Source organism: Vibrio sp. J2-4 (assembly GCF_021728155.1).
GTDB lineage: Bacteria > Pseudomonadota > Gammaproteobacteria > Enterobacterales > Vibrionaceae > Vibrio > Vibrio diabolicus.
The window spans coordinates 115,344-171,641 of sequence record NZ_JAKKCN010000005.1 but is presented as its reverse complement, the minus strand read 5'-3'; the positions used below and the strand labels follow the sequence as shown (position 1 = coordinate 171,641).

Genomic DNA, 56,298 nt, shown 5'->3' with positions numbered 1-56,298 from the left:
TCAGAATAAATAGCAATATATGGTGCCTTAACAAAGTGGTTTGCCACCCGCTCACCATCATTAGGAATAGCATAAATCATAAGTGTGACTCCTCATCCGGAAAAACTAATGCATGACCTTCAACTAAACTTTTTGCGACTTTCAATCTTGCACTTTTTACTGTGTTACCAAAAGTTTGTCTAGAGACGCCCATCTGTTCAGCAGCTTGCTGCTGGCTAAGACCCTCTAAATCAGCCAAACGCAGTGCTTCTAGCTCTTCTGGTAATATGGCGACTTGCTCCAACTGATGAAATGGCACGCCATTAGGTTTGAAACAATGGTGTGCAGCACGTCCGCATATTCGTCTTTCTATCTTTGGTCTTGCCATCATTATCCCTCGAAAACACAGGGTCAAATTACACCTTAAGTTGGCATATGCCAATAACATTTTTAGCATATGCCAATAAACTAAGTTTGCAAAAATCGACACGATAAATACGTAAGACATCAGGATTAATTAGACATCTAAAAATTGACAAACTTTGGTGACAAACGAGCAAAAAGATCAATTCTAATTATCTAGATAATAAAAACGTTAGTTTGCGCAGACTTTTCATACAAATACGCGCTAATGTATTCATTTTATTGGAGAAGAAAAACTATAATCCGATCAAATCATTCATTTGAACACTAATGATTATTTTATTAAAAGAGTGTCTCCCTAAGTAACTATAAAGTGCAGGTCGACTGCATTGAAATGAGCCTAAAGGGTAAAACAATAGATGGAGGACCTATCGAACCACCAATCATTACTTGGTCTACGATCCCAGCCATTCTTGCTGAATCACGCCTCTTGAGGGCACCTAGATATATCAGAAAAGGAAGTAAATATGTCTGACTCGAATTGGCTCAGCGAATTCCCAGAAATGGATCGCTCTGATCTTAGAGCGATTCGCAAAACACTCGATGGCGCCTACCGAGATTTCTCTCGTGAATATGGTGAACTTATCGAGTCTCTCTTTGATCCGCTCCTTTCATTTCTTGTCTGGTTTGAAAAACTGCTTATTTCAACACCTTGGGTCGTTGTTTTAGGCGTCTGCACCGCCCTCGTTTATGCCGCTAGTCGCTCTTGGAGACTGGCCATCGCATGTTTTGGCTCACTTATCCTGATTGGCTACTTCGGCATGTGGGAAGACACAATGCGCACGCTCAGTATTATCACGGTGTGTACCATGCTGGCAATCACACTCGGGATCCCTATCGGCATCGCTATGGCGCGCTCTAATCGTATTCAGTCAGTTGTGACACCATTACTCGACGTCATGCAGACCATGCCGGCATTTGTGTACCTCATCCCAGTTGTGATGTTACTCGGGATCGGCAAAATTCCTGGCCTCATCGCAGTAGTAATCTACGCGATTCCACCTGTTATTCGTTTAACTAATTTGGGGATTCGTTTGGTGGATAAAGAAGTGTTGGAAGCCGCAACCGCATTTGGTGCCAGCAGTAAACAGCGGCTTTTTGGGGTCCAACTTCCGCTCGCAATGCCAACCATCATGGCGGGAATCAACCAAACGATCATGATGGCACTGTCGATGGTCGTCATCGCATCGATGATTGGGGTAAAAGGTTTGGGCCAGCCCGTTCTTAAGTCGATTACCAATCAATATTTCACTCTTGGTCTTTTAAATGGTCTAGCCATTGTCGCTCTAGCGATTCTTTTCGACCGCGCTTCACAAGCGTATGCGAAACGCACTCAAGCCCATCTAGGAGATTTAAAGCATGACTAGCCCACTTATCGAAATCAGCGGTCTGTATAAAATCTTCGGACCCAAACCCGACAGCGTGATTGAGCGCGTCAAGTTGGGACATAGTAAAGAACACGTGTTAGCGGAAACGGGGCACACGGTCGGGCTAAAAGACATCAACCTCCAAATTAAAAAGGGCGAGATTTTCGTCATCATGGGTTTATCCGGTTCAGGTAAGTCCACCATGATTCGCCACTTCAATCGCCTAATCGATCCAACCAAGGGACAGATTTTGGTGGAAGGGGTAGATGTCATGCAGCTTTCTAACAAGGAGTTAGAGCAGTTTCGTCGTCATAAGATGTCGATGGTGTTTCAACGTTTTGGCTTATTGCCTCATCGCACTGTTATCGACAACATCGCTTACGGTTTGGAAATTCAAGGAATAAGTAAAGAAGCGCGCTTAGAAAAAGCAAACGAATGGTTGGATACCGTTGGATTAACGGGTTATGAGAACCAATACCCCGCTCAGCTATCAGGTGGTCAGCAGCAACGCGTAGGCCTCGCACGAGCGTTGGCAACCAATGCCGAAATACTGTTAATGGACGAGGCATTTTCAGCGCTGGACCCACTGATTCGGAGCGAAATGCAGGATCAGTTAATAGAACTGCAACAGCAGTTACACAAAACGATTGTTTTTATTACTCACGACTTAGATGAAGCATTGCGCCTTGGCGATCGCATTGCGATCCTTAAAGACGGTGAGCTTGTCCAACAAGGTTCACCAGACGAAATATTGCTGCATCCTGCCGATGAGTACGTTGAAGCCTTTGTAAAAGACGTCAATAGAGCGCGAGCATTGACGGTTGAGACTGTGATGCAGCCACCTTCATATCGCATTGCCGCTAAAACCATTGAAGAAGCGCTCAGTGAGATGAAACGTGTTAAACGTAATTATGCTTATCATGTGACCGATGCAGGCTATCAAGGCGTGATAACGCAACAAGGGTTACTAGACGCGACTAAGTTAGCTCAAACCCCAAGCTGGGATGATGATATCTATGAAGAAGTGCCTATCATCTCTCCCCATTCAGCCATTGAGCAAATATTGACTGAAACCATGTCGTGCGAATACTCACTGCCCGTTGTCGATGAGCATGGTCATTTGAAAGGTGAACTAGAGCGTCGTACTGTTGCTGATCTATTCGCTTATGAAGACAGCACAAAACGAAGCACCTCACGTTCAAACATCGATAAGGCCTCTTAACTGATTTAATAAAACAGCTCACAGCAATGTGGGCTGTTTTCACTATCTCTGCCCCCCCTCTAGATATTTATTTGTAGACCCAAGCTTGATATCCCAATCAATATTTACATTGTTCTGATTTTCCTGACAATTTTATGCTCATATTCGGTTTTATTGACATAGATAGATCATTCTATTGCTTTTTGATGACGCAAATACCTGATAAATGTCTACTATTACTCTCATACAAAATCTTGATTTAAAGAGGGATAAAATGAAAAAAACAATGTTGGCACTAACAGGCGCGGTAATCATTCTTGCAGGCTGTCAAGATGAGAAACCTGCCGAAACAAGCGCAGTTGAAGTACCTCAAGCGACGGAAACTGAAGTCACTACTAGCGCAGAAGTTACTACAGAGACAATTGACACGCTGCCAGTAGCAGAAGAACAAGTCATCACTGAAGAAACATTTGTAGACTCTGAGCATAACGCTCAAAATGCCCTTGACTGGAACGGCACATACAAAGGTACGCTTCCATGTGCGGATTGTTCAGGTATCGACATGACCATCACACTGAATCAAGATGGCACTTACGTACTTGAAGAAAGCTACCAAGACAAAGAAGACGGTCAGTCAAAGTCTGAAGGCCAATTCACTTGGGATGCAAACGGCAGCATCGTAACGTTGACAAACGAAGATGCACCAAACCAATACTTTGTTGGTGAAAATGTACTTATGAAGCTAGACATGAATGGCGAAAAAGTAACAGGTGACCTAGCACCGTTATACAATTTAACGAAACAACAATAAGTTCGTATCGATACCTGATAAATAATCTAAATCCGAGCTACCCCAGCTCGGATTTTTCTTTCCATCGACGGCGGTTGTCTTTCTTATCTTCCTTCTATGATCTTACATTCCGCTTCTTATCCTGATGGTTCATTACATTTCCATACGCTTTGCTGATAGAGGCTTACAACTTCATTTTGTACAGTGTTCAAAACAAATCAGAACAACTCGGAAAAACTATGAAAAAGACATTAATTGCACTACTAACTCTGACTGCTGCTGCTTCAGCGGTTGCTGGTGATACTTATATTCGTAACGGTAACATCTACAACAATGAAGGTGGCTGGAACGCGGAAGTCGGAGTGGCTCATGGCAGCGATCTTTTCAAAGATCAAAAATACAATACAGCTCCAATTCTAAATGGCGGTTACCATGGTGACGACTTTAACGCCGATCTAAGTGGCATTAACTACCGCTTCTTCGGTAACACCAATGAATTAATCAACATGAGTGCTTACCTTGTTGGCAGTGGTGTCATGCGTGACGGTGATATTGCAAAGAGCCTGAAAGGCACGGATAAACGTCGCTTTGCTGTCGATTTAGGTTTGAACACTGACTTTACGTTAGATCAACACAATGTGATTTCAACATACCTTCAACATGATATCAGTGGTGCTTACAAAGGTTACTTAGCGGGCGCGACTTACTTCCACATTATGAACTTCGGTAGTGTTGATTTTGTTCCTTTTGCTAACCTAACTTATCAAAGTGAAGACTACGTAGATTACTACTTTGGCGTAAAACAACGCGAAGCAAATGCAAACCGCAAAGCGTACAAAGGTGATTCAACAGTAAGCTATGGTTTAGGCTACAAGCTAGTCATGCCAATCAACGATAACTGGCAAGTGAGCCAAATGACACAATACACTCGCCTAGGCAGCGGTATCAGCGATTCCTCGATTGTTGATAGTGCAAATCAATGGGTTGTTGGTGCGAGTGTGTCGTACAACTTCTAACTCTACATTCCACATAAAGCCATCATTGCGATGGCTTTATGTATTCATATTCTATGCTCACCGTATCGAAATATGCTAGTTAGAGTGAGCGATCCAGAGACGATGCAAATCGCTATAACCCGTATTTTTCACCTGAACACCGCGCACTTGCTGTGTTTTTGTCACCTCTTCATAGCCAACAAATAAAGGCAAATAAAGGTACTGCTCTCGTAACGCTTTTTCTACGCCTAAAAGAGATTGTAAAGATTGAGCATTTGTCATGGCTTCGCGAAGGTTTTCTCGATGGATCAACATCTGGCTTTGATCAAAACTAAAACGCAAACCTGTTGCTATCGATAGCCACTCAAATACGCCATACTCAAACGGCGCTTCCATGACTTCTTCAATTAGGAGCAAGTCCGCTCGATGTGATACGACTTCAGGAAAACTAATGTCATCAATAATGACGATCTCTAGCTCTAGTCCCGTCGCCCTAATCACTCGGTGCAACCACTCAGAGTGACGAATTAAACTTGGTATCGTCCAGACTGGCTCAGCTAGCGCTACTTTACCTTGTAGCTTAGGCGTCACAATAGCCTCTGCTATTAGTAAATCTTGCTCTTGAGTCGCTAACTGAATGCTGTCAACGGCACTTTGCGCCTCATAGATTCTCTTTTGCGCATTGATGTAATCGGCGAGTTGATGCCAGTCTTCTTTTGCGAGATTAGAGTCCGCGCGCTCCCGATAGGTCAAATATGAAAATGCGCTGATTTTTTCCACTTCAACGTGATCAGAGGTTTGGTTAAAACTCAACATATTCAGGGTCTTAACATCACCATGAGACAGCGTAATTTGGTCTAACAATGCGCGCGCTGAAAAATATTCTTTGTGTGCTTGAAGAATCATACTCTCTTGGTTCCAACCACTGATTTTAAATGGTCCGGTGCCTATGTGGTAAGAATAACCAGAACCGAAAGAAACAACATCTCGACAAAGAATAGAAGCGTGAGGAGTGGCTAGCATGTATGGAAAAAACATGTTCGGATGTTTCAATGTGATTTTTAAGCAGCTCGATGTTTCGGCAATCACACTGTCAATACATTGCCAGAGCTCGTGTACTGGTCCTTTTATTTCCTTAAGTCTTTCTATGCTCCAAACAACATCTTGTATGCTGAGAGGTTCACCATCGTGACGATATATTCCAGGTCTCAACCATAACGTCATCACATTGCCTTCCATTTTCCACTCATGTGCTAGCGAAGGCTCAATGCCACCATTGGAATTTTGAGTCAGCAAAACATCATAAACACTTTTCGCCACATGCAGTTCAGTATGACGATAAGTATTCGCAGGATCGACCTTAGACACCCAAGGATAAGAGGAGATCAAAATAGCGTTATTTGACTCATTCAACTGGTTCACTTTTTCAGAGGCAATCGTCAGCGCCCTGACAGCACTTTGGCCGAACCAATCGATAAGTTTTGTTATCGAATTCATTCTTCCCCGACCAAGCTCCTCAACCAAAAATTCGGTCATCGCTTGTTGAAGGGAAATAGTAATATTCAGACGGCTGGCGTTACTTCTGCCAATTGCAGGTTTCCAATCTACCCAACCGTAAGAGGCAAGCTTTTTCATCACAATAGAAACATTGCGCCTTGACGTACAAATTACCACTTCAAGCTCCGACAGCGTAACGAAGTGATATTGATGAGGTTCAAAGTGCTTTAACAGTAGATCCAGATACCTAAGATTGACATCGTTCACAAAGATTCCTAAGAGTTATTCCAAAGCAAAAAAATAGCACAGGACGCTTAGCAACTAAACTTCCTGTGCTATATCTAAACATATTCAAAGCTTGGACTCAGCTCGACCAACAGAAGTCAAAAACGTGTACTAAGCCAAGAGGTAACTTGAATAAGTGTTCTTAGAAACGGTAACTCATACCTACAGAGAACACGTTGATGTCAGCATCAACCGTTACTTTTTCATTGCCAAATTTCGCAATGTCTAGCTCAGGCATCATGTATTCCCATTCAACTTGTAGAGCAAAATTTTCTGTAATAGCGAACTCTGCGCCTAAACCGTACATGCCTGTCACAGTGCTGTCAGAAATGGTGGTATGGCCTGCGCTACCGTCAATCACAGAGTTGCTAATTTTGAATTCAGCATTGAAGTAAGAAAGACCAGCTTTAGCAAAAAGGTTGAAACGATCACCAATAGGTAGAGTCGCCTTTGGTTGAATCGATAGATACTTCATATCACCAACAGTAACAACTTTGCCGTCTAAAGCATCGTAGCCACCAATGGCTGCTTCTAGAGAAATGTATTCGTTGAACTTGTAACCACCAAATACTTTACCTGAAAGGCTTGAGTCATCTTCAAGTTTAAGCTTAGTGCTAGCGTTGGTACCACCACCATTGATAGAGCCATTAACATCACCAAACGATGCTTGACCTACCGATGCGCCAACGTAAGGAGCTGCGTTTGCAACAGAACATGTTGCTAGAAGGGCTGTCATTAGCCATGTTTTTTTAAACATTGTATTTCACTGCCTGTTAATTATTGAGGTTGTGTTTTGCCCATCCTTAAGCACGTAATGCTATCCATTTCACTCGGTTTCAAAACCAAGTTGATGTTAATGAATAAAAACTCAATAAAACATGAAATATTTAAACACAACTTTGCCACTTTATTTCTTAATTATGACAATTTAGTCATTTTACAAGCACTGTTGCTTCAACCAATTGGTGAGTTTGATGATTTCCGCCTGCTTGGCTCGGCTCTTTTTATGAATAAAATAAAAGCTGTCCCCCGTCTCTAATCCATGAGAAGGGATATACACCAAATCATGCGCTTTATCTCTTTCATTGAGCATAAAATCATTCGCAAATGCGATGCCTTGGTCATAACGTGCAGCCTCAATTGCCAGCAACATATGACTAAAATGTTGAACATCGACATCTTTCGGCAAAGTGTAACCACCCGCTCTGCACCACTCTGCCCAGTCTTTTCCTCTCTCACGATAAATAGAGTCTGTTGACAAAATAGGATATCGCCAAAGCGCTTCTGGAATGGGTTGATCTTGTAACTCTTTCCAAATTTTATGGCTGCATACCGGATACAGCGTTTCCGCGTATAACTTCACCGACATATAGTTGCGCTTTGGCTTCTCTACCGTGATAAAGCAATCACCAACGCTATCTGTCTGCTCAGGATCACCAACAACCATATTGAGTGTCAGATCGATTTCCGGATGTAACCGCTTAAAATCAGACAAACGCGGAATAAGCCACTTTACGGCAAGCGAGCTATAAATCGCCAAACGTATGCTGCCTTTGTCCCCCTCTCTCACCTTTTGGCTGGCCATCGCAATAGAGCTAATTGCCGGGCTAATATCCTCTAAATAACGAGCACCAGTATCCGATAAAGAGAGCTTTCTTCCTTGACGAATAAATAATGACTCGCCCAAATAATCTTCCAATAATCGTATCTGATGACTAACGGCACTTTGCGTCACATTGAGCTCTTCAGCCGCAAGCGAAAAGCTAGAGTTTCGAGCGACAGATTCAAAACAGTGAACCGCTCTGAGTGGTGGCAATTTCATTATCTAAAAATCTCATACTTAAACTAATAAATATCACTTCACTTCATCCTATGACATCACCTACTCTTTGGCAAAGAAAGAGGAGAGGAAATAAGTGAAAGTTACATCGGTCGGCGCAGCTATGCTGCTATTAATTGTTGGGAATCTCATTGCGGTGCTTTCGGACTCTTTAATTAAAAGTGTCGGAAATGAAGTGCCTATTTTTCAGTTTGTCTTTTTCCGACAAATTTCCGCAGTGCTTTTCCTACTGCCTGTCTGCTTGCTGACAAAAAAGACTCACTTTCTTGAAGGATTTAAATGGCATGCTGTCCGCGCTCACGTGTGGTTGCTTGGTGCTATATTTATGGTTTTGGCGATTTCATCTTTACCGCTCGCAACTGCGAACGCAATCTTCTACGCCGCGCCATTAATCATGCTGCCGCTTGCCGCGATATTTTTTGGCGAACAGCTGTCTAAACAATCGGTCGCGGCTGCGATCATGGGCTTTGCTGGTGTGTTGGTCATCATTCGTCCAGATCAAATCGACTGGGCAGCGATTTCGGCTTTAGTTGTGGCTATTACCCTGGCAATCAATAACTTGCTTATTAGAAAACTGCCAAAAAATCAGTCTGTAATGCAAACGCTACTAATGACAAACTTGGCAGGTATTCCCGTGGCTTTCTTACTTGTTCTGATCGAAGCGGAACCTTGGGACTGGAGTGCTTTCCCTGTCGCTGCTGGCTCAAGTTTGTTCATCATGATTTATGCGGCAACATGTGTGATCGCTTACCGCTCGATTGATAGCAACAAAATTGCCAGCGCTGAATACAGTGGCTTAATTGGTGCCGTGTTTGTGGGATTAATCTGGTTTGGAGAAGTGCCAGACATATTCATGGCGATAGGAACAATAATGATTGTTGTGCCGCTGGTTTGGCTTTCTAAACGAGAGCGTCGCAAGAAAAAGCTGCAAGCTCAGCAAGAGCGAGAACAAAAAGAGGCGCACGTTACTTAAAATCGCGCTCTATCTCAAAGACTAAAAAACCGAGTCGTAAGTGCTCGGTTTTTTTATGTAGCTCTAATCCATTCTGATGTAAGCGACCACATGAGATAAAAACTGCCTTGCAAAACGATCATTAAACCGGATGCGATATTCATGATCGGCTTCCGATACTAAACGCCAACCTTCAGCAAAGTACGCTTTGATATCATCGACCGCTTCGTCTTCATTTTTGATGTGTTTCGCGTTCCACTGATAAGTGCAAGAGACAACCATCAGCCCGCCAACCTTGGTGGCTTCTTTTAGAGCGTTGAGCACGCTAAGTGGCGACTCACATTGATCAACCACGTTCAAACATACGACTAAATCAAAGCTAGACTGGAGAGTATCGTGCTCAAAAGGTTGGTTAATCAGCGTCAAATCAACATGAGCACATTTTTGCACGATATCTCTATTCTCTACTTCTAACGTGTTTATGGTGTTCACATCGTGCAGATAAGTTAACTCGACCCGTTGTTCTTCTATTAAAAGCTGCTTAAAGCCATCCATTAACCTATTTGAAGGCTCAACCAGCGTCGCTTCTTTAAGGCTAGATAAGCGTTGCACTAACTCATAATAGTTTCTTCCCAGGGCCGCCCCAACCTCAAGTAGGGAACACGGCTGAACGCCGCTCTCGAGTGCCGTCTGCGCAATAAAGTCAGCGACTTGGGAACAATGTGGTGATGACAAAAAAGAGAGTGGGACTTGTTTTGAGCGACTGGTTATCGTCTCAATCTGCTTATCTTCGATGAACTAGTCGAACCATTGCGCTTCGAAATAACCAGCTAAACCGCGATCGGTCAGGTAAAAATCTTCCATGTATTTTCCGTTCGTACTTTTAGAAAAGTGATTGTATCGAACGCTGAAATTAACTAGTAATTCTGGCTGCACATTCCCGCGGGAAAATAGATGAAAACACCGCTTATGTGAAAAAGCCCTTTCATCTCAAAGATAAAAGGGCTTGTTAATTACTTCGGTTGAGGAGCTAGTTATTGCGGAAGAACAACTTTGCCATCTTGAATTGGGAACGTTTTTGTCGCTGGCTTGCTCGTTAAGCGAACCGTCGTTGGCGCACCTGAAACTTCATAAGTGACATCGTAACCCACTACTTTTTCAGATGTTGTGTATTCTGTGTGGCACTGCTTTTTCGTCGTTGTCACTACATCGCCTTGTTGCACGTTTTCCTGAATCTTACGACCCGTTAACGCACCAGCGATCGTACCAGCTGCAGTTGCAATCACTTTACCTGAGCCGCCACCGATTTGGTTACCCAATGCCGCGCCAGCTGCTGCGCCGCCGACCGTACCAATTATTTTATTATCATCCGTAGGAGCAACTTGCTCCGTTACTACCACGTCTTTACATACTTGGTGTGGATTTTTCACAGTTTCAGTCACCGCTTCAACCAAAGTAATGTTTGCTTGGGTTGGAGCTGGTGGCGTTTTGTCTTTACAGCCTGCTAGTACAGCAACAACTGCCGTTGCAATTGCGATAGATTTCATATTCATGATTTACATCCCAGTATGGTTTGCTTTGATGAGCGGTATAGTAAATCGCAATTAGGAAATCACATCAGGCGAAAACAAACCCTCTGTCATTAACGAGTAAAGAAACACTGTTTTATAAAAGGTACGTCAAGAAACACTCAACAGAATGTCAACTGAGCTAAAACCGTATCATTACTGATTATGATTAGGCTTGATTAACCTATGAGACTTATTTTTAAGCCAAGCTTAAAAACAGTTCGTCGTCGGTTAAATACTTATGACGGTGACTCAGGTTACGCACGTGCATAAACATAAAGTCAGGAAAACCAGGAGCAATAATGTTGTTTGGTTCCCAGCATACACCGCCAACAAACACATATCGCCCTTGCTTGTCATCTTCGTGAAGGGGGTTATTAAGAGGAGAAGAAAACTCTGCGCGACAACCTTCAACCACACAAACAATTTGTCCTTTAAAAAGGCCGATCACGCGCTTAACAAGATTTGCCTTGATGCCACATTTCCATGCTTGACGAGTGGCCATCTCATAGCCATATTTTCGAATCGCTTTCTTTTGCAAATGTACTACTAGGTTCATTTTGACTCCTGATTCAAGCAATTACGCGAAGCCCAAAGTCATAAAAGCAGATAGACGTCTATACCCGAGTGACCTCATGGTACATGGGAATAAACTACGTGATTAGACTGAGTTTAGTGTCCGATGAAAATACACCTTCCACGATGCTGTAACGTATCGATTTACACCAATCATAGGCACATAGCACATCAAAAAAACAACCTTATTTTCGAGTGCTTTCCTACGCTGTATCTGGTTACTTCTGCGTATTACTATAACGAAATCACCCTCTACGTTTGTCTATATAAATTTGTCGTAACGATAGAGGGTGCTTATCAAGGATGGGAGGATAACGCCTACGCGTCGATGAGATAGTTTTGACCTTCAGTTTCTAGACGATCAATCAGTTTACGACACTCATTTAAATCAAGAGGTTGCTCGAAGCGGCGCTTGAGGTTCATCAAAAAGAAGATATCTTCACACATGGCTTTCTCAGGTTCGTCACTGATTTTTGCGACTGGTGAACCATTGCACGTGACCATTTTGATCACGATAGAAAGTGGCTGGTAGGCTTCACCCTCTTTATTGACATAATCACCCATATCGTTCGCAAGAAAAGTACCGATACCAAAACTCACCTGAATACGTCCTTGGAAATACTCGCAAATATCTAACGCTTGTTCGAAGTTAAGTCCGTCGGTAAACACCAGTGTTTTTGTTAATGGGTCTATATTAAGCGACTGGTAGTGTGCAATCATTTTTTCACCCCAGCTATAAGGGCAACCACTATCGTGACGTACACCGAAATACGCGTTACTTAGCTCTGCATCAAAGTCTTTAAGGAAGGCATCGATACCAATCGTGTCTGTCAACGCAATACCTAGTGCACCGTTAAACATTTTTTGCCAACGTTGCAAAGCCACTTTTTGCGAATCTCGCACATTCACCAGAGCTTGATGGCCCATAAACCATTCATGAGCAACGGTACCGATAGGCGTTAAATTCAGTTCTTTTGCTAAGTGGTAGTTGCTTGTTCCTGTCAAACATTCCGGTACTTCCTGGCACAAGAACTCCAGCATGGTGCGCTGAGCTTGAAAAGAGAAACGTCGACGCGTCGACATATCAGAAAACTTAAAGTTAGTGATGTTACGACGTTTGAGTTCGGATTTTAGGTACCGAACTTTCTCTTCTAAAACGGTGGTAAATTGCGCTACAGGGATATCTGACCAACGCTGACGGCTACGAACTTCAGACACGATGCTCATGATGATCGTTTCGTACAAAATAGTATCTCGCCACAAACCATTGATAGTAATGCGTAACTGGCTTGAGCCATCGGCCATGGCTTTATTGTGGAAAGAGACATCGCTTTGTGGGTTGAAACGGAAATGGCGCAGTGCATCAACAAAGTCAGGATTTAGGTAAGGCGCGACACGCTTAATATATTCAATTTCTTCTTGCGTAAATTGAATGTCTTGCAGTTTAAGAACTTCTGCTTTTACCTCTGGTAGCAGTTCAGAGAGATCTTCCTCGCTACGCACAATAAATTTGTATGACACCATTGCATCAGGGTAAAGCGCTGTTACTGCGCTCATCATATTGACTTTGTAGACATCAAAATCCAAAGCGCTTTGAATGATGCGGGAAGAAAATAGTTTGGTGGTCATTAGGTGCCCTTCTACACGCCCTTCCTGGGTATATAACTTTTTGTTACTAACTAATTTGCGTAAACAATAAACACCCATCTATAGTTTGTCAACTTTTGTTACTAACCACTCATTTTTATAAGGTTTTTCTGTCTAGAATTCGCACACAGATTGTGAATAAGTCAGATTTATTCGTAGATTTATACTCAAGGCGTACTATGAAGCACTACCGAAAACGTTTCGCACAACTCGTTACTTACCCATTGATTGACCACTTGTTATGCGCTAGATTACTTACAAATCAATATTAGGACCCAACCATGATCGTATCTGTCGACATTATTCCATTCAGGCTATCAGGCTGTGCCGATAAGGGATTGGAAGTGTTGTTGATTAAACGTTCAAATCCAAATCGGCCATACCATGGAGTCTGGGCACTACCGGGCGGATTTGTCTTTGATAAAGACTTAACCAGTGAAGGAGGACGCCCGGCCGATGAAAACTTTGAGGCGGCGCGCCGCCGAATTTGCCGCGAGAAAATCCATACTTACCCTCGTCACTTTAGTGAAGCGTTTATCGACGGCGATCCCAAGCGTGATCCAGAAGACTGGAGCTTAAACATTACGCACTACGCCTTGGTCGATCGTAACAATGTAGAGCAAATCAACAATGCTGGTGTACCAGAGTGCCAACTTAAATGGTTTTCGCTACAGGCTATACTCAATGGAGAAGAGACCCTCGCGTTTGACCATCAAAAAACCATTGAAAAAGCGTGGCAGAAGCTTCGTGCATCCATTGAATACACATCGGTTCTTTTGTTTGCATTAGACAAAGAGTTTTTGGTTGCCGACATCATTTCTGCTTATCAAGAGTTTGGTATTGATATTAGCCGAATGACGATTAAGCGCCGCTTGATAGATTCAGGCGTACTAAAACCCACCAATAAAGTCGCTTCTACCAACAAAGGCAAAGGTGGAAAACCCGCAATGGTGTATACGCTGACTAGCGACGAAGTAACCTTTTTTCAAAACTGTTTGCGTGGATAAACGCAGACAATAAGACAGACAAGGAGTCTGCCATGACTGTTCGAGTAAACTATCAAACCACGGCGGTGATCGACGTTGATCCAGAGAAAGGCTTTAGTGAGTTATGTCCAAATGAACTACCCGTTGCAGGTGCGTTGGAAATCGTACCGGAGCTTCTGAGTAATCATGCCAAAGGCCGATTAAAACTGGTGAGCCGTGACTTGCACCCACCGAAAGCAAAATGGGATGCAGAAACACCAGCCAACATGCTTGAACCCGTCGGTCTACCCAATGTGGATATAAAATGGAACCGCCATTGTGTGCTTGGCACAACAGGTTCAGAACTTTTAGACGGTTTACCACCTGTTTTGGACTATGATTTTCAAGTTAATAAAGGCATGGATCCTGATGCGCATCCTTACGGTATTTTCTTCCATGATATTGCCGATACTAAAACGACAGGCGCACATGAATTTCTAAAATTCAACGGGATTGATACCCTAGTGATCGGTGGTCTTGCGCTAGATTTTTGTGTGAAGAAATCCGTCATGCAAGCACTGGATCTTGGCTACAATGTGGTGGTCAACCTTGCTTCAACTCGCGCAGTGCTGCCTGATAATATTGAAAATGTGCTGACAGAGCTCAAGGATCAAGGCGCATTATTTGTCGAAAAAGCGGATGACATCATCGTAGAAAAATTCGCCTAGAGGCATTAAACAAATGGATAGGGATTTCACCATGCATCAACATGAAAAATTGAATTACGTTGAATTTGGTTCCACCAATATTAACGCTACAAAACAATTTTTTGAGCGTACCTTTGACTGGACCTTTATCGATTATGGTCCTGAATACTCTGCATTTTCAGGACAAGGGTTAGATGGCGGATTCTTCAAATCTGAGTTTGTAAACCAAACCGCAAATGGTGGCGCACTTTTAGTGTTTTATAGCTCAGATATTCAGGCCACGCAGATAAAAGTTGAGCAGCATGGTGGAAAAATTATCCGCCCTATTTTCGAATTTCCCGGCGGCTGCCGATTCCACTTCACCGAACCAAGTGGAAATGAATTCGCAGTATGGTCGGAGAGCAATTAGTACTTACCCCAACACCACTTCCACACCTAGCTTTTTGATTTGCTCAAGGTCGCTTTTCGGAGCGGCTTTGTCGGTTAACAACACCGATATTTCGTTGGTATTGCCAATTGAAGAAGGATAAATCTGTCCAAACTTACTGGAGTCCGTCAGTACGATGTTACGTCTATTCTTTGCCAGAATGGCCTCTGCGATGTCGGCACGCATCATGTCTCGGCTAGTAAAACCAGTGTCTTGGTGAAATCCGTCGATACCCAAGAAAGCCGTGCTGAAGTGAATGTTCTCAATACACAACTTGGTTAATGGTCCAACGAGGCTCTCACCTTGATGCTGATACACACCACCAAGCAAGATAATGTTGGCTGAGGTGTTACGGATGAGATGGGCAATGTACGCCGATGGGGTAATGATGGTCACATCGCCGCGTTCAGCTAAAGTGCGAGCCAGTAATGCGTTTGCACTCCCACCTTCAATCAGCACTGTCTCACTTGGCGCGACCAAGTCCGCCGCTTTATTTGCAAGTGATTGTTTAATATCGAAACGGACTTCTAATCGGGTATCAATATCATCACTTTGCAATGCGGTAGCTGCGCCGTGTACGCGCTTTAGATAGCCCTGTTGCTCCAGAAAATTCAAATCCTGCCTGATGGTCACGCCCGACACGCCTATAATGTCAGAAAGCTCCGTAACTTGAACGCGTTTACGATCATTCACTAATTGCAGGATTTCATTTTGTCTTGGGTTCACAGGCTCGCTCCTTATTAATGAGCTTGCAGTATACGCCCGAATACTTTCATATGAAAGCAGCCTGTGAACGATAGAAATAAGCTAAGTCGCGTTACACCGTAAGCTCAAGACGGTTGCCATCTGGATCTAATATGCAGCTTTCGTAATAACCATCGCCAGTGTATCTCGGCCCGTCAATCCTTTGATAACCATCTTCCACCAAGGTTTTGGTTATTTGGTCAACGGCCTGCTCTGATCCTAAAGCGAAGGCAAAGTGTGCTAGTCCTGTTACCTGCATCGCATGAGATTTTTCACAAGTGGTCACACCTTCCATCGACATTAACTCCAATCGCGCTCCACTTTCAAACGAAAGAAAGTAAGATGAAAACTGCTTAGTTGGGTTGTGGTATTTATCGTTAGACACCGCGTTAAAATATTTCTCATAGAAGGCTTTTAACTCTTCCAAACGTTCTGTCCAAATCGCGATATGTTCAATTTTCATTAGGGTTCCCCTTAGCTCTTAACTGCGCTCAATCTAACGAGGAAAAGCAGCACAAAAAAGAGAGCAAATCATCACCGAGTTGTTCCTGTTTTATGTCCGAACTGCTCATCGATGAGTCATTAAATCTATGGTTGGAGTTGTGTTTGAGCGAAAGTGATGTCCATAATGGCGCAAAGTTTTTCAGGACAGAATGATGGAAGAAATTTACTTCGCAGGCGGCTGCCTTTGGGGCGTTCAAGAATTTATGCGCCACCTTCCGGGCGTAATCAGCACCGAAGCAGGACGAGCAAATGGCTCAACGGATAGCACTCAATCTGAATACGATGGCTACGCAGAATGCGTGAAAACCCAGTTCGACCCTGAGCAGGTTTCGGTTGAAACTTTAATCGGGTATCTGTTTGAAATCATCGACCCGCACAGTGTTAACAAGCAAGGTGAAGACGTAGGTGAGAAGTACCGTACTGGTGTCTACAGCCAAAACGAACAACACCTAGCCATCGCTAAAGCGTTTATCGCAGCAAGACCGGATGCCGATAAAATCGCCGTAGAAGTGCTGCCACTCATGAACTATGTGCCAAGTGATGATGAGCACCAAGACCGACTCACGCGCTTTCCAAATGACTACTGCCATATCCCGTTAGATTTGCTGCATAAATATAAAAATTAATGGCCAGCCTTTATCGCTGTTTCTATTATCTCAAACTAAGAGGCGCAACGCCTCTTTTTGCATCCTAACCAGGGCTTTGATCCTCCTCCAGTTCATTTTCATGTCTAGTTATTTATTTCAAAATAACTGGAATATAAATCACATAATAAATTTTATAATATTCCGCATTATTAATGACGGCTATCACACTTAAGATTGAGTGATACAAAAGTATAGTTATTGGTTTTTTTTTACTATTTCCGAAAACCACTTCATTAATTAAATTTGACTCATTACTTCAGTACCAATGAGTCACAAAATGATTACAGAACTAACAAACGTCAATTTAATTAAAGGCAACCTTCAAGCAAATAATAAAAAAGAAGTCTTTGAAGAGCTAGCACAAATGCTATTCGAAAATAATCGAATCAGCAGCAAAGAGGCTTTTTTAACCGACATCGAAGCACGTGAAGCATTAAGCGTGACTTCAATGGACGGCATCGCTTACCCACACGCAAAAAGCAAAGCGGTCACAGAGCCTGCAATCGCTGTTGGCGTAAAGCGCGAAGGCATCGAGTATGGCGACGAAGAGGGAGTCAAACCGACCGTATTCTTCATGATTGCTTCACCAGATAACGGTGCCGACCACCATATTTATGTTCTTCAAGAATTATTCGGAAAATTTAGCGAAGAGTTTATTGAAGATATTCATAACGCAAAAGACGAAAAACAAATACTAAATATTTTAATTAATTCATAAGGCGTGAAATTATGAGTACAATCACAGCTCAAGCTACTAATAATAGCGATTTCAAAAAACTACTCAGTACCATGAAAGGTCACCTTTTATTCGGTACTTCTCACATGCTTCCATTCATCGTTGCGGGTGGTGTACTACTGGCGCTGGCGGTAATGGCATCCGGTAAAGGTGCGGTTCCTGCAGACGGGTTATTGGCGGATATTTCTAATATCGGTATTAAAGGTCTGGTGCTGTTCCCAATTATTCTTGGTGGCTTCATTGGTTACTCAATTGCAGACAAACCGGCACTTGCTCCAGCGATGATCTCTTCTGGCATCATGGCTGACATGGGCGGCGGCTTCCTAGGTTGTATCGTCGCTGGTTTTATCGCTGGTGGTGTAGTTCTACAACTTAAGAAGATCCCTCTTTCTGCTAACATGACTGCGTTGGGCGCTTACTTTATCTACCCGCTTGTTGGTACGCTTATCTCTGCAGGTATCGTTCTTTGGGGTATCGGTGAGCCAATCAAGATCTTCATGGCTTCTATGAACGAATTCCTAGCTTCTATGGCTGGCGCTTCTAAAGTGGTTCTAGGTACGATTCTTGGTGGTATGACTGCATTCGATATGGGCGGTCCAATCAACAAAGTAGCAACGCTATTCGCTCAAACTCAAGTTGATACTCAACCATGGCTAATGGGCGGTGTTGGTATCGCAATCTGTACGCCTCCTCTAGGTATGGCACTAGCAACATTCCTATTCAAGAAGAAGTTTACTAAGCAAGAGCAAGAAGCAGGTAAAGCAGCAGCAATCATGGGTTCTATCGGTATCTCTGAAGGTGCTATCCCATTCGCAGCAAACGACCCTGTACGCGTTCTTCCTTCAATCGTTGCTGGTGGTATCGTTGGCTGTGTGTTCGGCTTCCTAACAAACGTACTACTACACGCACCATGGGGCGGTTTAATCACAGCACCTGTATCAAGCAACATCCCAATGTACGTTGTGGGTATCGCACTAGGCTCACTAACAACTGCAGTTATCGTTGGCTTCTGGAAACCAGTCGCTGAAGAAGAAGCAGAAGACGAAATCGTAGAAGCAGAACTAGCACAATCTCAAGCGGCTCCAGTGGCAGGCGAAGGCGAGTACGACATCGTAGCAGTAACATGTTGCCCATCTGGCGTAGCACACACATTCATGGCAGCAAAAGCACTAGAGAAAGCAGGTGCGGCAGCGGGTCTGAAAATCAAAGTAGAAACTCAAGGTCAAAACGGTATCCAGAACCGCATCACTGACCTAGATGTAGCAAACGCGAAGCTGGTTATTCTAGCTCACGATATCCAAGTAAAAGACGCTCACCGCTTTGCAAAAGCAAACGTTGTTGAGTGTTCAACGAAAGAAGCGATGCGTAACGCAGCGACTCTTGTGAAAGCTTAAACCTTAAGCTCCTCCCCCTAAGAGCCCTTTCCCCCAAAGGGCTCTATTTATTATAGAATAAGTCAATTCAAATCAATCCCTTCCACTAATGATAGTGTCATTTCTGCCGCCGAAATTTCTTTGCAACCCGACGAATTTTGTCCGCACCACAACGGCGTAAATTCATCTCGGTTTTGCTTCTCCATAAGCGCTCTTAACTGAGTCATTTCAATGGAAGCATATGGGAATTTCGGCGCAGACTCACAGATGTAACCTAGCTCTGACATCGCGCGATTCACAATGCCTCGTGCTGGCCGACCCGAGAAAACATTAGTCACCGCCGTATGCTGCGCGCGCTCACTGGCAATCGCATATCGATGTAAAGACGAGGTTTTTGCCTCATCACACAACAAATAGGCGCTGCCAACTTGAACGGCACTCGCTCCTAATCTCAACGCAGCTTCCACACCGCTTCTATCAGCGATTCCGCCTGCAGCAATAACAGGCAAATTCACCCGTTTGGCGATTTGTGGTAATAACGCCATCAGACTTAATTGAGTAGTTAAATCATCCGATAAAAACATGCCTCGGTGTCCACCAGCCTCCAAGCCTTGAGCGATAATGCCGTCAACGCCTTTTGCTTCCAGCCACAGTGCTTCATCCACTGTGGTCGCTGTCGAAAGGATCTTCCCTCCCCAACCTCTAATTCGCGCTAACAAGTCATCGGCAGGCAAACCAAAGTGGAAACTGATTACTGGCGGTGCAAATGGTTCAATCGCGTCAGCAATATCATGATTGAAAGGCATCCTTGTCGGAGCGTTTGGCTGCTCCTGTACGGTTGCACCAACTTCAGCAAAATACGGTTGCAGCGTTTTTTGCCACTCTTCGTGCTTGTTGGCGTCGTATTCCGGCATCTCATGGCAAAAGAAGTTGAGGTTGAACGGTCGATTGGTCGCCTGTTGAATAAGTTGAAGTTCTTTAACGATGGCGTCTTTATTCAGCATTCCACAAGGTAACGAGCCAAGCCCGCCAACATTACTGACAGCTATGGTCATTTGGCTGTCTTGCACGCCGGCCATTGGCGCTTGAATAATCGGTAACTCTGTTCCCAAAAGTGTATTAAATACCTTATTTATCATGATCTTTCCTTGAAAACTTAACCTTTACCTGTGATGGCTCTGCGCCATAGTTATCCAGACTAGACTTTCACATGATTAACCACTTATAAAGTTAAAGTGATGCATTTGTGCGCTATGCACTTTTGATAGAAATGACAAAGGGAGCACATGGCTCCCTTGATGTAGTGGCGAACAATAATTGAAATGGCTATCGTGCTACATCTGATTCAAGCTCTAATTCTGCAACCGACAGCATGGCAAACTCCTCCTCCGCGGTTGCTGCCACCAATTTGTTGCGGCTGTATAAACCATAATAAACACCACCGATAAGAAACAATCCCATTGTCATGAAAAAGGCAGAGGGATCAAAAGCATAAACACCTGTCATTGCGATCAAAGAAAGCACCAGAGAAATACTCGAAGTGATTACCCCGCCAGGCGTTTTATATGGGCGAGCTAACTCCGGCTGTTTAATTCGCAATAAAATATGGCTCAAGGACATTAATGCGTACGATACCGTCGCACCGACAACTGCCATCGCCAAGATTAAGTCCCCCTCTTCCGTAAGGGAAACCAAGAACCCAAAAACGCCCGGAACCAAAAGCGCACGAGAAGGCACTTTTTTGTCACTGGTTAGTGACAAAGTTTGCGGTAAATAACCCGCGCGGGAAAGCGCAAACACCAAGCGACTGTAACCATAAATGATAGAAAAGAAAGACGCGATAAGGCCTGCCAATCCAAGTAAGTTCACGGCCATTGCTATCGTTGAGTTGCCCGTAAGCTTCAGTGCGTCAACTAATGGCACAGCGCTATCGCCTATGACCTTTGAACCAACCGCACCAGCCAAAAGAACGACCACCAGAGTTGCGGTTAGCAATAAAAACAGCATCGCACCAATGATGCCTTTTGGAACATCTTTTGCCGGATTTTTTGCCTCCTCTGCTGCTAAAGGCACACCTTCAACCGCAAGAAATAACCACATCGCAAATGGCAACGCAGCCCATACGCCATACCACCCAAACGGCAAGATTTCTGTTGCCTGAGCCGTCGCCGGAGCAATATCGAATAAGTTGTTCACATCAAAGTGACCAATAAGCACACCACTAGTAATGAGAATGGCTAACACAGCCAAACCGCTGATGACCATCATTACTTTGAGAGCTTCGCCAACCCCTGCCATATGAATAGCGATAAAGACGGCGTAAAAAAGTGCGTAAACAACAGGGCCATCAATACCAACCAATTCATTTACTGCAGAGCCAATAAAAATCACTATCGCAGCAGGCGCGAGCGCATATTCAATCAAAACTGATAAGCCAGTGAAAAAGCCGCCTGTCGGCCCCATCGCCTGTCTTGCGAAGCTGTAACCACCACCCGCAGCAGGAATAGCCGCAGACATTTCAGCTAAAGACAATACTAGCGTGAAATACATTACTGCCATCGCGATAGCAGCAATAAGAAAGCCTCCCCATCCTGCTTGAGCGATGCCAAAGTTCCAACCGGCAAAGTCACCTGATATAACATACGAGACACCTAAGCCAGCAAGTAAAATCCAACCTGCGGTGCCTCTTTTTAGCTGCCTTTTGGCCAAGTACTCCTGATGTTTAGACATAGTAAATCCTTCTACTTTGATGAAATTAAAAAGTTGTCGCTGTGTTTATCTTCAATGCTTGCGCCACTTGGCTCATTGATATCGGAGCGATCTTTCAGGTTCACTCCTGACAGTTGTAATTTTCGAGCCTCCTTGAGCAAGTAAAATGCGCGTTCACAGGCATCGTCATAATTGAGCCCCTGAGGGCGCACATTGGAAATGCAGTTTCTTTGGGAATCTTTAGAGCCTCGTTTAGCCCCCCAAGTGAGATACATACCCATGCTATCCGGAGAAGTTAGACCTGGCCTCTCTCCAATTAAAACCAGCACGGCCTTAGCGTTAAAACATTCACCAACATCATCCCCTACCGCTACTCTTCCTTGCTTTACGATTGTGATAGGTGCGAATTTCCATTGATGTTCATCATCAGCGCTTAAAAGAGAAATCAATCGAGTAACAACAGGCACTGCATGGTTTTGAATTGCGACGGAAGAAAGTCCATCAGCAATAACAATCGCAAGATCAATGTCAGTGTTATGCTCATTTGCTATCGAGTTGAGCGTTTGCCAAGAAGATTCATCGAGCTGCCTTCCTAAATCGGGCCTTTGCAGGTACATAAGCCGATCACTCACTTGGCTGCTCACTACCACTGGAGGCTCTAAGGTATTTTCAAGAATCGAGTAAGAGTCCGACAAACCAGCAACGAGAGACTCAATATTCAAACTGCAATGCACTGCATCCATAGCTTGGGCATGATCCAGCTGAAATGAGAGTAACTCGTTGGTTGGTACACTGTTCCCGCTACGACCCAGAGCGATCCGAGCAGAGGTGAAGTCGCGTAACTTGCCCCAAGGGTTGTGTGTGACAACTTTAGACTCATCTTGTGGGGACTGAGCAATGGTGATTACTTTACCCATGAGAATACCCCTTATTCAGTTGATTTATTGCTCCCGAAAACGAGCGAGAGATTTGCTCACTTAACCGAACGTCTTGCACGCTCTCGAAAATCTGCATCTCCATTAACCATTGTTCAAACTCTGGTGCGGGCTTCAAACCGAGTACTTTTCTTGCATAAAGGGCATCGTGAAATGAGGTAGTTTGATAGTTGAGCATGATGTCATCAGACCCTGGAATACCCATGATGAACGAGCACTCGGCAACACCTAATAGTGTCAGCAAGTTATCCATGTCATTCTGATCGGCATAGGCATGATTGGTGTAACAGATGTCGCAACCCATAGGTAAACCAAGCAGCTTCCCACAGAAATGATCTTCAAGCCCAGCACGAATGATCTGTTTGCCATCAAACAGGTACTCTGGGCCAATGAACCCAACGACTGTATTAACCAACAAAGGATCGAACTGTTTCGCGACAGCATAAGCACGAGCTTCGCAAGTCTGTTGATCGACCCCATGAAATGCATTCGCAGACAACGCTGTACCTTGTCCGGTTTCAAAATACATCACATTGTTTCCTACGCTACCTCGATTCAAAGACAATGCCGCTTCATGGGCCTCTTTCAAAATCGATAAGTCTATTCCGAAGGTATCATTCGTTCCTTGCGTGCCGCCTATCGACTGAAAAACGAGATCGACTGGTGCACCCATTTCAATGGCTTCGATCGTGTTCGTGACATGAGTTAACACACAAGACTGAGTCGGTATTTGATAGTGTTGAATCACCTCATCCATTAAGTTCATTAACTTGATAGCTTGAGGCACATTATCTGTTGCCGGATTGATACCGATAACCGCGTCGCCATTTCCGTACATCAGACCATCAAAAATGGTCGCTGCGATACCGTTGAGAGAATCAGTGGGGTGATTCGGCTGTAAGCGAGTAGACAGGCGACTCGGCAAACCAATCGTATTCCGAAAAGCCGTGACAACTTGGCATTTTTTAGCAACGAGAATCAAATCCTGGTTGCGCATGATCTTACTGACTGCAGCCACCATTTCTGGCGTTAAACCTTGACGAATTTTAGCCAACGTTACACCATCTGCTTCTTCACTCAGCAGCCAATTTCGAAAATCTCCGACCGTCAAGTGCTCAATCGGTTTAAAGGCTTCAAGGTCATGCGTATCGATAATTAGGCGAGTGATATCGTCGCTTTCGTATGGAATAACCGCCTCGTTAAGAAACGTTTTAAGTGGTAACTCAGACAGCGCCATTTGTGCGACTACACGTTCTGCCGCTGACTGAGCACAAACCCCAGCTAACGCATCGCCTGATCGCTCCGGTGTCGCTTTCGCCATCAAGTCAGCTAATGACTTAAAGGTATAGACTTTACTGCCTTGTTGCCGACGATAAGTTGCCGTCATTGCTCTTCCTCTTCACTATTTGGTTCGCTTTTTGCTGAACTATCAATAAGCTTTAAGAAAGTATTGCCAAATGTGTTCCGTAGCGTTATCAAAAACTGGCAACATTCATAAACCAAAAATAAACAATGAGTTACATAAAAGCTGCTCCAACATGACTCACAAAAAAGGAATGAGCATCACAAGGATGAGTGACCAAACACCCCAAACTGCACCAATGCTGTGCATCCATCACACAAAGGATGCAAACCAACAAGCTGCAAGCCTAATAAACTGGCAACAGGAATACGATCAACTCAGCGATGGCCGATTTTTAGGTCAAATTCGAGAACGACGATTTCCCAATTTCCATGTATTTCGTGAAGACAGTAACCGCTCACTAAGACAGCAATGCAGGGTTGAAGAGGGAGGAATTTGGTTGGGTTTGAGTGCGGAAAATAAGCCGCTACACCTAAATCACAGTCAGTTTAATGCAAGCCAGCTTTTGCTTAGACAAGGCGGTGCAGATTTTGAGTTAATGACACCTGAACAGTTTTCTATCTATGGGATAGTACTCGACAGAAAACTGGTTCAAATCATAGAAAAACAGCTTGAGTTAGACGGTATCGGCTGCAACACACCGCACTTAGCGGGACCAACAGAAAAGCACATTCAACAACTTAAATTCTACTTGGGTACTTTGCTCGGTACCACTGAGTCGCGATGGTCTGACAGCACACATCAGGTGGTTTTAAAAGACATCGTACTCGAACTGTTCTCAATCAGTTCACCAAACTCAATCCACCCGATATCAATCTCTCATCGTCAGCATGTGATGCGCCGCATAAAGCAACAGCTACACGACTTAGGCTACAGAACTCCGATCACCGTCAGTGAACTGTGTGACGCTGTGCACGTCAGTCGCCGAACACTGCAGTACACTTTTGAACATTGCTGTAATACTTCGCCAAAGCAATTCATACACCGAATGCGGCTGAATCAAGTACGTAGATTGCTACAAAGCCCTGAAGATAATCGAACAATTGCAGAAATCGCTTTTGACTTTGGTTTTTTTCATCTCGGGCAGTTCAGTCAAAGCTACAAGCGGCTATTTGGTGAGACGCCAACTGAAACGAGAAAATGGGAGTCCAGCAAATAAAATGACAGGCAGTATATTCTTTCAAATTCTGCGTTGGGGCCATTTTATGTAGTCGCAATGATTTGCTGAAACTTAGCATGAAGATCTGTAAGCGCGGCTTCAACATCTGGTTCTGCTCGGCTTAAATGTGCGATTAGCGTCATGAAGTAGCAGTCAAAAATCAACGGCATTTTGTCTTCAAGAACAGAACTTACGCTCGCAGATTGAAACAACTCTTGGTTAAACGACTGGTAATAATCCAAATCCCAAATCACCTCTTTCAACAAGGCTCGGCTCAGCTCGACGTTCGCAAAATAGTAGCGATAGTATTTCTCCGTCAACGCCAAACCAATGTCGATAGCTGTCTTACCTTCCACACTGACTAGCGTTTCTTGGCTGATCTGTTGCAGTTGTGTCAGCATCCCTTCGCGCAAAATCGACAGTTTGGTCGGGAAGTGGCTGAACACCGTACCATCGGCGACTCCTGCTTCTCTCGCAATCTGCCTTGTGGTCGTCATGTCATAGCCATTCTGAGCAAAAGATGCCCACGCGGCTTTTAGGATTTTGTCTCTGGTTTGTTGTCGCTTCGTCATTGATGTATCTGCTTAATGAGCCTGAAAGGATCATACCTTGAGCGGCTGACATTGACAAATTGAGCGCGCTCAATTATAAAAATGAGCACGCTCAATTTCATATAAAAACAAAAGGAATCGCTCATGTACGTATTAAACAAACTAGGCCAAGGATTGATTTTCTTGCCGACCATATTCTGCTTTTCTTATATTTTAAGACCAATATTGATGGTGATTCTCATCCCAGGTGGGATCGCACTTTTGGCGTTAATCGGTGGGGCAGAAGTCAGAGCAGAACTCAAAGCCATGCTGCTTGAGGAGCTTTTTGGGGTCAGTCCATCGCACACCACCTCGAAAAAGGCGTGAGTGCGCGAGAAACGTTGGCAAGGTTAAGCAAAAAACAAAACGCGCAGGTATCGAGATATCAATACCTGCGCGATATAGATGTTCTGAAAAGAGGACTGGCGTTAGTCAGTATTCATGTTCTGACCGATTCGCCATAAAACGCCACTAGGGTCAAACAAACAACATTCGCGCATGCCCCAAGGTTGCTCGACCAGCTCAGTCAAACGCGATCCAAATTCCTCATGGCCCACTTTGGATAAGTGCTGATGCCAGCTTTTTGCGTCTTCTACGAGCAAGTGCATCATGAAGTTGTTGCCGTGTTCTGGCTCATAAAAATTCTGTAAAAGAAACGCGCAGCTGCCTTGAGAGAAGTACGCCACATCACCGAAGTCTGACGCCATATCAAAGCCTATCGCCTCATAAAAACGTTTTGAGAGCGCGTAATCTTTCGCTGGAACAAATGATTTGATTTCAACAATATTGAGGTTTTCCATTTCCAATTTCCTAAGCCCTTTTCCATCAAACTGACTGACGTAATCACGCTCTACGCCTTCTATTCGCCTTGCGTATTTTGCTGCGATGGCAGTGGCACACACTCTGCCATTTGCGTTTGTAACCACGTGATAAATTTATGTTCGAGTTCTGTACGCTTTTTATCTTGACTCAATAAAACGTAATTGCAACCTGATGGAGAAAACCCAAATGGTGCGACCAAATTACCACGCTTAATATCGTCCATGACAAAAGGATACGATCCCATCGCCGAGCCTAAGCTATCCACCGCGGCTTGTATGCAAAAATAAAAATGCGCAAATGATTGCTAAGTGTTGCCGTTGAAGGTTTCACAACGTGTTGATTGCTGCCAATCCGCCCAAGCATGTGGGGCGGGATTGGTCATTTTCGGCGCGATGCTGGGCTTAAAGACTTAATGCGCTTGCGATCAGATTTCGACCATAAAAATGCGGCTACTAGAGCCGCATTACAATCCACAAACCTTCGGTCTGATAAGTGAAACGTTTATTGAGTGATAACGGTTAGCGTATCCCAATCAATCGTGAAGCGAATTTGTGCCTCAGTGTAGTGGCTAGTTGTACCTTGATCGTACCAGTTACACGCATTGCGAGAGAAACCTTCTTCAACTTCTTTCATGCCCGCTCGTGCGATCATCTCCGTTTTTGGCTCTTCTCCGCGCTCAAATTCTGGTGTGAACACGTACTGAAATTTCGGTTTGAAACCGTAGATCAAACGCGGCAAGTTCTCTTCTGGTAATAGGTTCTCGTTTGAACAACCTGTGTAGTGGTAAACGCCCGCCCATTTACCGTAGTACTGGTAATCGTTGGTGTAAATTTGGCTAAGAGAGGTGGTCCACTTAACGCCCATACCGCGTTCCATGGAAGCCTTTGGTTTGGCTGCGGTGACGTAATCCTTACTTGAGTAGCGAGACGTATAAGCCACACCCAGGTCGGTCGTCAACGAGCCAGAAAAACTTGGTGCCGAGCCCGGTGTTGCAGTCGCGGTTAAGCCGATAGACGGAGCAACCGTGGTTGTCGATACGGAAACATCATTGGCTTCGTTTTGCGGTGAGTAATCCTCACTAAATACCGGCGTGCCACCAGCTTGATAGATACTGTAGTCGAACGCGACTGGGTAGTTTTGAGTAAAACGGTCCACAATCGCAGCATCGTAAGTGTGTTTTACACCCGGATTACCTGGTACATAACCATTCCCTAGAGTGATCACGCGAGCCGCTTTTTTGTCGTTCTTTGAATTATGGAATAACTCAACCAGTAACTTCATTTGCACACGGCTACCACGAAACGCGTACGGGAAAAGCTCAGGCTCGCTTTGCATCACGACCTCATAGCTTTTCTTCACGTAACCTTCTAGCGCGATGTCATCAATCAAGACACTTTCTACAACCTTGTTATCAGAAGCAGCGGCAGTAGCGGAAATCCCTAACATTAAGGGAAGCAGTATTTTCTTATTCATTATTTTATTACCTTACTTGGGAACAGTCCCAATTTAAGCTAACACATTGAACAAGTAGCAACAATCAAACGAAAACGATTCACATTATCAATAATTTGACCTACACCCAGAAATGAAAAAAAACAGCCAACTTACGTTGGCTGTTTCGATGCAGTTAATGAATGACCCGAGCGTCCCCTTTAAGTAACTGAGACAGATCGATAGTGAATATCGTCACTGTCGGACGTTTAGGCAGAGCATTTTCGATCGAAAACTCTGGCCCAGCTGGAACGAGGGGGAAGTGAATAGCAGTCGGCCACGTTGACGAAGCTTCATTACCGCCCGGCTCAGATATTGAGAAAGAAAACGCAGGTAAACGGGTCATAACACTTACCTCAAATGACTGATTCGCGGGCTCAAGCGAGCCCGCTTAGGTTTTGCAATGTTATTGTTGTTTTAACGCCTACTTAATCACTAACGATTGATAACGTTAGATATCAAGTTCTTTGTCTTCAACATGGTTGGTGATCATCGCTTCAGTCGTGATCATCAAGCCAGCAACAGACGCCGCGAATTGAAGCGCTGAACGTGTTACTTTCGCAGGGTCCAAGATACCCATTTCGATCATGCTGCCGTATTCACCTGTTGCAGCGTTGTAACCGTAATCGGCATCACCCGCTTTGACAGCATTCGCTACGACTGAAGCTTCGTCACCTGCGTTGGTTGCGATTTGACGGAGAGGCTCTTCCATCGCACGTAGCGCAACTCGGATACCCACGTTTTGGTCATCGTTGTCACCTTTTAGATCCGCCAATTCTTTCGCGATCTTAGTTAGGGCAACACCACCACCAGCAACAATACCTTCTTCAACCGCTGCGCGAGTAGCGTGTAGCGCATCGTCCACGCGGTCTTTCTTCTCTTTCATCTCAACTTCGGTTGCAGCGCCGATCTTGATCACCGCTACGCCGCCAGAAAGCTTCGCAACACGTTGTTGAAGCTTGTCTTTGTCGTATTGAGAAGTGGTTGTTTCGATTTGTTTTTCAATCGAAGCCACACGATCAGCAATCGCGCTTGCTTCTGCTGCGCCACCCACAATAGTTGTTGTGTCTTTGGTGATGGTCACTTTCTTCGCGCTACCTAGTTGCTCTAGCGTTGCTTTTTCGAGTTCTAGGCCGATTTCTTCAGAGATGACCGTACCTGCGGTTAGTACCGCAATGTCTTCCATCATCGCTTTACGGTTGTCACCAAAACCAGGTGCTTTCACCGCAGTCGCACGCACGATGCCGCGCATGTTGTTCACAACCAATGTCGCTAGCGCTTCACCTTCGATGTCTTCAGCAATGATCAATAGCGAGCGAGAAGATTTCGCCACTTCTTCTAGCACTGGCAATAGCTCGCGGATGCTGCTGACTTTTTTGTCCACCAATAGGATGTAAGGGTTGTCTAGCTCTACGCTGCCATTTTCTTGGTTAGTGATGAAGTATGGCGACAAGTAACCGCGGTCGAATTGCATACCTTCAACCACAGACAATTCGTTGTCTAGACCTTGGCCTTCTTCAACCGTAATCACGCCATTGCGACCCACTTTTTCCATCGCTTCTGCAATGATTTCACCGATCGCGCGATCGCTGTTTGCAGAAATGCTACCCACTTGGGTGATGGATTCTTTGTCGCTGCATGGCTTAGACATTTCACGTAGTTTCTCAACCGCCGCTTCAGTAGCTTTGTCGATACCACGTTTTAGGTCCATTGGGTTCATGCCAGACGCTACCGCTTTAAGACCTTCATTGATGAAAGATTGCGCCAGTACAGTAGCGGTCGTTGTACCGTCACCCGCTTCATCATTCGCTTTGGACGCCACTTGTTTCACCATTTGTGCGCCCATGTTTTCGAACTTGTCTTTCAGTTCGATTTCTTTCGCTACAGACACGCCATCTTTAGTGATCGTTGGCGCGCCGTAAGATTTATCAAGCACAACGTTGCGGCCTTTCGGGCCTAGTGTCACTTTTACTGCATCCGCCAGTAAGTTCACACCTTTCAGCATTTTTTGACGTGCGTCATTAGCAAATAATACGTCTTTTGCAGCCATAATTATCTCCTCAAAAAACTACTACAAAAATAATTACTCAACGATTGCTAACACATCAGATTCGGACAGAATCAAGTATTCTGCGCCGTCAATTTTCTCGGTTTTCACCCCGTAACCGTCATTGAAAATGATTTGGTCGCCCACTTTGACTTCCATCGCAGCGCGTTCGCCATTTTCGAGGCGTTTACCTAAACCAACAGCAATGACTTTCCCGCGGTTTGATTTTTTCACCGACTGAGAAGTTAAAACGATTCCCCCTTCAGATTTATTTTCCACCTCTTGTCTTTCAACAATTAGCTTGTCATTTAAAGGACGAATTTTCATTTTTAAGTGCCTCCTACTTGGAACCAAAAATAAAAGACAGAATAAACATCAAGATGGATTTGCGAGTCGACCGCTCGCTTTCGATGAGAATAATAAGGTCGAAAAATTGGAGTTCAAGAGGTGGATTTCATAAAAATTTTTTGTTGAATTGAATAAAATCTTCTATCGAAATTTTTGACATTCACGACCACTTAAAACCATCTTTATGATGGAAAATGTGTTCAATCAAATCTAGAGTGGTTACATACTCTTAAAAAGGATAATCAAACAATGAAAAAGGTCGTATCTCTGTTTCTTGCAACATTGTGCGTTGGCTTGCTTTCTTTCAGCGTTGCGGCTTCTGAGCGTGCTGAGCAAGGGTGGCAACTGATTGAGAAAGGCGCAATGATTGTCGATGTACGCACGCCGCAAGAATTCTCTGAGGGGCATTTAGACAATGCGGTCAATTTCCCTTTATCTGATCTTGATAAACATTTCCAAGACGTCGATAAAGATCAAGCGATCGTGTTGTACTGCCGCAGTGGTAACCGCTCTGGTAAAGCGTATCAATATTTGCAATCGCAAGGGTTCACGAATCTGCACAATGCAGGTGGCTTAGAAGAACTGCAAGACGCAAAATAATCATCTCTGTTCTAATTTCAAAAATAAAAGTGCAGAGGGCGTTGCAGACTTATTGCAACGCCCTCTGTTACTAAATAATTCTCTTCCGCTACTACTCTATTTGGGCCCGGCCTCAAACTGAGTCAGGTTATCCGATATCTCAAGCCACGGCGCTTTGGACGCGACAAAAATATGGAAATTTGGCTTGTGGGATGGAGCATCATCCAAGACACCTAGGCGAATATTGACAATCCCATTGTTCTTTTTCGAATACAGGCTCGATCCACAATGGCGACAAAAACATAACATGGTATTTTCGCTTTTCTGATAAGTTTGAATATCCTCTTTTCCTTGGACAATTAGCAACTTATCCAAAGCGACACCACCTGCAGACGAGTAGTCGGAGCCTGTGAACTTGCGACATTCCGAGCAATGGCAATTTCCCATGTACTTGAATTCATCTGCCACTTCCAATTTCACCTTACCACACAGACATGAGCCTTTGAGTACTTCCATTTGAGTCCCTTTTTGTTATGAATCTAATTGAATTAGACGAATACACCGACACCATGCCACTGCAATGCGAAAAATTAAAGGCAGGTAATACAGGTTTTCAAAAATGAAACGAAAATGTAAAACACTCTACTCAGAGGAAAGATAGGTGTGCTCAGCACGTGAGAGCTCAAGCTATTGTCGATACAAAAACACCAAGCAAGACGCTTGGTGTTTTCTTAATATTTTGTCTAACACAGTCATCGCTCTTAATGAGAGACGCCGTGTTGAGAAAGTGTAGTGCTTAGAAAATGCAGTGCTTAGTAAAGCTGGTGGCTTCGTTTGCACTCCAGTCACCTTTTGGCTTATCTTTCAAGTTCTCACACCATTGCTCGCTGCCCACACCATCTTGAAGAACACAGTGCTTCGCAAAGTCTACTGCGTTGTCTGCTGTCCATTCTGTTTTTGGCTTATCGCGCATGTCGTTACACCAGCCTTCAGTGCCCACTTCATCACTACAAGCGGTTAAAGCAGAAGCCGCCAACATCAGCATGACTAGTTTTTTCATAAATTTAAGGTTCCAGTTGCAAACAATATTAAAATAAAACTCAATCGCTTCAACAAATGCCCATTCAACTGTCTGAACTAAGCAGTCACTTGTTGAAGTGACTTTTGTATCAACTATAACGAAATTATCAGTCTACGTGTTAAGACACCGAAAAATTATTGAGCCAAGCTGCGTAAACGACACCATAAACACCTATAGGCAGCGCGCTTGCGTTAATGCGCTGATCTTAGAAGACCCCGTGCCAAAACATGCTAAACGTAACTCTAACGCCATTTGCTCAAAGTGCTCGACCACCGCTTGAGTGCTTATGGTAGCCGCTTTCAAGACTGCGCCCGCTTGCCCAACGAGATTGGCGCCCAAATGTATGGCTTTCGCCGCTTCAAGTCCGTTATGCACACCACCTGAGGCGATCAAAGGTAATGTAGGATGCTGTGCTCTTATTTGAGTCAAACATTTTGCCGTTGGGATGCCCCAATCGCGGAAAAGCTCGGCTGCACGCTGCATTTTCGGGTTATCTTGGCAATAGCCTTCAACCGCGCTCCAACTTGTGCCACCCGCGCCCGCTACGTCAATGGCATCCACACCGGCGTCAACCAATCGCTGCGCAACGTGACCACTAATACCAAAACCGACTTCTTTAATAATGATCGGAACATTCACGCGAGATTTAAGCTGCTCGATAGCGTGTAAGACCCCAATCCAATTATGGTCGCCATTTTTCTGAAACGCTTCCTGCACTGGGTTTACGTGTACAAACAACGCATCCGCTTGAATGGATTCAACCGCACGCTGCGCATTATCAAGTTTACCTTTGTCGCGCAATTGAGCGGCTCCAAGGTTGGAATAAAGCGGCACATCTTTGGCTAAATCACGAATGGTTTTACCTAGACCTGCGTGTTGGCGCTCTTCTAAGCTAATACGCTGCGACCCCACGCCCATCGCAATGCCTAATTCACTGGCAGCTTCAGCCAAACGACAATTGATCACTTCAGCGTCTTTCGCTCCACCTGTCATCGAGCTAATCAAAAACGGCAGCGCTAGTCGGTGGCCAAGAAACTCTGTCGACAGGTCGATCGCCTGAAAGTCACATTCTGGCAGCGCGCAGTGTTCAAACTCGACAGACTCAAAGCCCGCCGCTTTATGCTTCATGCTCATGTCATGATGTAAAACAGCGTCTAGATGTAAATCTTTTCGGTTAGTTTGCGGAGCCATAATGTCACCCTAAAGTAAAACAGTCGCGCAGTATTGCGATCCTTATCAGTAACGTCAATGCGAATTTTCTGAATTCACGAGATTACTTTTCCGAAACCAGTAATGAATCACGACTTACTCTGACATTATAGAAAGAGAAACTCGCCTTCTGTTTTAAACAAGCAGGCGAGTGTTTCTCCAAGTTGAAGTAATCAGCGTGCGAGAAAACACGATAAAAAGAGCCGCATACTTCTCTAATTTACTTTGCGTTTTCTGACAGAATCAGAGACACAACGGTGCTTGTGGTGGTTGGAGCAAACTGCTCAGGATCATCACAGAATTGAATTTTCCCTTTTTCTTCAACGTGGAACAACGGCACTACCGAGTTCCCTTTGTGGTGCGCTAAATAGTCTTGATACGTAAAGTTGTCGCTCAATTTCGTGTGTTTTATCTCTGCACCGCGGCTCAACAAACTGGCCAGCTGGGTATAGCTTACGTTACCGCCCATCAGCAATTTACCGTGGTACTCCTGAGCCACGGAGTGCTTCTCGCTACCATTGCCGTTGGTTTTCACTTTTTGCAAGCAGTGAACTTTATCTTCACCAAACTCGTCGACGAATTGCATGCAAGCCATAATGTTGAAATGCTGGTCGGGTGTTAATGCAACTACTTGTCCCACCCCTATCAGGTTCAAATTGTCATCTGCGTGACTAGAAATCGGATTCCCGTAGTAGTAATCCAGCCCCAACATACGAACTTGACTGATGTACTCCCAGTTAGAATCGGTCATCAATATGCGGCGGTCATAGCGTGCCAACGCTTGACCAATTTCTCTTGCTACTCGGTTAGCACCAATCAACAAGAAGCCGCGTGGCGCTGGCTCCGCGACGCCCAACATCAATGCGACAGGACGTGCCGTTGCACTTTGTAAAACAACCGTTCCGATGATCACCATGAAGGTCATAGGAACCAGTAAAATCGCTTCATCAATACCGTATTCGGTCAATTTGATAGCGAAAAGAGACGAAATAGAGGCAGCGACAATACCGCGCGGTGCAACCCAAGACAGAAACAGTTTATCTTTAAGTCTCAAGTTACTGCGGATGGTTGAGAGGAAAATCGACAACGGGCGCGACACCAACTGCATAAATACAAACAGCAATAACGCGCCACTACCCAGCGCAGCAAAATCATCCAAGCTAATGCGTGCAGCAAGGAAAATAAATAGGCCGGTGATCAGCAATATGGTCAAGTGCTCTTTAAAGTGCAGAATTTGTTGAATATTGATGCCCTTTGCGTTGGCAAGCCACATACCCATTACAGTAACCGTGAGTAATCCGGCTTCAGACTCGATATGGTTGGAGACGGAAAATACGCCGAGCACGATCATCAAAACCGCAAATGGCTGCAAGTATTCCGGTAGCCACGCACGGCGCATAATCGTTGCGACTGCTGCGCCGGAGGCCGCACCAAGAATGACGCCCACGGCAATGAGCGTCCCGAACACTTCGACGCTATTTATCGCGCTGTGCGATACGATGAACTCATAAACCATCACAACAAAAAGCGCACCGAGTGGATCAATCAAGATCCCCTCCCAACGCAAAATATTAGCAAGCGTACTGTTAGGCCTTACCGTCCGAAGAAGTGGCACGATCACCGTCGGACCTGTTACCACGGTTAAGCTGCCGAACAACATGGCGAGCTCCCAAGTAAAACCGAGGAAATAGTGCGTCGCAATACTGGTTGCTGCCCACGAAATGATGGCCCCGATGGAAACGATACTCCAGACTGAGCCACTCACACCGCGAATTTCTTTAAAGTTTAGGGTCAAGCTGCCTTCGAAAAGAATCACCGCAACCGCCAATGAAACCAACGGAAAGAGCAAATTCCCTAAAATCTCATCTGGATTTAACCACTGCATAAATGGCCCGACAATCAACCCGGCTAGCAGCAAAAATAAAATCGCTGGTAAGCGCAATCGCCATGCCAACCACTGACAACCTAAACCAATGACCCCAACCGCTGATAGAACCAGCGCTTCATTACCCACTTGCATTAATCATTACCCGTTTTGTCTTTTTTCGCGTGAATACGCTATACCCAAATAACCTCGGGCGTGCAGTTCAATAAGCATGACTTGGCATGCAGACTAAACGGCTTACCTTCGACTCTTCGACAGCATGCCTCTGAAATGCACATTTTTGAGGTCACTTGGGTATCGCATCAGAATTATGAATATAGTTGAACCCCAATGACTTAACGACTCATTTCTGTTCATCAGATCTTAAAGTGACACACAAGTATGTCGCTTTGTCGAATTCATCATTACGCATTGAGTTTCATTATGTAGAATGATTCTTAAAGAAAGCGCGGAACCTAGCACTATATGAAGCTAAGGCAAAGCGCTTGGACTAAGCTTTAGCGTACGTGCTCAAAGTTAAGAATCGTGTGTCACGCGACGTACGCAAGGAGAAATGGATTGTACGTAATACTAGCACTATTCATGGCATTGCTCGCCATCCTCATCGGAGTGAAAGCCGCCAACCGAGCAGCACTTTTAGAAAAAGAGCTAACCAAACTTCGTGAAGAGGTAACATCACTGCGAGTCAGTCTAAATAAGGACTCGAACCAACCAACGCGCCAACAATCCAGTGTTGAAGAAGTAACAAAAGAGGCAAACTCCTCATCCTCTAAGGAGCATGACCCGATTACCGACCGAGCATCTTATCCAAACGCAACACATCAAGCTCAATACCAGACAAGCGAAGTTCAACTGGACGTTTTTAGTCAAGAACAAGAGTCTATATTGCCAAGTAGAGTGCAGAGTCTGTTTAGCAACATTCAAGAAAACTGGTTGGTTTGGGTGGGCGCGCTGGCAATGCTAATTGGTGGGGGGTATCTCGTACAGGTTATTGGTAGTCACATTGAGTTTTCGCCACTTATGCGTGTGTCCTTTGCGTTTGTACTCTCGTTACTTATGGTGCTTGTTGGCGAATGGTTCCACCGCAAAGAACAACAAAATCCTCAACGAGCAACACGAGCCCAAGGCTTTACTTATGTGCCTGCCGCCGTTACCGGAACCGGGCTAACTGGCATTTACTGCACGGTTATCTTTGCGTTTGTTGTTTATCAAATGCTGACGCCTAGTGTCTCGCTTATCATCTTAGCCGCTGCTGCATTTTGTAGCTTGGCTCTATCTTTACAGCAAGGGCCGTTGATGGCGGTGCTTGGTCTGATTGGTGGATATACCGCACCGTTATGGATTGGTGGAAGCGAGCCTAATTACTTCTTATTAGCTGGGTATATCAGCGCGATCTCGGTCGCGGCAACATTGCTAATGCAAAAAGTGCGTAGTGCATGGGTTTCTCCAAGCATCGCGCTTCCACATGTTGTTTGGATGCTGTTGCTCATTGAAAGCATGCCGCTTGAGACGCTTTTTTCTTGGCTGGCTATTTATCTCTCAATTACGCTCTATCTTATTTTCGCCGTTCCAAGACTGGGTTGGACACTCAATCCTCGTTATCATCACTGCCAGAATAAGTGGACAAATCCGCCGACCGCTACCTCTCTCGCGATTGCGTTATTGACCTTTTCGGCTGTCACTAGAATGCCAGAATTGGACACACTACAAATGGTGTACTGTTATGCGCTGCTCGTTGCGACAGTATGGCTCCCAGCGGTTCGCACAGGTTGGTCATTGCGCGTATTTTTGCCTTCCATATTGGTCTCTGCGACCGCACTTGTTGTCCTCACTGTCGCGTTTGACGCTTTGTATATGCCAGAACATGGTGCCAGTATCTTACTCGCATTGGCCACCAGTATTGCACTGATCTGCTGTCGAACTTATTGCCAGTCACTCAGTGACCGATCGCAACTTAGCGGCGTACTTCTGTTGGTACTGGCTCCAGCAATGAGTTTGATTACGTTGTTTTATGTCGACGAATTTATGCAAGGCTACCTGTGGCACTGGACTGCATTCTGCGCATTGGTGACCGTTTATTACGTTGTACTTGGTCAACGCTTACATTCGCTAGCATTGGAATGCTCTGCCGTCATGCACGCTTTAATCGCAGGCGTCGCCTTTATTTGGTTAAGCGATACCTGGTTGACGACAGCAATCTCGATACAAGTTGCGGTAATGGCGTTGCAGACGCAATCAGGGGTATTTCGCCCCGCAAGTTGGGCGATTAAAGTCGCGATGGGGATACTGGTCATCCGCCTCACTCTTTTACCCTTCATCCCTGAATGGCAACCCGTAGAAGCAGGACATTGGGCTTGGGTTATTGTGAGTTACCTACCGTCTCTCATCATCCTGCTCTATGCTCGAGCAACGCTAAAGCAAGTGGACCTCGAACTGACCAACTGGTTTGAAGGCGCATTTTTGCATGTATTCTTAATGGCGCTATTCACCCAAACCAACTACTGGTTAACTGGGCAGTACGGCTATTTAGGACACCTTGATTTCACAAGCGCCATCGTTTTTGCTAACCAAGCGTTGGTTATGGGTTTGGTGTACAGCTACCGTAGCCAATTTGCACAACGCTTAAGCCGCATCTATGAAGCCTACAGCTACCTGCTTTGGTGTGCCTTCGCATTGCTTATAACTTTGCTTAATACGGCAGAGTCGCCATTGGTGACTGACAACGTCTCAGCACAAGCACTTCCCGTCATTAATATGCTAAGCGTCGGCTGGTTGCTGCCAGCTTGCATTCTACTTATCGCAACCTTTAGAGGCTGGAATACGTTACAGGTTCATCGATTTGCGGTTGCTAGCCTAGGCTTTGCACTTGCTGCTATTTGGTTAGGTATGTCTATCCGTCAATTCTGGCAAACCACATCCATGATGTTGTACCAACCGACCAGCATGACAGAACTGTTCAGTTATTCAGTAGCAGGTTTGCTCGTGGGTGGATTGCTTACTTGGCGCGGTGTGACACACAGAGGGTTGATGATGCAGCGCGTGGGTCTAGTGGTTTTAGCTTTTGTCGCACTAAAAGTATTCTTATGGGATGTTAGCTCTCTGGATGGGTTCTGGAGAGCAATCAGCTTCTTAGGTTTAGGAGCATCTTTAATCGCGCTTGGGTGGTTATTCCAGAAATTGAATCGCTCGGTGGCAAAAGCACTCGAACCATAAACGAATTAAAGAGAGATTCCCGACAATGCACCGTTCTCGTTATTGGGGGGCGATAGCGATGCAAAGCCGGGAATCATTGGAGTGTTCGTTATTTTAGCAACGCAACAACCGTATGACGACGCACGTTTGCTTGTGCATTCAACGCTTGAAAAGTCGAGGTAAACTCACCAGACTTCTGCACAAAACCATCCAGTTTTGCATTCACATCATCCACAGAAAGCTGCGCGGTTTTATTTTGAATTGAGCGCATTTGAGTATTCAACTCTCCATGAAATGCTTTCGCTTCCTGCAAGCTCGTTTGCACTTGTCTTAGGTGCTGGTTCACTTTGGCAATCGTCTGTTTCATACCATCGCGTGACGCCAAATCAAACCCAAGTTCTGCAATACCATCTGGCTCTGACTTTAGATTTAGAACGTTCGGCTGGCCCGCAGGAAAACGGTGCCCTTCGCCCGTGACCATCACTTTCTGCTGCATTTGCTGATAAGCGTTGTCTCTGGCTTCAAATAAAATGCTGCCATCGTCAGCTAATGAGGCACGCATCCCTAAAGCAATCAAGCTTCGGTCAAGCATTTTGACAGTTCGAGCACCATCGGCTTGTCCATCGAACTGAATCATTACCGCTTGACCCTGAGGGAAATCCAAACGAATTTGCTCAGCCTTGTCACTTAAGCGATGCACGTTCAAGCCAGGAATAGAAAAGCGACGAATGTCTGCTTTATCTAGCTTTAAATGCAGTTCGTTGTTGAGCACTTTCTGGCCGTCGAAACGAGCATGCTCCACAACGTTCTGAATGGTGGCTTTAGAACGAACCAATGTATCCTGCAAGCCAGGTACATTTTGCACGCCTTGATTCACCGCTTGCGTCAAACCACGTTTAATTTGAGTCAGCTCTTTGCCAATCACCTGCAACGATTTCGATGCGATCTGCACTGCCGTCGCTTGCTGCTGACCTTGGGTCAGTTGAATCCCAGAGACAGAGTAGGCTGACGCAGTGTCAGCCTGAACTTGCGCCGGGCGCGGTTTAATTGCAGTACTTGAGTCTGCAGAACGGGTCGGCATGATAGAGGCTTGTTCTTGCCCACCCAAGCGTATGCTATGGGGTCTAACCTCTACTGTACTCATTACCATAAAAGAACTTCCTAACCTTATAGACGGTCAAACAACGATAGATCATTGATCTTTACATAGCTCGCTTGCGTTGCTTGCAAAGCCGCCATGTAATTGCTCAAGCGTACCGATGCTTCACCGTAATCCAGAGCTGAGAGGTCACCTGATACTTTATCGACGAACAGTTTATTCTCACCATGAGCACCGCCAACCAAATCTAGGTTATTGTGTCGGCCACCAATCTCCGTCATCGTGCCAAGTACGCTTGCCAACGTATCATCAATGGCACTCAGGCTTGCGTCCACTTCAGCTTGGAAATTCGGACTCGGGTTCTCAAATTCTGTAATTAGATTGTTAATTTGATCCAGTACGTTTTTGCCGCCACCAAGGTCCAAAATGTCCTTTGCCGTCATGTTGGAATCCATCGTTACGCCTTTCGCAATCGTCACGACACGTTTATCGCTGTTGCCCTCTATGACATAACTACCGCTTGTACTGTTTATAGCAGGGGTGTCAGTTTTGGTGCCTGAAAATAGGTAGTGCCCTTCTTCATCCTGAGCATTGAAAGACGACTCAATTGAATCACGATAGCTCTTTAGCTCCGTGATCATACCGGTACGGTCTTGATCAGTCAGTGAGCCATTCGCGCCCCATAATGCAATATCACGCATGCTCATTAGGCTCTCTTTCACTGAGTCTAAATGTGTTTCTTGACTCGAAAGCGTGGTTTTGACGTTTGCGATATTGTTTTGATACTGGGCGATGGCGCTGTTTTCACGGTCCAAATTAAGCAGCTTAATCGATGCCATTGGATCGTCAGATAGTTTAGTTAGACGCTCACCTGTCGTCATTTGTTGTAGCACGTGCCCCAGACCTGCATTGTTACCTTGCAGGCTTTGCAGCATCATTTGGCTAAATTGATTGTCACTGATTCGCATCTGGGTTTCCTTTAGAATAACTGCAATACAGAATCGAACAGCTGATTCGCTGTGCTGATCACTTTCATGTTGGCATTGTGTGCATTAGCAAACGTCATTAAGTTAGCCGCTTCTTCATCACTGTTAACGGCACTCACATTGTCACGAGCCGCATGTGCTTGCTTGTTCATGGCTAACTTAGCTTGGTAATCGGCGTCTGCTTGGCGTGCTTTAATCGCGGTTTGACCCACCATAGAACTAAATGCGTCATTCAAGCTCACAGAGCCATAGCCAGTCACAGAAACAGGCTTGTTGCTTAAATTAATCAACGACTGCAACACATCCGCATTACCTGGCGTACCATCACTTGAAAACGCAAGCTCACCTGGAGTTAACTCAGTGATATCCAAACTTGCCGCTGGGTTGGCAGGGTCGTAACTGAACAATGGTTTACCTGGGTTACCATTTAAATCTTGTCCAGTAGCGAGCACAGCGTTGTATTCATCCGCTAACGCTTTCGCCATGTCATTCAAAGCCAATTGGTTTGGTTTTAATACATCGGTTTGATAATCGTTAATCGCACCTAATTTGCCACCAAGAGAGTCACCAATCGCAAAACTTTGGCTTGAGAATGTTACGTGTAAGTCTGCTACGTAAGGGTCACTAGGGTCTGGAACGGCTGCGAGTTTGCCATGGTCCGTGCCCATCACAAGTGGCTGACCAGAGGTCAACGTTACCTGAACACTGCCGTCAGGCTGTTCTGTTGTTCTGATTTCGATGGTTTGAGATAACTCGCCGATCAATTTATCTCGTTCATCCATAAGTTGCGATGGGTTGCCGCCTGTTCCTTGCATTTCAACCAGCTGCTTGTTTACCTTCGCGATGTTTTCCATGAGGCTATTCGCGTGGTTGAGTGCCGCATTACGCTGATCGCTCATATCTTTATGTTGATTGTGCAAAGACTCGGTCAGCGTATTAAAGCGGCGTGCCAACGCTTCAGATTCGTTGATGATTTGTTGACGGTAAGGGATCGACTCAGGCTTAACCGTGGCATCGTTAAGCGCAGCGTTTAGAGAGTCCAAACCAGCAGAAATACTGAAGCCATCGGCCCCTAGCGTATTTTCCAATTGGCTCATGTTGCTGGTGTAACCAGAAGCGTACGCCGCCATACTGTTAGTTGACCACGTTTGCTTAATCAGAAATTGGTCTGTAACGCGGCGAATGCTGGTGACCTCTACCCCTAAACCAGGGCTTAAGCGGTTGGCTTTTCCGTCATCAACTGATGCCATCAACGCTTGTTGACGGCTATAGCCCACAGTATTCACGTTCGCCACGTTTTGTGCCGTTACGTCTAAGGCCACGCGGTTCGCGCCTAAACCTGAAAGGGCAATATTAACTAGGTTCATTTACAGCTCCATTTTCCTGATCAACGGCTGAGAAAACGCGGTAGTCATACCGGCCTCACCGAGCACCTGTTTTACAGAGGCGACGGCTTGAGAGGCGGTATTAAATAAGCTTGAGTTCCCCTCAATCTCGTTAGCATCAAGCTGTGAGATAGATTCAGAATTCGCACCTTTACCATCATTTGCAGATGAGATGTTACGCGCAGCATCAAAGGCGACTTCGCGCATAGAGGGGCTAAGTTGCTGGATGAGCATATTGGCAATGCCGGAGCTCTGCTTTTTTGCCAGTTCCATTGCCAGTTGCCCATCGTACATATCGCGGAAAACGCCTTGCTGTTGGCTCGCAAACGGGCTGTCTTTATCCGCTAGAACATCGCTGCTGCTGCGCATTTGACGCAGCACCATTTGTAAAAACATCGCCTCAAATTGACCCGCTACTACTTCAAGCGCGCCTTCCTGATCTCGACTCTGCTTGATGTTGGCAAGTGCGCTGTTGTCGTGATACAGCATCGAATTCAGTTGAGTTTGTTCATTGGTACTGTCTAGTTTCATCCTTAACTCCTTAAATCACGACCAATTCAGCGTTCAATGCACCCGCTTCGCTCAGTGCTTGCAGGATAGACATTAAGTCAGTAGGTGTGGCACCTAAGCTGTTTACCGCAGTCACAATAGTGTTGAGCTCCGTGCCTGGAGGCCAAATCACCATTTGAGCTAAATCTTCGTTCACATCAAGATCCGTTTGGTTAACGACTTTCGTATCGCCATTTGCAAACGCATTTGGCTGACTGACTTGTTGTGATTCAGAAATTCGCACGGTTAAGTTGCCGTGGCTCACTGCCGCCTCACTCACTTTGACACTCTTACCGATCACGACCGTTCCCGTGCGAGAGTTAAAGACAATTCGAGCCGGCTTGCGGCCTTCCACGACGCTCATTTCTTCAAGCATCGACATCATCACTACGCGCTGTTGGGTATCTTTTGGTGCGCGCATATCAATGCGCGCTTTATTGATCGCAACAGCAACGTTAGGCCCAAAAGTATTGTTAATTTCACGCGCGATATTTTTTGCCGTCGTGAAGCTTGGTTTACGCAGGTTTAAGGTGACTTCATCACGCTGGTTGAAATCAGTTTTGATTTCTCTCTCTAACGTCGCGCCATTCGGGACGCGACCTGCCGTTGGCGTGTTAACTTCGACTTTGGAGCCACTTCGCCCTTCTGCAGATAAACCGCCCACCACGACGTTTCCTTGTGCAATGGCATACACTTCACCATCAATACCGCGTAAAGGCGTCAACAATAGCGTACCGCCACGGAGGCTTTTCGCGTCACCAATTGAAGACACGACCACGTCCAAAGTTTGTCCGGGGCCCGCCATTGGATCAACGGTTGCTGTCACGCTCACAGAAGCCACATTTCGTAGCTTAGGGTTCATACTGTCATCAATTTGAACCCCAAACTGACGAAGCATGTTGGTGATAGATTGAGAAGTAAATTTCACTTGGTTTCGGTCACCCTGGCCAGCTAAGCCAACCACCAAACCATAACCAACCAATTGGTTTTCTCGAATGCCGCGTACATCGACCAAGTCCATGATCGGAATTTCCACTTCAGCATGTGAAGTGGTTGGTAATCCCAAGGTCAACACCAATAGGAAAGACGTAAAGAAAGATTGCATTGTCTTCATTAGAAAGGTACCCATGGGCTGTTGAAGAATTGAGTTAGCCATCCGGCTGCGTTGCTGTCAGCCAGAGCTCCGCGACCTGCGTAGGTAATTCGTGCATCAGCAATTCGTTGAGAAGAAACTTGGTTGCTGCGATTAATATCATCCACACGAACAATGCCAGTGAGACGAATAAACTCATCTCCCTGGTTAAGGCGCAGCCATTTTTCGCCACTGATACGCAATACACCATTAGGTAACACCTCGTGTACCGTTACGGTGATAGCACCTTGTAGCTTGTTACCCTGTGAGCTTGAAGCGCTGCCATCAAAGTTGCGGCTGCCATCGACACTAACCCCTAACTCATCGAACGTTTTCGTTCCTATGGTCGGCGCCGCGAAGTTAACCGCTGAGCTTTTGCCAAACTTAGTACCCGCTTTTTTGCTCGATGAGGTTTCTTCTGATAGTTGAACCGTTAACACATCGCCAACTCGGTAAGCACGACGATCCTGAAACAGGGTCATCGTGTATTGGTGACGATAAAGGCTACCAGACTGGGTTTCCGGCAACGTGTAATCGAGCGTTGGTGGTGCGTATTCCTCGGCATTTGGCTCAGGCGGAATAAATTCCTGACGGCCGGCACATCCCACCAGCAACACGGCGGCTACTGCCCAACTCTTAGAAAGCCATTTCATTGCTTTTTCCTTCATCATCACCAATTTCATACTTACATTGATTGCGAAACAAACTTCAGCATGTCATCTGCAGCAGAGACCACTTTCGCATTCATCTCATACGCACGTTGAGTCGTGATCATGTCGACCATCTCTTCCACTACTTGTACGTTTGAACCTTCCAATGCACCTTGCTTGATGAGGCCTGCGCCATCTTCACCAGCAATCAGTTCATCTGCCGGGCCGCTGGCTTCCGTTTCACGGAACAAGTTACCACCCACGGCCTCTAAGCCTGCTGGGTTAATGAATTTTGCGAGCGTGATTTGACCAAGCTGCTGTGGCGTTGGATCGTCCGCCGTCGTTGTTGTTACCGTGCCATCAACACCAACAGAGAATGAAGAGGCATTATCTGGGATCTGAATTTGTGGCTCTAACGGCAAGCCTTGGCTATTAACCATCAAGCCTTCAGAGTTGACATGGAACTGACCATTACGTGTGTACATGATCTGTCCATCCGAGTTTTCGATTTGAAAGAAACCCTGTCCCATAACGGCAAGGTCCAACTCTTGTGTTGTATTTTGAGTGTTACCTTGCGTAAACACTTTTTGCGTGCCGACTACGCGAACACCGCTACCTAGCTGAATACCACTTGGCAATTCGTTAACTTGATCTACTTGAGCACCAGGTTGACGCTGAATGCTGTAGAAAAGGTCTTCGAATACAACTCGGTCACGCTTAAAGCCAACTGTATTTACGTTCGCTAGGTTGTTAGAAATGGCAGTCATCTTCGTGTCCTGCGCTGCCATGCCTGTTTTACTTACCCATAATGCTGAATGCATTTTTTATTACTCCTTGCGGGGCGAGACTTATCTCGCCGCCATTAATTTATTACCAGCTTGTGCCAACGTCTCGGCCGTTTTCATCATGCGAACTTGCATCTCGAAGTTACGCGTTAACGACATCACGCTAATCAACTCATCAATGGCAGATACGTTACTGCCCTCAATGTGCTCAGGAGAAAGTTGCACGGTTTCATCGGCAGCGAATGGCACGCCATCTACACTGTGCAGTAGGCTGTCACTCTCTTTTTGAAGTTGGTTCATTTCTGGTTTAACCAACTTCAACGTTCCCGCGACGATTTCTGCGCCACCACCTGGCGGAATCACGGATACTTGACCACGCTCGCTGATTTCAATCTTTTGATAATCAGGCACAACCAAAGGCCCATTTTCACCAAGAACAGGAAAACCGTTGATGGTCATGGCTCCAAAAGTGTCGACTTGGATATTGCCCGCTCGCGTGTACGCTTCGTTACCCGCAGGAGTTTCAACAGCAAGATAACCCTCACCCATGATGGCGACATCCAACGGGCGTCCCGTTTTCATAATGTCGCCAGAATCAAAACGCGTTGAGGCAGAGTTGGTCACAACCATAGTGCGACCATCAAAACCTGGGCCTTGCATTTCTACACTGCGCACGCGCTCCATATCCGCTCGGAAGCCAGCAGTATCAGCGTTTGATAAGTTGTTTGAACGCACGTGCTGAGCCTTAAGAACTCGACTCGCACCTGACGTTGCAGTAAATAACAAGCTATCCATGCAAAACTCCCATTACACCGCGTTAAACAAAGCTTGAGTTAGCTTGTCGCTGGTAGAGATGGTTTTCGCGTTTGCTTGGTAGTTACGCTGTGCGGTCATAAGCGCCACAAGCTCACTGGTTAGGTCAACGTTAGAACCTTCTAGCGCACCTGGGGTTAAATCACCCAACGTACCTGAACCAGGGACACCCATGATTGGCGCACCAGAGCTAAAGCTTTGAGTCCATGCCGTACCACTCACTTTTGCTAAACCTTGTGTGTTGGCGAAGTCTGCAAGTACAACTTGACCTTGCAGCTGTGATTGGCCGTTAGTGTAGGTCGCGTAAACCATGCCATTACCTTCAACGCGTACACCTGCAAGCTCACCGGATGTGTAACCGTTCGGGCTGTTAGTACTTACGCCGAATTTCGCACCGAACTGCGTGCTGCCCTTCAAGTTAATGTCGACACTCATCGCGTTTGCGCCTGCCGCAGGGAATGAAACATTAAACGGAGCCGTCGGTGAAGAAAGCGAACCGTCTTTGTCAAACGTTACTGGTACCGTTGTCACTGGTGTTGCGCCACCATCCACTTGAACATTCACTTCCCAAGAGTTAGAAGCGGTCTTAGTGAAGTACTGGGTTACCGTGTGCGAGTTACCCAGCGAGTCATAGACTTTTGTGGTGTAAGACGAATTGAATGAGTTTGGATCGTCCGGATTAAACGGCGTTACCGTTTTATCAATGGCAGACGCACTTGCATCAAAGTTTGCAACAAAATCAAGACCGTCTGTCGCTTTTGCATTCAGTGATGACGTAGATACTTGGATATTGCCCACAGAGCCTGTCATCAGGTTGTTGTTGCTATCCACACTGTAACCTTGCAGTTTTGCGCCACTGTTAGCGGTAACAAAGTTATCTTTATCTGTCGCGAATACACCTGAACGCGTGTATAGCGTTTGACCCATATTGTCTTTAGTGACAAAGAATCCGCCACCGTTGATCGCCAAGTCCATCGCACGGCCAGTTCCTGAGATACTGCCGTCTTTGTCGAAGTTCTGTGAAATTGACGCGACTTCTACACCACCAGGTTGCATGCCGTTATATACTGCGGAGAATTCTGTGCGGCCACCTTTAAAACCATACGTTGATGCGTTGGCAATGTTGTGACTGATTGTGTTTAGCTCTGTGTTGGTCGCGTCCAGACCACTTAGTGCGATGTTAAAACTCATAAAAAGACCTCTGATTTCCCTATTTGGTTAAGCACCAAACTGAGTGATTTGATAGAAAGGAACGTTGCCAACGCCATGGACATTGACTAATGCTGCGCCGCCAGTATTTGGAATACGCACTTGCTCAACAGTGCCAGCCATGAGCACATTTGGACTTGCTTGCCCTTCTTGCACTTCTACTGCCACTGAGTATTTGCCTGGTTTAAGACCAAGTTCTTCAGGATTAATTGAAAAGTCGACGTCACCTTTGCCGTGAGCACCTAATGGCACTTTAGTGGATTGACCAAACTCATCTTTCACAACTAACGTCACTTGGTTTGAGCTATGAGCGAGTTCGATTTTTCCGTTCTGTACGCCTTCACCAAGCTCAAATTCTTTGGAGTTGACGTAAACAGTTTGTCCGACGAGCCCCGCTGTCGATAGCACTTGCATGTTGTCGAGGAGAATCATGCTCTGTTGCATTGTCTTGGACATATTCTCGGTACTTTGAACTTGAGAGAATTGAGCCAACTGACCAACGTATTCCGTGCCATCAAGTGGGTTAAGTGGATCTTGGTTTTGGATCTGCGCCACCATCAAAGAAATGAATTCGTTCTCTAATGAAGAAGCACTGTTCATATCTTTAGGATTTGGTGCAATGCCATTGTTCTCTTTTGCTTTAGTGCTCACAGGAGCATCAGACGATAAAGGTGTATATTGTGCGAGACTCATTAACTGCCCTGCCCTAATCTAAGCAGACCTTGCTGCATACTTTTCACATTTGATAACACTTCAACATTGGTTTCGAAGCTACGTGTCGCTGACATCATGTCTGCCATTTCAGCCACGACATCGATATCTGGGTAATACACATAACCTTCACCATTGGCCAACGGGTTGTTTGGCTCAAAGCGTTTCTCGGCTTCTCCCGCATTTTTCACAACGTCAACAATGCGAACTTCAGCATTGGGATAAACCCCGTTTTCCGTTGTCAGCTGCGCTTTTTGGTACACAGTCGCGAATACGGGCTTCAGCGCTTTATAAGCGTCATCTGGATTTGCAGACACCGCGTCCGCGTTAGCTAAGTTACTGGCGACCGTGTTAAGACGCACAGTTTGTGCCGTCATCGCGGATCCAGTGATCGAGTAAATATCAGTGAATGACATAATTAACGTCCCTCAATCGCTTTCGTTAAGCCATTAAATTTCATGTTGAGAAACGTCAGGCTAGTTTGAAAGTCCATGTTGTTTTGCGTGAATTTCGCTTGTTCAACACCCAGTTCTACAGTGTTGCCATCTTTGCTGTTCTGGTAAGGCACCGAGTATTGGGCCTGAACCTGAAACTTAGGCACTGGTTTGTTCACACCGCCTGCAGCCACCTGGTTCATTACGGTGGTGAAACTTAGGTCTTTCGCCAAATACCCAGGGGTGTCAACATTTGCTAGGTTACTGGCAAGGACTTTGGTACGCTGAACGCGAAAATTAAGTGCCTCTGGATGTACACCTAAAGCATTTTCAAATGTGATCGCCATGCATCTTCCTTACAGTTGGCTCGAATACGCCAACATACAAACAAGATGCGTGCCATAAAAAATAGCTATATATATCAATGACTTACAAACAAGGATGGAAGCCAAACTTCCGGCTCACGGAAAGCATTAAAAGCAAGGGGAAAGTGCTTACTTCCTCAACATTAATGCTAACTCTGCTTGCTCTAATACCAGGACAAACTTTCGCCAACACCTCTGGCAGAACCCTAAGCGTTGAGGAGATAAAATCTGTTGTAGCAGAGCATTTCAAACAAGAAGTGGCCCAAAATGCTCACTCTAACCAGTGGGGAGAATACCAACTGGATTTCGACATGTGGGTACCAGGCTCGGCGAATCACCTACCTGAGTGTGAATCGCCTCTGGTCATCACTGGTCGCGACAATCAAGCGTTGCCAGTTGGAAACCTTAAGCGCTCAGTAAGTTGCGATGACATCGCTTCACCCTGGCGAATTAACGTCACGATAAAATCTTCTCTGACACTGCCTGTCTTGGTTGCCACAACCACGGTCGGTCGAAATGAAGTTGTGACTGCCAAGCACGTTAAACTGGAAACGCGCACCATCTCGCGACAAGACGATTTTTATACTCGCCCAGGACAAGCAATAGGCTTAGAAACCTCTCGCCGTTTACGTGCAGGGCAAGTGGTCAACCCATCCAATTTATCGGCTCCACCTTTAATCGAAAAAGGCAATGAAGTCATAGTGATTGCGAGCAAAAATGGATTTAGCGCCAGCACGAAAGGAGTCGCCTTAGAAGATGGTGCGAAAGGGCAACAAATTGAAGTAGAAAACCTAAGTTCTGGCAAGGTCATTAGAGCTGTCGTAACCGGGTTAAACCAGGTTCATACTCAATTTTGATTTTGGACTCAGAGTAACATTTTTTAATTTTGGCTCTCGTCAGTAACGCTGAATTTCGAGTACAAAAAAAATATTTAATGTTTATCACATCCTAACCGCCTACTTAATTTAGAACATGATGATGAGGACCACAGCATGAAAATCGACAAAGTCGCGGGCGGTCATGTCCCACAAACAAAATTACAGCAAGCAAGCAAACAGCCTGTCGACGTCGTCGAACAGAGCAAAGTACACGAGCCTGCATTTCAAGCGAATACCGTAGCGATAGATCGCGCTCAAGCTGAAATGGCATCACTACCTGATGTTGATATGGACAAAGTAGAACAAGTACGTAACGCATTAGCGCGTGGCGAACTTAGCCTAGATACAAAAGCACTATCAAAGGCGATCATGCAATTCCATACAGGTCACGAGTAATAACACACTAGGAAGAGATCATGGCAAGCGCAGTATCGCAGCGAATTCAACAATTTATTCGCTCAATACCTGAGGATATCAAGCTCTATCAACAACTTATCCCTTTGCTTCAACAGCAAAAAACGTTGTACTTAAAGTTTGATGGTGAGGCACTGAGCAACAATGTTCAGAAACAAATGCCAATACTCAATAAACTTAGCCGCTCAGCCAGTGATAGAAGCCAGTGTATGCGAGAGCTGGGGTTAGCGTGTAATGACGCCAGCGTAAAACGAATTTTCAATGCTTTGCCTGCCCAAATAGGTATGCAAGCTAGAAAACAATGGGCGCTATTGGAAACGTTGGTAAGTCAGTGCCAACAATACAATCAGAGCAATGGCCACAGCTCTGCGGCGTTCCATGAGTTGGTCAGTCAACTCAAACAACCTGTGCAACACACTTATGAAGATAAATCGTTCTAAACGATGTTCGTCTTGCCTACAGATTCAGTCGCCATCTCGGCTGAGTACTGTAGGCCTTTTTATTTTTATCGCCTTACTATCCTGCCTTTCAATCACCTGTCAGGCGAAACCAAGCCCAGCTGATATTCAAACGCAATATCAAGTTTTAGCCCCATACAAGCCACAAATTGCCAAGCGTCTCGATTCATCCAGCCCGGTAATTCATCACATTTTCAAACAACTGCAAAGCCACTCTTTACCAAAGAGTCTAGCCTTAGTGCCAATGTTGGAATCCTCTTACAACCCCAAAGCCGTTTCTCATGCCAACGCCGCCGGACTTTGGCAACTGATACCAGCAACAGCTCAACGATTCGGGTTGACTGTAGATACAAAACAAGACGATCGCTTTGATACAGAAGCAAGCACAGCTGCAGCACTCAAGTATCTGACGTTTTTATACAACAAATTCGATCAAAACATGGCGCTGACATTAGCGGCCTACAATGCAGGCGAAGGGCGTGTCGCACGCGCTATTCAGCGAGCAGGCAGTAACGACTTTCAGAAGCTCACACTACCTAAAGAGACTCGCCAATACGTTAGTCGATTCTTCGCGCTGGAAAAGTTGATAGATATCGGTCAGTTACAATCCTCATCATTTCAACCTTTACTCTTATTTTCTTCAGATGCTCCGATGGTTTCGCAACCGCTGATCGACTTTAGTCCACTACCTCCGTTGGTCAATTTGTGATAAAAATCACGACAAAATCCAATGTCAGAAAAACGTAAAATTACAAGATCGTGTTCGGCCAATTTGAAAACTCGTGATCTCTATGCAAACGTGTGCAAAAAAGTTGAGGTAAGGTATCTCAAAGATAAGAAAGAGTAGTGGTTTATTAAAAGGTACCCAAATTGCGCTTGCCAATTGGGTAGATATGCGTCACATTGCGTTTGCAAAAAACATGAAAACCAATGGTTGGACCTAATAATTATTTACACACTAAATGTAAAACAGCTATTGTTTTCATAGTTCGAAACAAATTTAAAATATCAAGATGACGCTTCGCTTGCGCGTCTGGAATAAGTCCGGGTTCCGGGGGGGAGTCCGGACTTTTTTTATCGATTTAAAAGCTGACCTATCAACAGAACAATGAGTGGGTAAGTCACTATGAGGCAAGCTAAGTTATTTATAGTAATTCTTTAGAAATCAACTGAAGCAAAAACGTTTCGCGCTCGATGCTCATGCCTTTTTTCGGGCTTTCTGCCATGGTCTTTTCATTGTGCGCTATCGCTTCGTGAATGTTCATCCATACTGGACGCATTCCATTTTTAACTTCATAGTCTTCATAAGCCGTTTCGCCTAACTCACGATCGATTTTACATGTATAGCAATACGACACCATGTGCATTACGTCAGCGTCGTCTTTGTACCAAGGACGAAATTCCTCAAAGATTCCGAAAGGCTTAATACCATGGATATTCTGCGCGCCGGTTTCCTCTTCTAGTTCACGAACTAGTCCAGCAATCACATCTTCACCATCATCAATACCACCACCTGGCAAAGTGTAGTCATGGTAACGCTCTGTATAGAGCAACAACACATCTTCACCATCTAGTACGATGGCGCGTGCCGCATTGCGCTGGAAAATAATTTTGTCGTCCAAGTGCTCAATGTCCGGATGAACGGTCGATTTTAAGTGTCTCATCGAAAATACCACTGTCATGTTTTGCGCGCATATTACCGAACTTCACGCTTTAAATCATCGTTGTCGGTCCAAATGCGTTCAAGACATTGGTTTGAACGCAACGGTTCTAACCTTCGTAACAATCCGCAACAAATAGAAGTGTGACGTGATAACCAGTAAAAGATGAGAATATCTAAATTCTTATACGTCCCTCTTACTTTTAACATCGATAAGACAATAATCTCTGAAAGTTGCCTATAATCAATACAATACTCGCCCACCCCATGCGGAGATAAAGAATGAAAAAGACAAATTTAATGATGGCTATGGCTGCAACGTTGGTACTGGCTGGTTGTTCAACTTACGAAGGTGCCACTCGCTCGACTGAGTATACCTCCGTCGCAAATCCTGCAGCCGTTTACTGTGTTCAGCAAGGTGGTGAGCTGGATACCGTTTCGGAAAATGGCGAACGTGTGACTTACTGCGTGCTGTCTGACGATAATCGTGTCGAGCAATGGGAATACTATCGCGACAATCATAAAGAAAGTGAGAGTGGCGACTACTAAAATTTTTTGTCGACACGTCAGATTCCCTCTATCACTTAGGAGCCTTTAGGCTCCTTTTTTATTTGATTTATCAAAACTTTCTCACTTCATTTTTACATACCTCTGACTTTACCGCACATCGATACTATATCGAACAGTGTTCTATTCTTGACATTCCTCTGACATAACTTTCCACTTGGACAATAAAATCCCAAACACAGATCACACTAATTCACATTTCTTCCACATTTTCTGGAACAGGTGAGCAAGATGAAAACACAAATAGTAAAAGAAGCCGAGTCAGCCCCAAGCAACGTTGTTACTGAAGAGTCAAAGCGCATCATTTATAAATCGAGTTTAAGTGCATTGATGATTGTCGCTATCAGTATTCTCGTTAACCTCAGTCTTCGCCTTGATTATGTCGTGTTGGGTTCAAGCCTTGGTGAGCTTTCCATAACAGAAACACTCCAGCTTGTGATGCTCGCGATTGCATCGTGGTCATTTTTTACCCTATCTAAACAACAGCCTCAGCTAAAGCATGCGGCCATTTTGATTGCCGGCTTTTTCTCGGTGCTCATTATTCGTGAAACAGACTATTGGACAGACATGATTCGTCATGGTTCTTGGGTTTTCCCTGCGCTAGCTGTAACCGCACTGGCTTGCGCCAAAGCTTACCAAGGTGGTAAAGGTACCATGAACGAAATGGCGACCATCTTAACGGTGCCCCACATGAAACTGTTAATTGGTGCCGTGATGCTATTGTTGGTCTTCTCTCGCTTGTATGGCATGGGCAGTTTTTGGCAACAAGTGATGGACGAGAACTACATCCGTGATGTTAAAAATATTTCGGAAGAAGGCATGGAACTCCTTTGCTACTGTTTGATCGCATTGAGCGCAGTCCGTACAAAACGCGAACTTAATGAATAGACTCAGGATCCAAGCGGCGGTTCAATGCAGTTAATATCGGATGAACGATCCTTAACGCTTGTTCCGCAGCTCCTACAGATTTATCCAAGGCCGTCATTTCGATGGCCTTTTTCATGTCTTCAATCTGTTGCAAACTATCTTTATCGAGTGGTAAAGCGAGCAATTGCTGAATGGCATGTCTCGCGATCATAAGCGGCTTCTTTCGGACAACCGATAAGTCTCGTAAAAATGCTCCCAGCTTGACCCCTTCTAAATAAACTCGGTAAGTCGTGAGTTCATCCAGTAATAAAAATGCCGCCGCCACAGGCCCTTTATGTGGGTATGGTACGCTGATATGTTTGTTGATATCCAATGGTAAGTTGAGAGTAACGCCCATGGAGGCGCACTCAGATTTTAGTACTCGTAATAATCCCTGCTCATCCATCAAGGTTTGGATTTCTATGATTCGCTCAAGGTGGTAGTCATTCGACAACAAGGTGACCTCAACCGGACGCGCTGACCATAACTGGAACAAACCACTATCACACAAAACGCGAGAAGCGTAACGCATGTTCTGAAACGTATTCAAAGAGCGATTTTCTAAAAGTATTTGATGTTCAGGGAACGGATGCACAGCGGCCGCATTGAGAGATTTAAAATAGCTGTACATTGCATCTGCTTCAGAAATGCGTTGACCTTGCGTTAATCCACCACAAAAAATAATCGCCGTTCGCTCTGTCGGCAATGACGCAATCACATTAGATAACGCTTCGACTCTTGTTACCCCCTCAACGGTCAATCTGCTATTGAGGAGGCGTTTACCTAAAACGATGACCACATTGTCTAACTTCATTTCAAAATCTCGCGCTTAGTTGGCAGTGTTACAAAAATCTTCTTTCACTCCCGGCCTACAGGCTTTAACATCTAGTTAACAACACTGTTCTAGAGACCTTTATAAAGGTTCACTGCTAAAGGAAGTCAATTATGCTGTCGATTTTCGATATATTTAAGATTGGTGTCGGGCCTTCTAGCTCCCACACTAATGGTCCTATGCTTGCCGGATTCCATTTCACTCAACTAGTTAGCGACTCTATGGCGAAAGTGCATCGGGTGCAAGTGGACCTTTATGGCTCATTATCGCTCACTGGTAGAGGGCACCACACAGACCGAGCCACTGTCCTTGGTTTGATGGGAAATAAACCCGATACCATCAAAATGAGTAGCGCTAAAAGTGCGCTACAAAATACTATAGACAACAACACGCTGCTGCTCGCTGGTACGCACCAGATTGAGTTTAGCTACGACCATGACATCGTCTTTCATAGTGACAACCTTCCCCTGCATGAAAACGGAATGACGATTACTGCACTAGACGCTGCGGGAGACCAAGTGGCGTTTGAAATTTATTATTCCATCGGAGGTGGGTTCATCGCCACCGCTGACGAACTAGAAAACGGCACACAACAAGATGAAGTCGCGGTACCATTTCCTTTCACATCAGCGGATGAGATGCTGGAAAAAGCCGAGACTAACGGTTTTAGTTTGGGAGGTATGATTCTACAAAACGAACTGGCATTCCGCTCAGATGAAGAAATTAGCCAAAGAGCAGAACAAATTTGGAAAGTGATGTCGCTCTGCATGCAACGTGGTTTCGATACGGAAGGGATTTTAGAAGGTGGTCTCAATGTCACTCGTCGTGCACCAAACCTTTTGAAGAAGCTCGAAGCCAACGCTGCAGTTGAGAATGATCCAATGGAGATCATGGATTGGATTAACCTCTTTGCCTTTGCGGTTAGCGAAGAAAATGCAGCTGGCGGACAAGTCGTTACTTCTCCAACTAATGGCGCTGCAGGGGTGATTCCGGCGGTATTGATGTACTACCATCGCTTCATCAAAGAGCTTGATATTAAACAGCTGAAAGATTTTCTCGCAGTCGCTGGCGCTATCGGCATCTTATATAAAACTAACGCGTCAATTTCCGGCGCCGAAGTGGGTTGTCAGGGAGAGGTCGGGGTATCTTCATCCATGGCAGCCGCTGGTTTAACGGCGCTCAGAGGCGGCAGTAACGAGCAGATTTGTATTGCTGCGGAAATTGCGATGGAGCATTCATTAGGAATGACTTGTGACCCGATCGGCGGCTTGGTTCAAGTGCCTTGCATTGAAAGAAATGCCATGGGCGCAATGAAAGCCATTAATGCCTCACGTATGGCATTAAAGCGCACGAGCAAATGCCTTATTTCATTAGATAAAGTTATCGAAACCATGTATCAAACTGGTAAAGATATGAACAAAAAATACCGTGAAACTTCCTTAGGTGGCTTGGCCGTCATTCATATGGCACCGCCATGCGAATAGTCAAATAAGCCCGCTATATCATTGCTGGCGATGCACTTCGTCAGCAATTTCCTTTCTCGCAAGACCTCTTTTTATTTGCCAGTAATCCTATAACCCCCTTTAGCCCCAATCAGTAATAAGTATAACAAAATTAAACAAAAGCAGAATTAAGCACTGCTTTATTCAAATTGATCTAGAACAACACATTAGCATTTAGCCACCTAAGCATTAGAAAATATAGTGCAGCATTTCCACGTTATGCGACAATTATTTCAATACTCAATCTTTCGTTTCATTACTATTTAATAGAAATAACAATACCTACCTTTCTCCGCTAATGTGAGTACAAAGTTATGTGGAATAAACTAA

General features: G+C 45.1%; 62 protein-coding genes and 1 pseudogene (2 of these 63 running past the window's edge). 23 read left to right on the top strand and 40 right to left on the bottom strand.

Going from position 1 to position 56,298, the window contains the following annotated elements; all coding sequences use genetic code 11:
• Both L3V32_RS18095 and L3V32_RS18090 read right to left on the bottom strand, forming a co-directional pair.
• Window positions 1-80 carry the beginning of a NifB/NifX family molybdenum-iron cluster-binding protein gene (locus L3V32_RS18095; RefSeq protein ID WP_237284840.1) on the bottom strand. The gene continues 436 nt to the left of window position 1, outside the view, so only the first 80 of its 516 coding nucleotides appear in the window; its start codon is at window positions 78-80; its stop codon lies beyond the left edge, outside the window.
• Window positions 77-367: a DUF134 domain-containing protein gene (locus tag L3V32_RS18090; protein WP_237284953.1), complete on the bottom strand. Its 291-nt coding sequence runs from the start codon at window positions 365-367 to the stop codon at window positions 77-79. Before L3V32_RS18090 ends, L3V32_RS18095 begins: the two co-directional genes overlap by 4 nt.
• 502 nt (window positions 368-869) lie before the next feature.
• Here L3V32_RS18090 and L3V32_RS18085 point away from each other — a divergent pair.
• The 4 genes from L3V32_RS18085 to ompV all read left to right on the top strand — a co-directional run bounded on the left by L3V32_RS18085 (window position 870) and on the right by ompV (window position 4,776).
• Complete coding sequence (locus tag L3V32_RS18085) at window positions 870-1,769, top strand: proline/glycine betaine ABC transporter permease (protein ID WP_134645422.1); 900 nt, start codon at window positions 870-872, stop codon at window positions 1,767-1,769.
• Window positions 1,762-2,991 carry a glycine betaine/L-proline ABC transporter ATP-binding protein gene (locus tag L3V32_RS18080; protein WP_193447437.1) on the top strand — a complete coding sequence of 410 codons (1,230 nt, stop codon included), beginning with the start codon at window positions 1,762-1,764 and terminating at the stop codon, window positions 2,989-2,991. The genes L3V32_RS18085 and L3V32_RS18080 overlap by 8 nt, the downstream gene beginning before the upstream one ends.
• Before the next feature lie 253 nt (window positions 2,992-3,244).
• A complete protein-coding gene (locus L3V32_RS18075; protein WP_046873821.1) occupies window positions 3,245-3,781 on the top strand; it encodes a copper resistance protein NlpE in 537 nt (178 codons plus the stop codon).
• 218 nt (window positions 3,782-3,999) lie between these two features.
• Window positions 4,000-4,776, top strand: coding sequence for an outer membrane protein OmpV (gene ompV / locus L3V32_RS18070; RefSeq protein ID WP_012842379.1), 777 nt, complete (start codon window positions 4,000-4,002; stop codon window positions 4,774-4,776).
• Window positions 4,777-4,851: 75 nt separating this feature from the next.
• Here the strand turns inward: ompV and L3V32_RS18065 are convergent, their stop codons facing one another.
• The 3 genes from L3V32_RS18065 to L3V32_RS18055 form a co-directional block, all read right to left on the bottom strand.
• Window positions 4,852-6,519: an ABC transporter substrate-binding protein gene (locus L3V32_RS18065; protein ID WP_237284839.1), complete on the bottom strand. Its 1,668-nt coding sequence runs from the start codon at window positions 6,517-6,519 to the stop codon at window positions 4,852-4,854.
• Between the two features lie 160 nt (window positions 6,520-6,679).
• On the bottom strand, window positions 6,680-7,294 hold the full coding sequence (locus L3V32_RS18060) for an outer membrane beta-barrel protein (protein ID WP_005373936.1): 615 nt from the start codon (window positions 7,292-7,294) through the stop codon (window positions 6,680-6,682).
• A 180-nt stretch (window positions 7,295-7,474) separates the two neighbouring features.
• The gene (locus L3V32_RS18055) at window positions 7,475-8,359 is read right to left on the bottom strand and encodes a LysR family transcriptional regulator (protein ID WP_005392662.1); all 885 of its coding nucleotides are present in this window, start codon (window positions 8,357-8,359) and stop codon (window positions 7,475-7,477) included.
• 94 nt (window positions 8,360-8,453) lie between these two features.
• Here L3V32_RS18055 and L3V32_RS18050 point away from each other — a divergent pair, with 94 nt between their 5' ends.
• Window positions 8,454-9,350, top strand: coding sequence for a DMT family transporter (locus L3V32_RS18050; protein WP_046873824.1), 897 nt, complete (start codon window positions 8,454-8,456; stop codon window positions 9,348-9,350).
• A 63-nt stretch (window positions 9,351-9,413) separates the two neighbouring features.
• Here the strand turns inward: L3V32_RS18050 and L3V32_RS18045 are convergent, their stop codons facing one another.
• From L3V32_RS18045 to pncB, 4 genes are all read right to left on the bottom strand, one after another.
• Entirely contained in the window at window positions 9,414-10,064 is a 651-nt protein-coding gene (locus tag L3V32_RS18045) for a methyltransferase domain-containing protein (protein ID WP_237284838.1), read from the bottom strand.
• Between the two features lie 299 nt (window positions 10,065-10,363).
• On the bottom strand, window positions 10,364-10,882 hold the full coding sequence (locus L3V32_RS18040; protein WP_237284837.1) for a glycine zipper 2TM domain-containing protein: 519 nt from the start codon (window positions 10,880-10,882) through the stop codon (window positions 10,364-10,366).
• Between the two features lie 214 nt (window positions 10,883-11,096).
• Window positions 11,097-11,456: a hypothetical protein gene (locus tag L3V32_RS18035; protein ID WP_005373947.1), complete on the bottom strand. Its 360-nt coding sequence runs from the start codon at window positions 11,454-11,456 to the stop codon at window positions 11,097-11,099.
• Between the two features lie 335 nt (window positions 11,457-11,791).
• Complete coding sequence (pncB, locus tag L3V32_RS18030) at window positions 11,792-13,102, bottom strand: nicotinate phosphoribosyltransferase (RefSeq protein WP_134645419.1); 1,311 nt, start codon at window positions 13,100-13,102, stop codon at window positions 11,792-11,794.
• A 299-nt stretch (window positions 13,103-13,401) separates the two neighbouring features.
• On the opposite strand from pncB, the gene L3V32_RS18025 reads away from it, so the two are divergent.
• Genes L3V32_RS18025 through L3V32_RS18015 form a run of 3 tightly spaced genes read left to right on the top strand, consistent with a single transcriptional unit; the run spans window position 13,402 to window position 15,201 of the window.
• Entirely contained in the window at window positions 13,402-14,127 is a 726-nt protein-coding gene (locus L3V32_RS18025; protein ID WP_005373953.1) for an NUDIX domain-containing protein, read from the top strand.
• 32 nt (window positions 14,128-14,159) lie between these two features.
• Window positions 14,160-14,813: an isochorismatase family protein gene (locus tag L3V32_RS18020; RefSeq protein WP_053808096.1), complete on the top strand. Its 654-nt coding sequence runs from the start codon at window positions 14,160-14,162 to the stop codon at window positions 14,811-14,813.
• Between the two features lie 31 nt (window positions 14,814-14,844).
• Entirely contained in the window at window positions 14,845-15,201 is a 357-nt protein-coding gene (locus tag L3V32_RS18015) for a VOC family protein (protein WP_054866935.1), read from the top strand.
• A 3-nt stretch (window positions 15,202-15,204) separates the two neighbouring features.
• Here the strand turns inward: L3V32_RS18015 and L3V32_RS18010 are convergent, their stop codons facing one another.
• Entirely contained in the window at window positions 15,205-15,945 is a 741-nt protein-coding gene (locus L3V32_RS18010) for a DNA-binding transcriptional regulator YciT (protein WP_006741337.1), read from the bottom strand.
• Between the two features lie 91 nt (window positions 15,946-16,036).
• Window positions 16,037-16,426, bottom strand: coding sequence for a VOC family protein (locus L3V32_RS18005; RefSeq protein WP_237284836.1), 390 nt, complete (start codon window positions 16,424-16,426; stop codon window positions 16,037-16,039).
• A 193-nt stretch (window positions 16,427-16,619) separates the two neighbouring features.
• Here L3V32_RS18005 and L3V32_RS18000 point away from each other — a divergent pair, with 193 nt between their 5' ends.
• The 3 genes from L3V32_RS18000 to L3V32_RS17990 all read left to right on the top strand — a co-directional run bounded on the left by L3V32_RS18000 (window position 16,620) and on the right by L3V32_RS17990 (window position 19,244).
• A complete protein-coding gene (locus L3V32_RS18000) occupies window positions 16,620-17,093 on the top strand; it encodes a peptide-methionine (S)-S-oxide reductase (protein WP_237284952.1) in 474 nt (157 codons plus the stop codon).
• Window positions 17,094-17,391: 298 nt separating this feature from the next.
• Window positions 17,392-17,832 (top strand): PTS sugar transporter subunit IIA, encoded by a 441-nt coding sequence (locus L3V32_RS17995; protein WP_237284835.1) that lies wholly within the window; start codon window positions 17,392-17,394, stop codon window positions 17,830-17,832.
• 11 nt (window positions 17,833-17,843) lie between these two features.
• Complete coding sequence (locus tag L3V32_RS17990; protein WP_237284834.1) at window positions 17,844-19,244, top strand: fructose-specific PTS transporter subunit EIIC; 1,401 nt, start codon at window positions 17,844-17,846, stop codon at window positions 19,242-19,244.
• Between the two features lie 62 nt (window positions 19,245-19,306).
• Here L3V32_RS17990 and L3V32_RS17985 read toward each other — a convergent pair whose 3' ends face one another.
• From L3V32_RS17985 to L3V32_RS17970, 4 genes are all read right to left on the bottom strand, one after another.
• Window positions 19,307-20,362, bottom strand: coding sequence for a nitronate monooxygenase family protein (locus L3V32_RS17985; protein ID WP_237284833.1), 1,056 nt, complete (start codon window positions 20,360-20,362; stop codon window positions 19,307-19,309).
• 187 nt (window positions 20,363-20,549) lie between these two features.
• Window positions 20,550-21,953, bottom strand: coding sequence for an ethanolamine permease (gene eat / locus L3V32_RS17980; RefSeq protein ID WP_237284832.1), 1,404 nt, complete (start codon window positions 21,951-21,953; stop codon window positions 20,550-20,552).
• An 11-nt stretch (window positions 21,954-21,964) separates the two neighbouring features.
• Window positions 21,965-22,849: an ethanolamine ammonia-lyase subunit EutC gene (gene eutC / locus L3V32_RS17975; protein ID WP_237284831.1), complete on the bottom strand. Its 885-nt coding sequence runs from the start codon at window positions 22,847-22,849 to the stop codon at window positions 21,965-21,967.
• Window positions 22,842-24,254, bottom strand: a complete 1,413-nt coding sequence (locus L3V32_RS17970; protein ID WP_145472681.1) for an ethanolamine ammonia-lyase subunit EutB — start codon at window positions 24,252-24,254, stop codon at window positions 22,842-22,844. The genes eutC and L3V32_RS17970 overlap by 8 nt, the downstream gene beginning before the upstream one ends.
• Window positions 24,255-24,438: 184 nt before the next feature.
• Between L3V32_RS17970 and L3V32_RS17965 the strand changes: the two genes are divergently transcribed.
• Window positions 24,439-25,389, top strand: coding sequence for a helix-turn-helix domain-containing protein (locus L3V32_RS17965; protein WP_237284830.1), 951 nt, complete (start codon window positions 24,439-24,441; stop codon window positions 25,387-25,389).
• A 44-nt stretch (window positions 25,390-25,433) separates the two neighbouring features.
• Here L3V32_RS17965 and L3V32_RS17960 read toward each other — a convergent pair whose 3' ends face one another.
• Window positions 25,434-25,961: a TetR/AcrR family transcriptional regulator gene (locus L3V32_RS17960; RefSeq protein WP_006741323.1), complete on the bottom strand. Its 528-nt coding sequence runs from the start codon at window positions 25,959-25,961 to the stop codon at window positions 25,434-25,436.
• A 123-nt stretch (window positions 25,962-26,084) separates the two neighbouring features.
• Between L3V32_RS17960 and L3V32_RS17955 the strand changes: the two genes are divergently transcribed.
• Window positions 26,085-26,306 carry a hypothetical protein gene (locus L3V32_RS17955; protein WP_062858646.1) on the top strand — a complete coding sequence of 74 codons (222 nt, stop codon included), beginning with the start codon at window positions 26,085-26,087 and terminating at the stop codon, window positions 26,304-26,306.
• A gap of 101 nt (window positions 26,307-26,407) precedes the next feature.
• Here the strand turns inward: L3V32_RS17955 and L3V32_RS17950 are convergent, their stop codons facing one another.
• The 6 genes and pseudogenes from L3V32_RS17950 to L3V32_RS17925 form a co-directional block, all read right to left on the bottom strand.
• Entirely contained in the window at window positions 26,408-26,779 is a 372-nt protein-coding gene (locus L3V32_RS17950) for a VOC family protein (protein WP_237284829.1), read from the bottom strand.
• Window positions 26,780-26,838: 59 nt separating this feature from the next.
• A pseudogene (locus L3V32_RS17945) lies at window positions 26,839-27,168 on the bottom strand (LysR family transcriptional regulator); the annotation flags it as partial.
• Window positions 27,169-27,302: 134 nt separating this feature from the next.
• On the bottom strand, window positions 27,303-28,274 hold the full coding sequence (locus L3V32_RS17940) for a leukocidin family pore-forming toxin (RefSeq protein WP_006741319.1): 972 nt from the start codon (window positions 28,272-28,274) through the stop codon (window positions 27,303-27,305).
• Between the two features lie 154 nt (window positions 28,275-28,428).
• Window positions 28,429-28,638: a hypothetical protein gene (locus L3V32_RS17935; protein WP_005464025.1), complete on the bottom strand. Its 210-nt coding sequence runs from the start codon at window positions 28,636-28,638 to the stop codon at window positions 28,429-28,431.
• A 105-nt stretch (window positions 28,639-28,743) separates the two neighbouring features.
• On the bottom strand, window positions 28,744-30,342 hold the full coding sequence (gene groL, locus L3V32_RS17930; RefSeq protein WP_005395280.1) for a chaperonin GroEL: 1,599 nt from the start codon (window positions 30,340-30,342) through the stop codon (window positions 28,744-28,746).
• 33 nt (window positions 30,343-30,375) lie between these two features.
• A complete protein-coding gene (locus L3V32_RS17925; RefSeq protein ID WP_005373989.1) occupies window positions 30,376-30,666 on the bottom strand; it encodes a co-chaperone GroES in 291 nt (96 codons plus the stop codon).
• Window positions 30,667-30,936: 270 nt separating this feature from the next.
• Between L3V32_RS17925 and L3V32_RS17920 the strand changes: the two genes are divergently transcribed.
• Window positions 30,937-31,287 (top strand): rhodanese-like domain-containing protein, encoded by a 351-nt coding sequence (locus L3V32_RS17920; protein ID WP_134645406.1) that lies wholly within the window; start codon window positions 30,937-30,939, stop codon window positions 31,285-31,287.
• Between the two features lie 96 nt (window positions 31,288-31,383).
• Here L3V32_RS17920 and L3V32_RS17915 read toward each other — a convergent pair whose 3' ends face one another.
• From L3V32_RS17915 to L3V32_RS17900, 4 genes are all read right to left on the bottom strand, one after another.
• Window positions 31,384-31,782 carry a GFA family protein gene (locus tag L3V32_RS17915; RefSeq protein WP_104973401.1) on the bottom strand — a complete coding sequence of 133 codons (399 nt, stop codon included), beginning with the start codon at window positions 31,780-31,782 and terminating at the stop codon, window positions 31,384-31,386.
• A gap of 280 nt (window positions 31,783-32,062) precedes the next feature.
• The gene (locus L3V32_RS17910; RefSeq protein ID WP_005395285.1) at window positions 32,063-32,326 is read right to left on the bottom strand and encodes a DUF3012 domain-containing protein; all 264 of its coding nucleotides are present in this window, start codon (window positions 32,324-32,326) and stop codon (window positions 32,063-32,065) included.
• Window positions 32,327-32,518: 192 nt separating this feature from the next.
• On the bottom strand, window positions 32,519-33,538 hold the full coding sequence (gene fni / locus L3V32_RS17905) for a type 2 isopentenyl-diphosphate Delta-isomerase (RefSeq protein ID WP_237284828.1): 1,020 nt from the start codon (window positions 33,536-33,538) through the stop codon (window positions 32,519-32,521).
• Between the two features lie 238 nt (window positions 33,539-33,776).
• Window positions 33,777-35,576, bottom strand: a complete 1,800-nt coding sequence (locus L3V32_RS17900; RefSeq protein WP_203347666.1) for a sodium:proton antiporter — start codon at window positions 35,574-35,576, stop codon at window positions 33,777-33,779.
• 447 nt (window positions 35,577-36,023) lie between these two features.
• Here L3V32_RS17900 and L3V32_RS17895 point away from each other — a divergent pair, with 447 nt between their 5' ends.
• Window positions 36,024-38,654, top strand: coding sequence for a DUF2339 domain-containing protein (locus L3V32_RS17895; protein WP_374270130.1), 2,631 nt, complete (start codon window positions 36,024-36,026; stop codon window positions 38,652-38,654).
• Window positions 38,655-38,742: 88 nt separating this feature from the next.
• Here L3V32_RS17895 and L3V32_RS17890 read toward each other — a convergent pair whose 3' ends face one another.
• The 12 genes from L3V32_RS17890 to flgB are packed head-to-tail and all read right to left on the bottom strand — an operon-like array spanning window position 38,743 to window position 48,733.
• Complete coding sequence (locus L3V32_RS17890; protein ID WP_012842382.1) at window positions 38,743-39,783, bottom strand: hypothetical protein; 1,041 nt, start codon at window positions 39,781-39,783, stop codon at window positions 38,743-38,745.
• 17 nt (window positions 39,784-39,800) lie between these two features.
• Window positions 39,801-40,700, bottom strand: a complete 900-nt coding sequence (gene flgL / locus L3V32_RS17885; RefSeq protein ID WP_074189795.1) for a flagellar hook-associated protein FlgL — start codon at window positions 40,698-40,700, stop codon at window positions 39,801-39,803.
• An 11-nt stretch (window positions 40,701-40,711) separates the two neighbouring features.
• A complete protein-coding gene (flgK, locus tag L3V32_RS17880) occupies window positions 40,712-42,085 on the bottom strand; it encodes a flagellar hook-associated protein FlgK (RefSeq protein ID WP_005395291.1) in 1,374 nt (457 codons plus the stop codon).
• On the bottom strand, window positions 42,086-42,634 hold the full coding sequence (locus L3V32_RS17875) for a rod-binding protein (RefSeq protein WP_005395292.1): 549 nt from the start codon (window positions 42,632-42,634) through the stop codon (window positions 42,086-42,088).
• 10 nt (window positions 42,635-42,644) lie between these two features.
• Entirely contained in the window at window positions 42,645-43,766 is a 1,122-nt protein-coding gene (locus L3V32_RS17870; RefSeq protein WP_031780462.1) for a flagellar basal body P-ring protein FlgI, read from the bottom strand.
• On the bottom strand, window positions 43,766-44,437 hold the full coding sequence (gene flgH / locus L3V32_RS17865) for a flagellar basal body L-ring protein FlgH (protein WP_005395295.1): 672 nt from the start codon (window positions 44,435-44,437) through the stop codon (window positions 43,766-43,768). Before flgH ends, L3V32_RS17870 begins: the two co-directional genes overlap by 1 nt.
• A 32-nt stretch (window positions 44,438-44,469) precedes the next feature.
• Window positions 44,470-45,255 (bottom strand): flagellar basal-body rod protein FlgG, encoded by a 786-nt coding sequence (gene flgG, locus L3V32_RS17860; protein WP_005395297.1) that lies wholly within the window; start codon window positions 45,253-45,255, stop codon window positions 44,470-44,472.
• 27 nt (window positions 45,256-45,282) lie between these two features.
• A complete protein-coding gene (gene flgF, locus L3V32_RS17855; protein ID WP_006741308.1) occupies window positions 45,283-46,014 on the bottom strand; it encodes a flagellar basal-body rod protein FlgF in 732 nt (243 codons plus the stop codon).
• 12 nt (window positions 46,015-46,026) lie between these two features.
• Window positions 46,027-47,223, bottom strand: a complete 1,197-nt coding sequence (gene flgE / locus L3V32_RS17850; protein ID WP_046873843.1) for a flagellar hook protein FlgE — start codon at window positions 47,221-47,223, stop codon at window positions 46,027-46,029.
• A 27-nt stretch (window positions 47,224-47,250) separates the two neighbouring features.
• A complete protein-coding gene (gene flgD / locus L3V32_RS17845; RefSeq protein WP_005395303.1) occupies window positions 47,251-47,934 on the bottom strand; it encodes a flagellar hook assembly protein FlgD in 684 nt (227 codons plus the stop codon).
• Window positions 47,934-48,368: a flagellar basal body rod protein FlgC gene (gene flgC, locus L3V32_RS17840; RefSeq protein ID WP_005395305.1), complete on the bottom strand. Its 435-nt coding sequence runs from the start codon at window positions 48,366-48,368 to the stop codon at window positions 47,934-47,936. The genes flgD and flgC overlap by 1 nt, the downstream gene beginning before the upstream one ends.
• Before the next feature lie 2 nt (window positions 48,369-48,370).
• On the bottom strand, window positions 48,371-48,733 hold the full coding sequence (flgB, locus tag L3V32_RS17835) for a flagellar basal body rod protein FlgB (RefSeq protein WP_005395306.1): 363 nt from the start codon (window positions 48,731-48,733) through the stop codon (window positions 48,371-48,373).
• Window positions 48,734-48,810: 77 nt separating this feature from the next.
• Between flgB and flgA the strand changes: the two genes are divergently transcribed.
• The 4 genes from flgA (at window position 48,811) to L3V32_RS17815 (ending at window position 51,210) form a co-directional block, all read left to right on the top strand.
• A complete protein-coding gene (gene flgA / locus L3V32_RS17830; protein ID WP_167427240.1) occupies window positions 48,811-49,608 on the top strand; it encodes a flagellar basal body P-ring formation chaperone FlgA in 798 nt (265 codons plus the stop codon).
• A gap of 135 nt (window positions 49,609-49,743) precedes the next feature.
• Window positions 49,744-50,025 (top strand): flagellar biosynthesis anti-sigma factor FlgM, encoded by a 282-nt coding sequence (gene flgM / locus L3V32_RS17825; RefSeq protein WP_134645399.1) that lies wholly within the window; start codon window positions 49,744-49,746, stop codon window positions 50,023-50,025.
• A gap of 20 nt (window positions 50,026-50,045) precedes the next feature.
• Window positions 50,046-50,483, top strand: a complete 438-nt coding sequence (gene flgN, locus L3V32_RS17820) for a flagellar export chaperone FlgN (protein ID WP_006741304.1) — start codon at window positions 50,046-50,048, stop codon at window positions 50,481-50,483.
• The gene (locus L3V32_RS17815) at window positions 50,464-51,210 is read left to right on the top strand and encodes a lytic transglycosylase domain-containing protein (protein ID WP_237284826.1); all 747 of its coding nucleotides are present in this window, start codon (window positions 50,464-50,466) and stop codon (window positions 51,208-51,210) included. Before flgN ends, L3V32_RS17815 begins: the two co-directional genes overlap by 20 nt.
• A 436-nt stretch (window positions 51,211-51,646) precedes the next feature.
• Here the strand turns inward: L3V32_RS17815 and L3V32_RS17810 are convergent, their stop codons facing one another.
• Window positions 51,647-52,165: an NUDIX hydrolase gene (locus L3V32_RS17810; protein ID WP_005395311.1), complete on the bottom strand. Its 519-nt coding sequence runs from the start codon at window positions 52,163-52,165 to the stop codon at window positions 51,647-51,649.
• Window positions 52,166-52,443: 278 nt separating this feature from the next.
• Between L3V32_RS17810 and L3V32_RS17805 the strand changes: the two genes are divergently transcribed.
• Window positions 52,444-52,710, top strand: coding sequence for a DUF333 domain-containing protein (locus L3V32_RS17805; protein ID WP_005395313.1), 267 nt, complete (start codon window positions 52,444-52,446; stop codon window positions 52,708-52,710).
• 249 nt (window positions 52,711-52,959) lie between these two features.
• Window positions 52,960-53,616 (top strand): hypothetical protein, encoded by a 657-nt coding sequence (locus L3V32_RS17800; RefSeq protein ID WP_237284825.1) that lies wholly within the window; start codon window positions 52,960-52,962, stop codon window positions 53,614-53,616.
• Here the strand turns inward: L3V32_RS17800 and L3V32_RS17795 are convergent.
• On the bottom strand, window positions 53,606-54,448 hold the full coding sequence (locus L3V32_RS17795) for a YdcF family protein (protein ID WP_237284824.1): 843 nt from the start codon (window positions 54,446-54,448) through the stop codon (window positions 53,606-53,608). The genes L3V32_RS17800 and L3V32_RS17795 overlap by 11 nt on opposite strands.
• 131 nt (window positions 54,449-54,579) lie before the next feature.
• Here L3V32_RS17795 and L3V32_RS17790 point away from each other — a divergent pair, with 131 nt between their 5' ends.
• Window positions 54,580-55,950, top strand: coding sequence for an L-serine ammonia-lyase (locus tag L3V32_RS17790; protein WP_005395319.1), 1,371 nt, complete (start codon window positions 54,580-54,582; stop codon window positions 55,948-55,950).
• A 332-nt stretch (window positions 55,951-56,282) separates the two neighbouring features.
• Window positions 56,283-56,298: the 5' end (the start) of a peptide MFS transporter gene (locus tag L3V32_RS17785; protein WP_005395321.1), read on the top strand. The gene runs 1,481 nt beyond the window's last position; only the first 16 of its 1,497 coding nucleotides appear in the window; its start codon is at window positions 56,283-56,285; its stop codon lies off the right edge, out of view.

Coding starts and splice junctions, on each gene's coding strand:
- L3V32_RS18090 (WP_237284953.1), bottom strand. CDS start 367: ATGGCAAGACCAAAGATAGAAAGACGAATATGCGGACGTGCTGCACAC.
- L3V32_RS18085 (WP_134645422.1), top strand. CDS start 870: ATGTCTGACTCGAATTGGCTCAGCGAATTCCCAGAAATGGATCGCTCT.
- L3V32_RS18080 (WP_193447437.1), top strand. CDS start 1,762: ATGACTAGCCCACTTATCGAAATCAGCGGTCTGTATAAAATCTTCGGA.
- L3V32_RS18075 (WP_046873821.1), top strand. CDS start 3,245: ATGAAAAAAACAATGTTGGCACTAACAGGCGCGGTAATCATTCTTGCA.
- ompV (WP_012842379.1), top strand. CDS start 4,000: ATGAAAAAGACATTAATTGCACTACTAACTCTGACTGCTGCTGCTTCA.
- L3V32_RS18060 (WP_005373936.1), bottom strand. CDS start 7,294: ATGTTTAAAAAAACATGGCTAATGACAGCCCTTCTAGCAACATGTTCT.
- L3V32_RS18055 (WP_005392662.1), bottom strand. CDS start 8,359: ATGAAATTGCCACCACTCAGAGCGGTTCACTGTTTTGAATCTGTCGCT.
- L3V32_RS18040 (WP_237284837.1), bottom strand. CDS start 10,882: ATGAATATGAAATCTATCGCAATTGCAACGGCAGTTGTTGCTGTACTA.
- L3V32_RS18035 (WP_005373947.1), bottom strand. CDS start 11,456: ATGAACCTAGTAGTACATTTGCAAAAGAAAGCGATTCGAAAATATGGC.
- pncB (WP_134645419.1), bottom strand. CDS start 13,102: ATGACCACCAAACTATTTTCTTCCCGCATCATTCAAAGCGCTTTGGAT.
- L3V32_RS18025 (WP_005373953.1), top strand. CDS start 13,402: ATGATCGTATCTGTCGACATTATTCCATTCAGGCTATCAGGCTGTGCC.
- L3V32_RS18020 (WP_053808096.1), top strand. CDS start 14,160: ATGACTGTTCGAGTAAACTATCAAACCACGGCGGTGATCGACGTTGAT.
- L3V32_RS18015 (WP_054866935.1), top strand. CDS start 14,845: ATGCATCAACATGAAAAATTGAATTACGTTGAATTTGGTTCCACCAAT.
- L3V32_RS18005 (WP_237284836.1), bottom strand. CDS start 16,426: ATGAAAATTGAACATATCGCGATTTGGACAGAACGTTTGGAAGAGTTA.
- L3V32_RS18000 (WP_237284952.1), top strand. CDS start 16,620: ATGGAAGAAATTTACTTCGCAGGCGGCTGCCTTTGGGGCGTTCAAGAA.
- L3V32_RS17995 (WP_237284835.1), top strand. CDS start 17,392: ATGATTACAGAACTAACAAACGTCAATTTAATTAAAGGCAACCTTCAA.
- L3V32_RS17990 (WP_237284834.1), top strand. CDS start 17,844: ATGAGTACAATCACAGCTCAAGCTACTAATAATAGCGATTTCAAAAAA.
- L3V32_RS17985 (WP_237284833.1), bottom strand. CDS start 20,362: ATGATAAATAAGGTATTTAATACACTTTTGGGAACAGAGTTACCGATT.
- eat (WP_237284832.1), bottom strand. CDS start 21,953: ATGTCTAAACATCAGGAGTACTTGGCCAAAAGGCAGCTAAAAAGAGGC.
- eutC (WP_237284831.1), bottom strand. CDS start 22,849: ATGGGTAAAGTAATCACCATTGCTCAGTCCCCACAAGATGAGTCTAAA.
- L3V32_RS17970 (WP_145472681.1), bottom strand. CDS start 24,254: ATGACGGCAACTTATCGTCGGCAACAAGGCAGTAAAGTCTATACCTTT.
- L3V32_RS17965 (WP_237284830.1), top strand. CDS start 24,439: ATGAGTGACCAAACACCCCAAACTGCACCAATGCTGTGCATCCATCAC.
- L3V32_RS17960 (WP_006741323.1), bottom strand. CDS start 25,961: ATGACGAAGCGACAACAAACCAGAGACAAAATCCTAAAAGCCGCGTGG.
- L3V32_RS17955 (WP_062858646.1), top strand. CDS start 26,085: ATGTACGTATTAAACAAACTAGGCCAAGGATTGATTTTCTTGCCGACC.
- L3V32_RS17950 (WP_237284829.1), bottom strand. CDS start 26,779: ATGGAAAACCTCAATATTGTTGAAATCAAATCATTTGTTCCAGCGAAA.
- L3V32_RS17940 (WP_006741319.1), bottom strand. CDS start 28,274: ATGAATAAGAAAATACTGCTTCCCTTAATGTTAGGGATTTCCGCTACT.
- L3V32_RS17935 (WP_005464025.1), bottom strand. CDS start 28,638: ATGACCCGTTTACCTGCGTTTTCTTTCTCAATATCTGAGCCGGGCGGT.
- groL (WP_005395280.1), bottom strand. CDS start 30,342: ATGGCTGCAAAAGACGTATTATTTGCTAATGACGCACGTCAAAAAATG.
- L3V32_RS17925 (WP_005373989.1), bottom strand. CDS start 30,666: ATGAAAATTCGTCCTTTAAATGACAAGCTAATTGTTGAAAGACAAGAG.
- L3V32_RS17920 (WP_134645406.1), top strand. CDS start 30,937: ATGAAAAAGGTCGTATCTCTGTTTCTTGCAACATTGTGCGTTGGCTTG.
- L3V32_RS17915 (WP_104973401.1), bottom strand. CDS start 31,782: ATGGAAGTACTCAAAGGCTCATGTCTGTGTGGTAAGGTGAAATTGGAA.
- L3V32_RS17910 (WP_005395285.1), bottom strand. CDS start 32,326: ATGAAAAAACTAGTCATGCTGATGTTGGCGGCTTCTGCTTTAACCGCT.
- fni (WP_237284828.1), bottom strand. CDS start 33,538: ATGGCTCCGCAAACTAACCGAAAAGATTTACATCTAGACGCTGTTTTA.
- L3V32_RS17900 (WP_203347666.1), bottom strand. CDS start 35,576: ATGCAAGTGGGTAATGAAGCGCTGGTTCTATCAGCGGTTGGGGTCATT.
- L3V32_RS17895 (WP_374270130.1), top strand. CDS start 36,024: ATGGCATTGCTCGCCATCCTCATCGGAGTGAAAGCCGCCAACCGAGCA.
- L3V32_RS17890 (WP_012842382.1), bottom strand. CDS start 39,783: ATGGTAATGAGTACAGTAGAGGTTAGACCCCATAGCATACGCTTGGGT.
- flgL (WP_074189795.1), bottom strand. CDS start 40,700: ATGCGAATCAGTGACAATCAATTTAGCCAAATGATGCTGCAAAGCCTG.
- flgK (WP_005395291.1), bottom strand. CDS start 42,085: ATGAACCTAGTTAATATTGCCCTTTCAGGTTTAGGCGCGAACCGCGTG.
- L3V32_RS17875 (WP_005395292.1), bottom strand. CDS start 42,634: ATGAAACTAGACAGTACCAATGAACAAACTCAACTGAATTCGATGCTG.
- L3V32_RS17870 (WP_031780462.1), bottom strand. CDS start 43,766: ATGAAGACAATGCAATCTTTCTTTACGTCTTTCCTATTGGTGTTGACC.
- flgH (WP_005395295.1), bottom strand. CDS start 44,437: ATGAAATGGCTTTCTAAGAGTTGGGCAGTAGCCGCCGTGTTGCTGGTG.
- flgG (WP_005395297.1), bottom strand. CDS start 45,255: ATGCATTCAGCATTATGGGTAAGTAAAACAGGCATGGCAGCGCAGGAC.
- flgF (WP_006741308.1), bottom strand. CDS start 46,014: ATGGATAGCTTGTTATTTACTGCAACGTCAGGTGCGAGTCGAGTTCTT.
- flgE (WP_046873843.1), bottom strand. CDS start 47,223: ATGAGTTTTAACATCGCACTAAGTGGTCTGGACGCGACCAACACAGAG.
- flgD (WP_005395303.1), bottom strand. CDS start 47,934: ATGAGTCTCGCACAATATACACCTTTATCGTCTGATGCTCCTGTGAGC.
- flgC (WP_005395305.1), bottom strand. CDS start 48,368: ATGTCATTCACTGATATTTACTCGATCACTGGATCCGCGATGACGGCA.
- flgB (WP_005395306.1), bottom strand. CDS start 48,733: ATGGCGATCACATTTGAAAATGCTTTAGGTGTACATCCAGAGGCACTT.
- flgA (WP_167427240.1), top strand. CDS start 48,811: ATGACTTACAAACAAGGATGGAAGCCAAACTTCCGGCTCACGGAAAGC.
- flgM (WP_134645399.1), top strand. CDS start 49,744: ATGAAAATCGACAAAGTCGCGGGCGGTCATGTCCCACAAACAAAATTA.
- flgN (WP_006741304.1), top strand. CDS start 50,046: ATGGCAAGCGCAGTATCGCAGCGAATTCAACAATTTATTCGCTCAATA.
- L3V32_RS17815 (WP_237284826.1), top strand. CDS start 50,464: ATGAAGATAAATCGTTCTAAACGATGTTCGTCTTGCCTACAGATTCAG.
- L3V32_RS17810 (WP_005395311.1), bottom strand. CDS start 52,165: ATGAGACACTTAAAATCGACCGTTCATCCGGACATTGAGCACTTGGAC.
- L3V32_RS17805 (WP_005395313.1), top strand. CDS start 52,444: ATGAAAAAGACAAATTTAATGATGGCTATGGCTGCAACGTTGGTACTG.
- L3V32_RS17800 (WP_237284825.1), top strand. CDS start 52,960: ATGAAAACACAAATAGTAAAAGAAGCCGAGTCAGCCCCAAGCAACGTT.
- L3V32_RS17795 (WP_237284824.1), bottom strand. CDS start 54,448: ATGAAGTTAGACAATGTGGTCATCGTTTTAGGTAAACGCCTCCTCAAT.
- L3V32_RS17790 (WP_005395319.1), top strand. CDS start 54,580: ATGCTGTCGATTTTCGATATATTTAAGATTGGTGTCGGGCCTTCTAGC.